The sequence below is a fragment of the Kitasatospora misakiensis genome, assembly GCF_042656005.1.
GTDB classification, from domain to species: domain Bacteria; phylum Actinomycetota; class Actinomycetes; order Streptomycetales; family Streptomycetaceae; genus Kitasatospora; species Kitasatospora misakiensis.
This window is the reverse complement of the sequence record NZ_JBHSOF010000051.1, coordinates 1-56929: the sequence shown is the minus strand read 5'-3', so window position 1 is coordinate 56929 and position 56929 is coordinate 1. Positions and strand designations below refer to the sequence as shown.

Genomic DNA, 56929 nt, shown 5'->3' with positions numbered 1-56929 from the left:
GGGGCGTCCTCGCCGAGGAGGGCAACCTGGGCGGCGCCACCGTCTTCTCCGTCCTCGCCCGCACCCACCGCACGCCCCCGCCCGCCGGGGCCCGCGGCCTGCTGCTGGGGATCGGGCCCGGGGTCACCCTGAGCACCCTGCTCACCACCTGGTCGGGGTGAGCCGGCCGTCCCAGTGCTTCGGCGCTACGGGACGATGCGGGCGGTCAGGGTGTCGACGAGGGCCGGGAGGGCGTCGACGCCGAGGACGTCGGGGAGGGTGAGGTGCTCGACGAGCAGGCCGGTCATCGCCAGGTAGAGGACGACGACGGTCTCGCGGTCGCCGGGCAGGCCCTCCCCCAGGTGGTAGGCGACGTTGGCCTCCAGCTGCTCGCGGACGGTGGCGGTGAGCTGGGCGCGCAGTTCCGGCCGGCGGGTGGCCTCCAGCCGCAGTTCGAGCAGGGCGAGGTAGCCGGACCGGTCGGCGTGGACGCGGCGGACCAGGTCGTGCAGCAGGGCGGTGACCAGGGCCCGGTCCCGGGGCGCGCGGAGCAGTTCGGCGAGGACCACCGGATCGGGGGTGAGCCGGTGGTGGATGTGCCGGGCGGTCTGGTCGAGCAGCTCGTCCCGGTTGGCGAAGTAGTTGGACGCCGTGCCGGCCGGGACGCCCGCCCGGACGTCCACCGCGCGGAAGGTGAGTCCGCGCGCGCCCTGTTCGGCGAGGACGTCGATCGCGGCGTCGGTCAGCGCCGTGCGGCGGGCGGGGTTCTGGGCCATCGCTGAAACTCCCTCAGGAAAACTCTTGTAACCACTACAGTCGGAGTACTATAAATGTCGTGGTTCGCCTGGCGGACCGCCACCGACCAACACGTTCCAAGGATGTGGATGCGAAAGCTCACCTACTACGTCGGCGCCTCCCTCGACGGCTTCATCGCCGCCCCGGACGGCGACTACGAGTTCCTCATGCGGTACGTGGACGGGGAGTTCCTCTCCTTCGTCTGCGCGGAGTTCCCCGAGGCCCTGCCGACCCCCGCCCGGGCGGCGATGGGTGTCGACGCGCCCAACAAGCGCTTCGACACCGTGCTCATGGGCCGCGGCACCTACGATCCGGGCCTGGCCATGGGGCTCCACAGCCCGTACGCCCACCTGCGGCAGATCGTCTTCTCGCGCAGTCTGACCGAGAGCCTCGACCCCGCGGTGGAGGTCACCGCAGCAGACCCGCTGGCCCGGATCCGCGAGCTCAAGCAGGAGGACGGCCTCGGCATCTGGCTCTGCGGCGGCGGCGAGCTCGCCGGCCGGCTGCTGCCGGAGATCGACGAACTGATCGTCAAGCAGTACCCGGTCGTGGTCGGCTCCGGCGTCCCGCTGTTCCGCGCGGACTTCGCCCCGCAGGCGTTCACCTTCCTGGGCTCCCGGAGCCTCGGCAACGGGACCAACGTGCTCACTTTCGAGCGGGCCGCCGGGTCGACGAGCGCGCCGACGACCGGCTGACGCTCACCACCAGGCACACGCCGGCGACCACGACGGCCCCGCCCACCAGGGTGGGGCCGGTCAGTGGTTCGGCCAGCACCAGCCAGCCGAGCAGCACGGCCACCACCGGGTTCACGTACGCGTAGGTGCCCACCAGGGTCAGCGGGGCGGAGCGCAGCAGCCAGGCGTACGCGGTGAAGGCGACCAGCGAGCCGAACACCACCAGGTAGGCGAGCGCCAGCCAGGACCGGGTGGACACCTCGCCGAGGTGCAGCCCGCGCTCCTCCCCGCGAGCCAGGCCGATCAGCAGGTTGCCCAGCCCGCCGATCAGCATCTGGTAGGCGCTCGACGCGAAGACGTTGGCGGGCATCGTGCAGCGCTTGGACGCGAAGGAGCCGGATGCCCAGGCGACGGTGGCGGCGATGATCGCGACCACCCCGGCGGGCGCGATGTCGCCGCCGATCGCCGGGGCGGAGAGCACGGCCAGGCCGGCCAGGCCGAGCAGCACGCCGGCCAGCTCGGCCCGCTTCGGCCGGTCGCCGCCGGCCGCCCCCAGCAGCACCATCCAGAGCGGCACGACCGCCACCAGCAGCGCGGTCAGGCCGGAGGGTACGGACATCTCGCCGAGCACGACGAGGCCGTTGCCGCCGGTCAGCAGCAGGACGCCGACCAGGGCCGCGGAGCCCAACTGCCGGAGGTTCACCCGGAATCCGGCCCGGCCGTGGCGGACGGCGACGAAGCCGGCGAGCAGCAGACCGGCGGTCAGGAAGCGCGCGGCGGCGGAGAGGAAGGACGGCATCGTCTCCACCGCGATCCGGATCGCCAGGTAGGTCGAGCCCCAGACGACGTAGACCACCGCGAGCGCCACCCACACGCCGAGCCCGAGCCGCCCGGCGACCGCCGGGGAGCCGCCGGAGGCTTTGGAGTCGCCGGCGCCGCCCGGAGCCGCGGCGGGGCGGGCGGGCGTGGGCGCGGCCGGCCCGCGTTCGACGGGAGCTGTCATGGGTGTCCCCCTAGGACGGTGCTGGCGATTCACCGGACATGACACCGCATCGGCGGCCCCGCGCGCCAGTGGGTATCACCAGGCGGTCACCATCGAGACCCGCCGGCCGCCGCGGCCGCCCCGTCCAGGAGGAACCCCGTGCCCCAGGCCCCGTCCACGCCACCCGCCCCGCCCGCCCCCGGCGGCGCGCCCGCCCTCCCCTTCTTCGTCTACGGGACCCTGCTCACCGGGGAGCGCAACCACGCGGTGTTCCTCGCGGGCCGGTGCGCCGACGTACGGGCGGCGGTGCTGGACTGCGCGGCGCTGCACGCGGGGCCCGGGTACCCGTACGCCGTGCCGGACACCGACCCGGGCCGGCGGATCCTCGGCGAGCTGGTCACCGTCCGCCCCGCCGCCTACCCGGAGGCGCTCGCCGCCCTGGACCGGCTGGAGGACTGCCGGCCGGACGGCCGCGGCGCGTACGTTCGCGAGCGGCTGACCGTCCGCACCGGCGACGGCGGCAGCGCGGACGCCTGGGTGTACCTGGCCGGACCGGACGTCAGCGCCCGGCTGCGCGCCCACCCGGCGCTCATCGCGTCCGGCGACTGGCGGCGCCGCCGGTGAGGACGCCGGACCGCCGCCGTCCGGGGCCGCACCCTGGCCGACCGCGCGGCGAATACCGCCAGGTAGGCTGCCCCCACCCGCCCCGCGACCAGCCCGCGCGCCCGCCCCCGAGGAGCCCCCCGGTGCCCCAGCAGCCACCCCCGATCACCGTCGTCGGGATCGGGGCCGACGGCTGGCCCGGCCTCGCCGGCACCGCGCGCGCCGCCCTGCGGGCCGCCGGGGCCGTGATCGGCGGCCCCCGGCAGCTCGACCTGCTGCCCGCCGAGGAGGTCGGCGCCCAACGCGTGCCCTGGCCCTCCCCGCTGCGCCCGGCCGTCCCCGGCCTGCTCGCCCGGTACGCGCCGAACCGGCTGGTCGTCCTGGCCAGCGGCGACCCGATGTTCTACGGCATCGGCCGCACCCTCGCCGAGACCGCCGGCCCCGAGCGGCTGCGCGTCCTGCCGCACCCCTCCTCCGTCGCGTACGCCTGCGCCCGGCTCGGCTGGCCGCTGGAGTCCACCGAGGTGGTCAGCCTGGTCGGCCGCCCGGCGGACACCCTGCGCCTCGCCCTCAACCCCGGCCGCCGGCTGCTCGTGCTCAGCGCCGACGCCGCCACCCCGGCCGCCGTCGCCGCGCTGCTCACCGCGAGCGGCCACGGCTCGGCCCGGCTGCGCGTCCTCGAACAGCTCGGCGGGCCCGGCGAGCGGCAGCTGGACGGCCCCGCCGACGGCTGGCCGCACCCGCCCGGCGACCCGCTCAACCTGATCGCCGTCGAGCTCGGCGCCGACGGCCCGCGCACCCCGGTCGTGCCCGGCCTGCCCGACGACGCGTACGAGAGCGACGGCCAGCTGACCAAGCGGCACGTGCGCGCCGCCACCCTCGCCACCCTGGGCCCCGTCCCCGGCGAACTGCTCTGGGACATCGGCGGCGGCTCCGGCTCGATCGCGATCGAGTGGCTGCGCGCCCACCGCGACAACCGGGCCGTCACGGTCGAACGGGACCCGGTGCGGGCCGAGCGGATCGCCCGCAACGCCGCCGCGCTCGGCGTACCCCGGCTGCGCGTGGTCACCGGCCCCGCTCCGGACGCGCTCGCCGGACTGCCCGCCCCGGACGCGGTGTTCGTCGGCGGCGGCCTCACCGCGCCCGGCCTGCTGGACGCCTGCTGGGCCGCGCTGCCGCCGGGCGGCCGGCTGGTCGCCAACACGGTGACCCTGGAGTCGGAGGCGCTGCTCACCACCTGGTACCGGCGGCACGGCGGCGAGCTGCTTCGGCTCGCCGTGGCGCACGCCGTCCCGGTCGGCGGCTTCACCGGCTGGCGGCAGGCGATGCCGGTCACCCAGTGGTCCGCCGTCAAGCCCGCCGACCCCGGCGCCGGACCCCCCGCCGCAGAGCCGCCCACCGCCGTAGAGCCGCCCGCCGCCCTCGCCGCCGAGCCCACCGCCTCCCAGGAGAACGCCTCGTGACCGTCCACTTCATCGGGGCCGGCCCCGGTGCCGCCGACCTGATCACCCTGCGCGGCCAGCGGATCCTGGCCCGCGCCGAGGTCTGCCTCTACGCCGGCAGCCTGGTCCCGCGCGAGCTGCTCGCCGAGTGCCCGCCCGGCGCCCGGCTGATCGACACCGCCAACCTCACGCTCGACCGGATCATCGAGGAGATGGTCGCCGCGCACGCCGCCGGGCAGGACGTCGCCCGGCTGCACTCCGGCGACCCGTCCGTGTTCAGCGCCGTCGCCGAGCAGATGCGCCGGCTCGACGCGGCCGGCGTCCCCTACGAGGTGGTCCCGGGCGTGCCGGCCTTCGCCGCCGCGGCGGCGGCGCTCAAGCGCGAGCTGACTGTCCCGACCGTCGGCCAGACCGTCATCCTCACCCGGATCGCCAAGCGCGCCACCCCGATGCCGGAGGGCGAGGACCTCGCCACCCTCGGCCGCAGCGGCGCCCTGCTGGTGCTGCACCTGGCCGCCGGGTACGTGGACGACGTGGTCGAGCAGCTGCTGCCGCACTACGGGGCGGACTGCCCGGCCGCCGTGGTCGCGATGGCCAGCCGGCCGGACGAACTGGTGCTGCGCGGCACCGTCGGGGACATCGCCGGGCAGCTGAAGGCGGCCGGCGTGGTCCGCACGGCGGTGATCATCGTCGGCCGGACCCTGGCCGCCGAGCAGTTCCGCGACAGCCACCTCTACTCCGCCGACCGCGAGCGGCCGCACGAGCCCTGCGGCGCGTGATGGCCGACCCCGCCCGGCGCCACCTGCTGATCCTCGGCGGCACCACCGAGGCCCGCGCCCTCGCCGCCGCGCTCGCCGACGCCTCCTCCTCGGCGGGGGCGCGGGTCACCAGCTCGCTCGCCGGGCGGGTCGCCGAGCCCCGGCTGCCCGCCGGCGAGGTCCGGATCGGCGGCTTCGGCGGCCCCGAGGGCCTCGCCGACTGGCTGCGCGCCGAGCGGGTCGACGCCGTGGTCGACGCCACCCACCCGTTCGCCGCCGTGATGTCCCGCAACGCCGCCGAGGCCGCCCGGGCCACCGGTGTCCCGCTGCTGGCGCTGCGCCGCCCCGGCTGGGCGCCGGTGGCCGGCGACCGCTGGCACCCCGTCCCGTCCCTGGCCGCCGCCGCGGAGCTGCTCCCCTCGCTCGGCCGGCGGATCCTGCTCACCACCGGCCGGCAGGGCATCGGCGCCTTCGCCCACCTCGACGGGCTGCACTTCGTGGCCCGCTCGGTCGATCCGCCCGAGCCGCCGGTGCCCGCCTCGCTCGACGTCCTGCTCGACCGCGGCCCGTTCACCCTGGACGCCGAGCGGGCGGTGCTGCGCGAGCACCGGATCGAGGTCGTGGTCACCAAGGACAGCGGCGGCGCGGCCACCGCGCCCAAACTCACCGCGGCGCGCGAACTCGGCCTGCCCGTGGTGATCGTGGAGCGCCCGCCGCTGCCGGCCGGCGTGCCGGTCGCGCGGACCGTCGAGGCCGCCCTGGCCTGGTGGTCCGCGCAGGGGCCCGATCCTCGGTAATTCCCGTCCGGGGAAGACCCGTTCGTGTCAGGATGGCTCGATGAGCGACGCCTACGACCGCGCCGACGCCGCGCGCACCGAACCGCCCCAGGCCGCCGAGGAACGCGACACCCTGGTCGGCTTCCTCGAATTCCTCCGCCAGACCTTCGCGATGAAGTGCGCCGGGCTGACCACCGAACAGCTCCGCGCCCGCCCCCTCGCGCCGTCCGAACTCTCCCTCCTCGGACTGACCCGCCACCTGGCCGAGGTGGAGCGCGGCTGGTTCCGCAACACCCTCGACAACGAGGCTGCCCTCCGGATCTGGCAGCACCCCGACGGCAGCCCCGCCGCCTTCGACGCGGAGCACGCCGACCAGGACGAGGCCTTCGCCGTCTGGCGCGCCGAGTGCGACCACGCCCGCGAACTCGCCGCCGCCGCACCGTCCCTGGACGTCCTCGGCCACCGCCGGTCGGCCGACGGCCGGGAGGAGTCCTACTCGCTGCGCTGGATCCTCACCCACATGATCGAGGAGTACGCCCGCCACAACGGCCACGCCGACCTCCTCCGCGAACACCTCGACGGCCGCACCGGCGAGTAAGCCGCTCCGACGCGCCATGGCACCGACGGCTGAGGCCCCGGCCGCGCGCGGGGGCGCGGCGGGGGCCTCCGGGGGCGGGGTCCGGGATCAGATGTCGCGGAAGGTCTCGATCTGGGCGCCGATGGAGTTGAGGCGCTCGGCGAGGTCCTCGTAACCGCGGTTGATCACGTAGACGTTGCGGAGCACCGAGGTGCCCTTGGCGGCGAGCATCGCGAGCAGGATGACGACCGCGGGGCGCAGCGCGGGCGGGCAGACCATCTCGGCGGCGCGCCAGCGGGTCGGGCCCTGGACGAGGACGCGGTGCGGGTCGAGGAGCTTGATGTCCGCGCCGAGCCGGGTGAGTTCGGTGAGGTAGATGGCGCGGTTGTCGTACACCCAGTCGTGGATCATCGTGGTGCCGTGGGCGGCCGCGGCGATGGCGGCGAAGAACGGCACGTTGTCGATGTTGATGCCGGGGAAGGGCATCGGGTGGATGGTGTCGATCGGCGCGGTGAGCTTCGACGGGCGCACGGTGAGGTCGACCAGCCGGGTGCGGCCGTTGTGGGCGCGGTACTCGGGGGTGCGGTCGTAGTCGAGGCCCATGCCCTCCAGCACGGCGAGCTCGATCTCCAGGAACTCGATCGGCACCCGGCGGACGGTCAGCTCGGAGGAGGTGACCACGGCGGCGGCGAGCAGGCTCATCGCCTCCACCGGGTCCTCGGCCGGGGTGTAGTCGACGTCGCAGGTGATCTCGGGGACGCCGTGCACGGTGAGGGTGGTGGTGCCGACGCCGTCGATCCGGACGCCCAGCTTCTCCAGGAAGAAGCAGAGGTCCTGGACCATGTAGTTGGGCGAGGCGTTGCGGATGACGCTGACGCCGTCGTGGCGGGCGGCGGCGAGCAGGGCGTTCTCGGTGACGGTGTCCCCGCGCTCGGTCAGCACGATCGGCCGGTCCATCGCCGTGCCGGGCTGGACGGAGGCGTGGTAGGCGCCGCCGGTGGTGGCGACCTCCAGGCCGAACCGGCGCAGCGCGGTGAGGTGCGGCTGGACGGTTCGGGTGCCGAGGTCGCAGCCGCCGGCGTAGGGGATGGCGAAGCTGTCGGCGCGGTGCATCAGCGGGCCGAGGAACATCAGCACGCTGCGGGTGCGGCGGGCGGCCTCGACGTCCATGCCGGCCAGGTCGAGCTCGGCGGGCGGGGTGAGTTCGAGGTCGCGGCCGTCGTTGATCCAGCGGCTCCTGACGCCGATGCTGGTGAGCACTTCGAGGATCCGGTAGACCTCCTCGATGCGGGCGACGCTGCGCAGGGTGGTGCGACCGGTGGTCAGCAGCGAGGCGCAGAGGATGGCCACGCAGGCGTTCTTGCTGCTGCGGACGTCGATCGCGCCGGAGAGGGTGGTGCCGCCGGCGACCCTCAGGTGCATCGGGCCGGAGTAGCCGAGGGAGACGATCTCGCTGTCGAGCGCTTCGCCGATGCGGGCGATCATCTCAAGGCTGACGTTCTGCTTGCCCTGCTCGATGCGGTTGACCGCGCTCTGGCTGGTGCCGAGGGCCTCGCCGAGCTGGGCCTGGGACCAGCCGCGGTGCTGACGCGCGGTACGGATGAGGGTGCCGATACGGGTGAGGTAGTCGCCTGTCACTCGCCAGACGATATCTCATGACTGAGATAGCGACAGAACCGATCCTGGGCGCGGCGCGACATTTGTCCGTTTCTCGCCCCGTATGGGCGTCAGATCTTCACATCACGGCGAGGTTCCTGGGACACGCCTGATACAGAACGCCGTGGAGGAGGACGGCCCTCAGGGCCCCAGCGGTTCCGCGCGGCCGACGATCGTCCCCGCCCGGTCGATGCAGATGACGTCCACCGCGACCGGCGAACCGACCAGCACCCCGAGCGCGGTGGCCCGGGCCGCCTCGGCCACCAGGTCGCCCAGCGGCACCCCGGCCGCCCGGCAGAGCTGGATCGCCTCCAGCGCGGTGTTGGCCGCGGCGACCGCCGCCGTCAGGCCCTCGTCCGCGCCGCCCGCGCGGGCCAGCTCGGCCAGGTACCCCTTGTCCACCTGGGAGCGCGCCGAGTGCAGGTCGAGGTGGCCGGCGGCGAGCTTGGAGAGCTTGGCGAACCCGCCGGCGATGGTCAGCCGCGGCACCGGGTGGCGCTTGAGGTACTTGAGCACGGCGCCCGCGAAGTCACCCATGTCGAGCAGCGCGTCCTCGGGCAGGCCGTGCACGGCGACGGCCACCTTCTCCGAGGTCGAGCCGGTGCAGCCGGCCACGTGCGTCCGCCCGGCGGCCCGCGCCACGTCCACCCCGCGCCGGATCGAGTCGATCCAGGCCGAGCAGGAGTAGGGGACGACGATCCCGGTGGTGCCGAGGATGGAGAGCCCGCCGAGGATGCCGAGGCGGGGGTTCCAGGTGGACCGGGCGATCTCCTCGCCGTGGTCGACGGAGATCTCCACCACCACGTCCCCGCTGCCGCCGCACTCCGCCGCGACCTCGGCGACCGCGTCCCGGATCATCTGCCGGGGCACCGGGTTGATGGCCGGCTCGCCGACCGGCAGCGGCAGCCCGGCCTTGGTGACCGTCCCCACCCCCGGCCCGGCCCGGAACACCACGCCCGCACCCGGCTCCCCCGCCCGCACGGTGGACCGCACCAGCGCCCCGTGCGTGACGTCCGGATCGTCCCCGGCGTCCTTGACCACCCCGGCCATCGCCCGCCGCCCGCCGTCCGGCTCCTCGCTGAGCAGCTCCGCCGCGAGCGCGAAGGCCGGCCGCTGCCCCTTCGGCAGGGTGATCTCCACCGGATCGGGAAAGGCCCCGGTGAGCAGCGCCCGGTACGCGGCCTTGGTCGCCGCCGTGGCACACGCCCCGGTCGTCCAGCCGTGCCGCAGCCCACTGCTCCTCAGCTGCCCGGCCCGCCCACCGACCTCGCCCATGACGGTCTCCTCGCCTCGCACTCGCACCCGACTCCTGCCTCCGGGCCGCGTCCCATCCTCCCCTGCCGTCCGGCCTCGGGCGCACCCGAGGCCGGACGGCCTTCCGCGCGGGGGTGGTCAGGCCTCCGGGTAGCGGCGGGGGGTCCAGGTGACGTCCGGGTGGGGGGTGCGGGGGACGTGCTGGGTCTGGGAGGAGCCGATGAGGAGGATGGTGCGCATGTCGACCTCGGCGGGGTCGAGGTCGGCGAGGCGGACGGTGCGGACGCGTTCGGTGGGGCCGCCGACGTCGCGGGCCATCACCACCGGGGTCTCCGGGGCGCGGTACTCCAGCAGGAGGTCGCGCGCCCGGCCGACCTGGGTGGTGCGGGACTGCGAGCCGGGGTTGTAGAGGGCGAGCACGAGGTCCGCGCCGGCGGCGGCGCGCAGGCGGGCGGCGACGACCTCCCAGGGCTTGAGGCGGTCGGAGAGCGAGACCACCGCGTAGTCGTGGCCGAGCGGGGCGCCGGCCCGGGACGCGGCCGCGTGCGCGGCGGTCATCCCGGGGACGATCCGCACCGGCACCTCCCGGTAGGCCTCCTCGCAGGCGACCTCCAGGACGGCGGTGGCCATCGCGAAGACGCCCGGGTCGCCGGAGGAGACCACCACGACCCGGTGGCCGCGGCGGGCCAGCTCCAGGGCGAACTCGGCGCGCTCGGACTCCACCTTGTTGTCGGAGCCGTGCCGGGTCTGGCCGGGCCGGACCGGCACCCGGTCGAGGTAGGTGGTGTAGCCGACCAGGTCGGTGGCGGCGGCGAGGGCGCCGCGCGCCTCGGGGGTCAGCCAGAGCGGGCCGGCCGGGCCGGTGCCGACCACGGTGACGCTGCCCGGGCCGCTCAGGTCGGGGGCCGGGGCCTCCAGCGGCGCGACCTTGCTGGGCAGCACGGCCACCGAGAAGTACGGGACGCTGTCGGGGTCGACGGAGGCCAGCGGGGCGGTCCGCTCGCCGTCCATGAACGCCCGCTCGACGTACTGGGCGTCGGCCAGCCGGCCGGCCCGCTCCAGGGCGCGGCGCACGGTCGGGAAGGTGCGGCCGAGCTTCATGACGACGGCGGAGTCCGCGGCGGCCAGGCGTGCGGTCAGCTCCTCCTCGGGCAGCGTGCCGGGGATGACGGTGAGGGTCTCCTCGGCCTCGGTGAGCGGCTGGCCGAGCCGGGCCGCGGCGGCGCTGACCGAGGTCACCCCGGGCACCACCTCGGTCGGGTAGCGGTGCGCGAGGCGCTTGTGCATGTGCTGGTAGGAGCCGTAGAAGAACGGGTCTCCCTCGGCGAGCACCACCACGTCGCGGCCGGCGTCCAGGTGGGCGGCCAGCCGCTCGGCGGCCTCCTGGTAGAAGTCGTCGAGCGCGCCCCGGTAGCCGCCGGGGTGGTCGGTGGTCTCCACGGTGATCGGGTAGACCAGCTTCTCCTCGATCTGACCGCCCGTCAGATAGCGCTCGGCGATGGATCGGGCGATCGAGCGGCCGTGCCGCGCACTGTGGTACGCCACCACGTCGGCCTTGCCGATGAGTTCGGCGGCGCGGACGGTCACCAGCGAGGGGTCGCCCGGGCCGAGGCCCACCCCGTAGAGCCGGCCGGTCTGCCGCCGGCCGGTCTGCCGCCGGCCGGCCTGCTGATGATCGGCCTGCTGCTGCCCGGTCTGCTGATGCTCCGTCATTCTTCCTCGCTCGCAATCGCGTTGATCGCGGCGGCGGCCATCGCGCTGCCGCCGCGCCGGCCGCGCACCACCAGGTGCTCCAGCCCGGCCGGGTGCGCGGCCAGGGCCTCCTTGGACTCGGCCGCGCCGATGAAGCCCACCGGCACGCCGATCACCGCGGCCGGGCGCGGGGCGCCGGCCTCGATCAGCTCCAGCAGGCGGAAGAGCGAGGTCGGCGCGTTGCCGACGGCGACGACCGCGCCCTCCAGGCGGGGCAGCCACAGCTCCATGGCGGCGGCGCTGCGGGTGTTGCCCATCGCCCGGGCCAGCTCCGGCACGGACGGGTCGGTGAGGGTGCAGATCACCTCGTTGTCGGCGGGCAGCCGCTTGCGCGTGACGCCGCTGGCGACCATGTTGACGTCGCACAGGATCGGCGCCCCGGCGCGCAGGGCGGCGCGCGCGGAGGCGACCACGCCGGGCGAGTAGACGAGGTCCTCGACCAGGTCGACCATGCCGCAGGCGTGGATCATCCGCACCGCGACCCGGGAGACGTCCGCCGGCAGCGCGGCCAGGTCGGCCTCGGCCCGGATGGTGGCAAAGGACTGGCGGTAGATGGACGCGCCGTCCTTCTCGTAGTCGATCACGTGGTGGTCCTCCGGGCCGCGGCGACCGCCGCGGCCATCTCCTCGTTCGTCACTTCCACGGCGGTGTCCCGCCCCGGCGGCCCGCCGGCCACCGTGACCCGGTAGCCCGGCCCGGTCGCCAGTACGTCCACCCACCGTCCGGCGGGGTGGCCGCAGCGGCGTTCGCAGCCCGACCAGTGCACCGGCAGGGCGCCGGCGGCCGGCGGGGCGGCGGCGTCCAGCGCCCGGGCGGCGTCGGCCCGGACGTCGACCGGCGACTTCGCGCAGCCGGGCAGCCCGGTGCAGGCGCTCGCGCCCTCCCAGGCCGTCCCGCCGGCCGCCCGGAAACCGGCGGCGGCGAGTTCGGGGAGCCGCGCGGCGGAGCCGCCGGGCAGCACCGCGGCGCGCCACGGGGTCAGCCGCAGCTCGCCCTCGGCGGCGTCGACCAGCGCCCGCCACTGCGCGGCCGTGGCCACGCCGAAGCGCCGGCCGACGTGCCGGCCGACGTGCCGGCCGTCGCTCCCAGGGCCATCGCCCCCGGCGCCGTCGCCGGACAGGGCGCCGAGCGGCGGGCGGGCCCCGGGCAGCACGGGCATCGGCAGCGGGCCGGGCGGCAGCAGGTCGGGCAGTTCGCGCAGGTGCCAGGCCCGCAGGCCGGCGGCGCGCTGGGCGTCCAGGAACTCCCGGGCCGCGTCCAGGGCCGCCGCGACCGCCCCGCCGGCGGGCACCGGCCGCACGGTGGCGGCCCGGCCGAGGCGCAGCAGGGCGGTGCCGTCCGGGCCTGCGATCAATGTCACATCGGCGTCCAGCGCGGCGACGTCGCCGCGGCCGTCGTCCAGGGCGAAGAGGAACTTGCCGGACAGGCCGACCGCCCACGGGCTGGCGCACAGGGCCTGGTCGAGGGCGCGCGCCCAGGCGCGCACGTCGGCCCGGCCGCCGGCCGGGCCGGGCGAGGCGACGATGTTGCGGACCCGTTCGTGGGTGTCGGAGGGCAGCAGGCCGGCGGCGCGCAGCCGCTCGGCGAGTTCGCCGCCGCAGTCCGAAGCCAGGCCGCGCAACTGGACGTTGCCGCGCGAGGTGACCTCCAGCCGGCCGTCGCCGAGCGCCTGCGCCGCGTCCGCCAGCGCGAGCGCCTGACGCTCCGTCAGCAGTCCGCCGGGCAGCCGGACCCGCGCCAGGGCGCCGTCGTCGGCCGTGTGCAGACGAAGGGCCCCTGGGCAGGCGTCCGAACGCGCCCGGTCGGGCACGGCGGCGCCCGGCGCGGTGGCGTCGGGTACGGGAGGCATGGCGGCGAGCATACCGATGATCCGAAGGGATGCCCCCGTACCGTCGCTCACACCTTCGACCCCGCCCGCGCCCGCCGGAACCTGCACTCCCCCAGGTCAGCCTCACCCCGTACGATGCTCGCGGACGGTCCCCGCGGACCGTCCGCACGCCAGCGACGGCGCAGGGGAGGAAACCGGTGCGAACCCGGTGCGGTCCCGCCACTGTGACCGCGGTTCACCGGACTCCGGGGAAGCGCGGGAGCCAGGAACTCCTGCCGTCCTCCACCGGCCCGGGGCGCGGACCCCGAGGAAGGCTCGAAGCCATGCGCCGCCGCATGCCCGCGACCTCGCGGTGCCCCATGCCGATGCCCAGGCCCGTCCCCATGCCCGTTGTCGAGGCCGGGAGGGCCTTCGCATGATTCTGCTGCTGTCGACGTCCGACACCGACCTGCTCAGCGCCCGCGCGTCCGAGGGTCCGGTCCGCTACCGGCTCGGCAACCCGGCCCGGCTCGCCGCCGAGGAGCTGCCCGCCCTGCTGGAGGGCACCGACCTGGTCGTGGTCCGCCTGCTCGGCGGTCGCCGCGCCTGGCAGGAGGGCCTGGACGCGCTGCTCGCCGGCCCCCGCCCGGTGATCGTGCTGACCGGCGAACAGGCCCCCGACGCCCAGCTGATGGAGCTGTCCACCGTCCCGGCCGGCATCGCCGCCGAGGCGCACGCCTACCTGGCCCACGGCGGCGCGGCCAACCTCGCCGAGCTCGGCGCGTTCCTCTCCGACACCGTGCTGCTCACCGGCCACGGCTTCGCCCCGCCCGCATCCGCCCCCGCCTGGGGTCCGCTGGAGCGCACGGCGCGCACCTCCGAGGGCCCGACCGTCGCGGTGCTCTACTACCGCGCCCACCACATGAGCGGCAACACCGCCTTCGTGGAGACCCTCTGCCGGGCGATCGAGGACCAGGGCGCGCAGGCCCGCGCCTACTACTGCGCCTCGCTGCGCGGCGCCGAGCCGGAGCTGCTCACCGCCCTCGGCGAGGCCGACGCCCTCGTCACCACCGTGCTGGCCGCCGGCGGCACCCGCCCGGCCGACGCGCAGGCCGGCGGCGACGAGGAGGCCTGGGACGCGGGCGCGCTCGCCGCCCTGGACCGGCCGATCCTCCAGGCGCTCTGCCTGACCTGGTCGCGCGCCCGGTGGGAGGCCAGCGACGACGGCCTGTCCCCGCTGGACACCGCCACCCAGATCGCCGTGCCCGAGTTCGACGGCCGGCTGATCACCGTCCCGTTCTCCTTCAAGGAGCTGGACGAGGACGGCCTCACCGTCTACGCCGCCGACGAGGAGCGGGCCGCCCGGGTCGCCGGGGTCGCCGTCGCGCACGCCCGGCTGCGGCACATCCCGGCCGCCGAGCGCCGGCTCGCGCTCGTGCTGTCCGCGTACCCGACCAAGCACGCCCGGGTCGGCAACGCCGTCGGCCTGGACACCCCGGCCAGCGCGATGCGCCTGCTGGAGCGGCTGCGCGCGGAGGGCATGGACCTGGGCAACGACCTGCCCGGCCTGGACACCGTCGAGGAGGACCAGCACGAGGGCGACGCGCTGATCCACGCGCTGATCGCCGCCGGCGGCTACGACCAGGACTGGCTCACCGAGGACCAGCTGGCCCGCAACCCCGTCCGCATCCCGGCCGCCGACTACCGCCGCTGGTACGCCACCCTGCCCGAGGGCCTGCGCACCCAGGTCGAGGAGCACTGGGGCCCGGCCCCCGGCGAGCTGTACGTCGACCGCTCGCAGAACCCGGACGGCGACATCGTGCTCGCCGCGATCCGCTCCGGGAACCTGCTGGTGCTCATCCAGCCGCCGCGCGGCTTCGGCGAGAACCCGGTCGCGATCTACCACGACCCCGACCTCCCGCCCTCCCACCACTACCTGGCCGCCTACCGCTGGATCGCCGCCGCGCAGGCCGACGGCGGCTTCGGCGCCCACGCCGTCGTCCACCTCGGCAAGCACGGCAACCTGGAGTGGCTGCCCGGCAAGACCGCCGCGCTGTCCGCCGAGTGCGGCCCGGACGCCGTCCTCGGCGACCTGCCGCTGGTCTACCCCTTCCTGGTCAACGACCCGGGCGAGGGCACCCAGGCCAAGCGCCGCGCCCACGCCACCCTGGTCGACCACCTCGTCCCGCCGATGGCCCGCGCCGACTCCTACGGCGACATCGCCCGCCTGGAGCAGCTGCTCGACGAGCACTCCAACATCGCCGCGATGGACCCGGCGAAGCTGCCCGCGATCCGCGCCCAGATCTGGACCCTGATCCAGGCCGCCAAGCTCGACCACGACCTCGGCCTGGACGAGCGCCCCGAGGACGACGGCTTCGACGACTTCCTGCTGCACGTCGACGGCTGGCTCTGCGAGATCAAGGACGCCCAGATCCGCGACGGCCTGCACGTCCTCGGCCAGGCGCCGGCCGGCACCGACCGGGTCAACATCGTGCTCGCCATCCTGCGCGCCCGGCAGATCTGGGGCGGCGTCAGCGCCCTGCCCGGCCTGCGCGAGGCGCTCGGCCTGGACGAGTCCGCGCTCACCCTCGGCGCCACCGACGCGGCCGAGGCGAAGGCCCGCGAGCTGGTCGAGGCCATGGAGGCGGCCGACTGGGCGCCGGAGGCGGTCGAGAAGGTCGCCGCCGGGCTGCCGGCCGCCGTCGCCGACGTGCTCGCCTTCGCCGCCACCCAGGTGGTGCCGCGCCTGGCGGCCACCACCGACGAGCTGGACGCCGTCCTGCACGCGCTCGGCGGCGGCTTCGTCCCGGCCGGCCCGTCCGGCTCGCCGCTGCGCGGGCTGGTCAACGTGCTGCCGACCGGCCGCAACTTCTACTCCGTCGACCCCAAGGCCGTGCCCAGCAAGCTCGCCTGGGAGACCGGCCAGGCGCTCGCCGGCTCGCTGATCGACCGCTACCGGGCCGACAACGACGGCACCTACCCGTCCTCGGTGGGCCTCTCGCTGTGGGGCACCAGCGCGATGCGCACCGCCGGCGACGACATCGCCGAGGCCTTCGCCCTGCTGGGCGTCCGCCCGGTCTGGGACGACGCCTCGCGCCGGGTCACCGGCCTGGAGGCCGTCTCCCTGGAGGAGCTGGGCCGCCCGCGCATCGACGTCACGCTGCGCATCTCCGGCTTCTTCCGCGACGCCTTCCCGCACGTGGTCGCCCTGCTGGACGACGCGGTGCGCCTGGCCGCCGCCCAGGAGGAGCCGGACGAGCAGAACTACGTCCGCGCCCACGTCCAGGCCGACCTGGCCGTGCACGGCGACGAGCGCAAGGCCACCGTCCGGGTCTTCGGCTCCCGCCCCGGCACCTACGGCGCCGGCCTGCTCCAGCTGATCGACAGCCGCGACTGGCGCACCGACGCCGACCTCGCCGAGGTCTACACGGTCTGGGGCGGCTACGCGTACGGGCGCGGCCTGGACGGGCGCCCGGCCCGCGAGGAGATGGAGACCGCGTACAAGCGGATCACCGTCGCCGCGAAGAACACCGACACCCGCGAGCACGACATCGCCGACTCGGACGACTACTTCCAGTACCACGGCGGCATGGTGGCCACCGTGCGGGCGCTCACCGGCAAGGCGCCGACCGCGTACATCGGCGACTCGACCCGCCCGGAGACGGTCCGCACCCGCACGCTGACCGAGGAGGCGGCCCGGGTCTTCCGCGCCCGGGTGGTCAACCCGCGCTGGATCGAGGCGATGCGCCGGCACGGCTACAAGGGCGCGTTCGAGATGGCCGCCACCGTCGACTACCTCTTCGGGTACGACGCCACGACCGGCGTGGTCGCGGACTGGATGTACGAGAAGCTCACCCAGGAGTACGTGCTGGACCCGGTCAACCGGGAGTTCCTGGCCGGCGCCAACCCGTGGGCGCTGCACGGCATCAGCGAGCGGCTGCTGGAGGCGGCGAGTCGGGGGCTGTGGGAGCAGCCGGACCCGGCGCTGATCGAGCAGCTGCAGGCGGCGTTCCTGGAGACCGAGGGGGACCTGGAGGGCGAGGAGGGCTGAGCGCCGTCGATCGGTATTCCGCCAGTACTCCGTTCGAGTGATCGCGGGGCTGGTGAGCGGGCCGCGCCGAGCGGACAATACGGGGCATGCCGCGCCCTCCCCTGCTCACCGGCCCCGCCGGCTCCCCCGGTCCCGCCGCTCCCGCGGCGGCCCGCGCCGCCCGCCCCGGCCCCCGGTTCGCCCGGTACCGGCCCCGGCTGGCGGCGCTGGCCGCCGGGGCGCTGCCGGTGCTCGCCTTCCCCGCGCCCGGGGTGGCGGCGCTCGCCTGGGTCGCGCTCGTCCCCGGCCTGCTGCTCATGCAGCGGGCCCCGGGGGCGCGCGAGGCGGCGGTGCGCGGCTGGTGGTTCGGCGCCGGGCTCATCCTGACCGGGATGTCCTGGCTGGTCCGCTCCATCGGCCCCGGGCTGCCGCTGCTCGCGGTGGTGTTCGGGGCGCTCCAGGCCGGGGTGGGCGTCGCGGTGTGGCGGCTGCTGCGCCCGCCGCTGACCGTCCGGCGGGCCCTGCTCGCGCCGGTGGTGGTCGCGGCCGTCTGGGTGACCACCGAGTACGCGCGCTCCTGGCACGCACTGGGCGGGCCGTGGGCGCTGCTCGGCGCCACCCAGTGGCAGCACCCGGCCGTCCTGGCGCTGGCCTCGGCCGGCGGGATCTGGCTGGTCAGCGCCGCCGTGGTGGCGGTCAACACTGCCGTGCTGGTGGTGCTCACCGCCGTCGACCCGCGCCCCCGGGCGGTGGCGGCGCTGCTCGCGGCGGCGGTCCTGGCGGCCGGGCCGCTGCTGTTCGCGCTGCGGCCGGCGCCGACGGCCGCCGGTGCGGCGGGCGGTACGGCGGGCGACTCTGACGGGCCTCGGGAGGTACGGATCGCCCTGGTGCAGCCCGGGATCGTGGACGAGCCGCGGGCCCGCTTCGAGGCCGGCGCCCGCGCCACCGCCGCGCTCGCCGGGCAGCCGCCGGTGGACCTGGTGGTCTGGGGCGAGTCCAGCACCACCGCCGACCTCGACCGCGACCCGGCGACGCTCGCCCGGCTGCGCGCGCTGGCCGCCGGGGCCGGGGCCGAACTGCTGGTCGGCGAGGACGCCCGGAAGGCCGACGGGCGGATCTCCAAGGACACCGTCCTGGTGTCGCCGGACGGCGTGGTCGACCGGTACCGGAAGATCCGGCTGGTCCCGTTCGGCGAGTACATCCCGCTGCGGCCGCTGCTCGGCTGGCTGGCCGGGGTCAGCCGGGCGGCGGGCGAGAACCGGGCGCCCGGCGCCGACCAGCACCTGCTGCCGGCCGTGGACCGGTCCGGCCGCGCCCTGCCGGTCGGCACGCTGATCTGCTTCGAGTCGGCGTTCCCCGACATGGCGCGGACGGCCGCGCGGGCGGGCGCCCGGGTGCTCGTCTACCAGTCGTCGACCTCGACCTTCCAGCGGACCTGGGCACCCGAGCAGCACGTCTCGCTGGCCGCGATCCGGGCCGCCGAGACCGGGCGGCCGGTCGTCCAGGCCTCGCTCACCGGGGTGTCGGCCGCCTTCGACGCCCAGGGGCGGGAGCTGGCGCGGCTGGGCACGGACGGCACGGGCGCGCTGGTGGTGCGGCTGCCGCTGACCGCGCCGACCGCGTCCACCTGGTACGGCCTGGTGGGGGACGTGGTGCCGCTGGCGGCCGTGCTCGTCACGGCGGGGGCGGGCGCGGTGTCCGCCCGGCGGCGGGAGCGGACGGCGGACGGGCTGGCGGACGGGACCGGTCAGCCCTCGGCGCCCGCGAGGTAGATGCCGAACGCCGCGCCCAGCGGGTCACGGAGCACGGCGATCCGCGGACCGTCCGGGACGTCGCCGGGCGCCATCAGCACGGTCGCGCCGAGGTTGCCGGCCCGGAACGCCGAGACGTCGACGTCGGCGACCGAGAAGTACGGCAGCCAGTGCGGTGGCACCTGCGGCGGGAAGCTCTCCCCCATCGTCAGCATGCCGCCGAAGTCCCCGTCCGCCAGGCCCCATTGGGTGTACCGCTCGGACGGGTGGACCGTCCAGCCGAACACCTCCGGGTAGAAGGCGCGGGCGCCGTCCGGGTCGCGGGTGAGCAGTTCCACCCAGCCGAGCGCGCCGGGCACGTTGAGCACCTCGACGCCGGCCAGCCCGCGCGCCTGCCAGATCCCGAACACCGCGCCCGACGGATCCGCCAGGACGGCGAACCGGCCGTACTCCCGCGCGTCCGTCGGCGGCACGACCACCCGGCCGCCCGCGCCGGTGACCCGGGCGGTGGCCGCGTCGGCGTCCTCAGCCAGGAAGGAGACCGACCAGGCGGTCGGCTGGCCCTCGCCGTAGAGCGGGGAGACTGCCGCGGCCGTCGCGCCGTCCAGCCGCATGAACGCGTAGCCGCCCGCCTCGGGGTGCTCGTCGGGCTCCGGCAGCCAGCCGAACAGCTCGCCGTAGAACCGCTGGGCCGCCGCCGGGTCGGTGCTGCCGTGCTCGACCCAGCACGGGCCGCCGGTGGTCACCGTCTGCTGCTTCATATCGACCTGCCTTCAGCTCACTTCGAGGACCAACTTGCCGCGCGCGTGCCCCGATTCGACGAGGGCCAGGGCCTCCGCGACATGGGCCAGCGGGTAGCGGCCGGTGATGTGCGGGTCCAGCTCTCCGGCGGCCACGAGTCCGGCCAGCGCGGCGAGGGTCGCGGGCGTGGTGGAGTGGGTGAGGTAGCGGCCGCCGAGGTCCTGCGCGGTGGTCGGGTCGACGGTGGAGACCAGTCGGGAGCGGTCGGCCAGGGTCACGGCGGCGGCGCGGGCGTCCTCCCCGCCGACCAGGTCGAGGAGGCCGTCGACGCCGTCCGGCGCGAGCGCCCGGATCCGGTCCGCGACGCCCTCGCCGTAGTGGAGCTGCGCCGCGCCCAGCGACTCGACGTACGCGCGGTTGGCGTCGCCCGCGGTGCCGATGACGCGGATCCCGCGGCTACGGGCGATCTGCGCGGCCGCGCTGCCGACCCCGCCGGCGATGCCGAGGATCAACAGGGTCTGCCCGGCGCCCACGCCGATGTCGCGGATCGCGTCGTCGGCGGTCGCGGCCGCCACCGGCAGGGTGGCGGCCTGGTCGAAGCCGACCTGGGCCGGCTTCACCGCGCTCCGCGCGGCCACCAGCAGCGTCTGTTCGGCGAACGCGCCCGCCGCCGCGACGCCGAACACCTCGTCGCCCAGGGAGAAGCCGGTGACGCCGGCGCCGATCCGCTCGACCACGCCGGACGCCTCGGAGCCCATGACGGCGGGCAGTTCGCGCTCCCGGCCGAGCCAGCCCCGGCGGACCTTCCAGTCGACCGGGTTCACCCCGGCCGCGCGGACGGCGATCGCCAGCTGCCCCGGGCCGGGCTCCAGCACGGGCCGGTCCAGGAACTCCTGGACCTCCGGCCCGCCGTAGTCGACGAATCCGAACGCCTTGGCCATCCCCGCTCCACTCTCCGCTCGACGGCCCCCGCCCCAGCATGCGGGCGGGGGCCGGGAGCGGGCCGGTCCTGGTGGGCCGAACGGGCGGGACGGCGGGGGCGGGGGCGGGGCCTCGGCTGACGACTGACAGAATTGGAAATCTGTTATCTGTTATCTGTCAGCTGTTATCTGTCAGCTTTCAGCTGTCAGCCGACGGTCGTCGGCCGACGCCGGCCGCCCGCCCGCACCACCGGGATCCAGAGCTCGGCCTCGGCCCCGGTGCCGTCCACGAGGGGCCGGGTCCGCAGGATCTCCGGACCGGGCTGGAACTCGTACGGGTTGGACGGGAACCACTGGGTGAAGACGTCCCGCCACATCTCCTGCAGAGCCCGCGGGAACTCCCCGCTGACGCTGAACACCCCCCAGGTGCCGGCCGGGACCTCGCGCACGTCGAGGTCGTCCGGCACCTCAGCGCCGGCCCCGACCGCCACCGCGTGGTAGTAGTCGAGCGGCACGCCCTCCGCCCGGCTCTCCGAGAAGAACTCGGTGACCGAGAGGATCCCGCGCGGCTCCTGCTCCGACAGGGCCGCGATCCGCGCGGCCCCGTCCGCCCCGAGCCCCCGGAGGAACTCGGCGATGGCCGGGTTGACCCCCTCGTGCACCAACGGGACCCGGGCCCTGCGCCCGACGATCCTGAACGCCGGCTTCTCGACGATCCGGTATTCCATACTGCTGCTCCCTTCGACGACGAGCCGGAAGGACATCCGGGGCTGGGAGACGAGCACCGCACCGGTCCGCCGGGCCTCGCCCGGCCCGACACCGTGCATCGCCCGGAACGCCCGGGCGAACGCCTCCCCCGAGCCGTAGCCGTAGCGGACCGCGACATCGAGCAGCGTCCGCTCGCCGGCCAGCACCTCGGCCCCCGCGAGGGTGAGCCGCCGACGCCGCAGGTACTCCGACAGCGGCATGCCCGCGAGCGCCGAGAACAGCCGCCGGAAGTGGTACTCCGAGGTGGTCGCGATCCGCGCCAGTTCGGCCGTGTCGACCGCCCCGTCGAGGTGCTCCTCGATGTACTCCATGGCCTGGTTCAGCCGGTCCAGCATCGGCGCCGTTCTCCCGTCCCTCGTCCCTCGTCCTTCCTCCTGCTCCTCACCGTAGGCAGCGGCCACCCGGCCGGACCCGACATCCCGTGCCCGCTCCGGTCGGGTGGCCCGCGGCGCGGCCGGGCCGCTCAGGAGCCGTCGGCGCGCACCGCGTAGACGTAGCGGCTGCCCGCGTACTCGCTGAGGTTCCAGATCACCGACTCGGCGTACTTCCAGTCCGTGGTCGCCGAGCTGTGGAAGCTGAGGTCCTCGGAGCCGACCGCGAGCCGGGTGACCGTGGCCGGCGTGTCCGCGCCCGAGGTCACCGCGCGCAGCGTGCCGTTGGCGGAGCCGTTGCTGGTCGACAGGTAGTGCTTGGACTGCTGCGAGACCACGCCCTGGATCTTGCCCTGCTTGACGGTGACCGCCTCCGAGGCGGTGGTCGAGGCGAGCCTGCGGTCGGTGTGGTCGAGGTCCCAGCGGACCACCTTGGGCGTGGTGATCCTGGTCCCGTCGCCGTTCCACCCGGCGCCGGAGTAGTCGACCGCCGGGGCGGTGAGGTCCTCGGCGTACTCGCTGACGGTGAGGCTGTCGGGGCTGCTGGCCCGGTCCAGGGCCAGGCAGGAGTAGCGCAGCAGCGTCCCGGTGTTGTCGTACGCGGCGCTCTGCGGCAGCACGTAGCGGTAGTCGTACGCGTAGTACGTGCCGTCGGTGGCGTCGAGGCCGCAGACGTCCGGCTTGCCGCTCGCCACCTCGAAGATCGTGTTGAGGTCGAACACCCGCAGGCCCTTGGTGGTGTCCACCATGTAGAGCAGGTTGCCGTACCAGAGGATGCCGCCCGCGTGCCGCTGCACCGGGGCGTACGAGTACGCGCCGCCCGCCGTCTTCACCGGCTCGACCAGCAGCACGTGCCGGTACCGGGGCTTGAGGTGGTCGGTGTGGTCGACGAAGGAGACCCGGACGCCCTTGTTGACGGGGAGGTTCGGGGTGTTGGGGTTGTTGTCCGGATCGGTGTCGAAGTACCAGGAGACCAGGACCACCCGCTTGCCGCCCCAGACGCCCGAGCCGAGCGCGTCCGCGCTGGTGGTGACGCCCTGTGGGACCCATTCGGCGACGCCCTGGTCACCGGGGTTCCAGCCGAAGCCCTCCTGGAAGGCGCCGACCCCGCTCGGGGCCGAACCCAGGTGCACGGCATCCCGGTTGACGTTGGCGAGCACGTCGGCGACGGTGGCCTTCGGCAGTGCGCCGGCCAGGCCGGTGGCGAGTTCGGCGTAGCCGCCGTGGCTGTTGCCGAGGCGCTCGGCGAGGGTGAACTGTCCGGGCGCCAGCGTGCCGGCCTCGGCGACCGCCGGGGCGAGCGCGGCGCCGCCGAAGGCCACGAGCGGACCGGCGGCCATTCCCTTGATGATCGTCCTGCGTGACATGGTCATGGGGTCAAAACGTAGGCCGACCGGAGCGCCCCTGACAACCCGCCACCTCCCCGACCAGCCGAAACGGCGCCGGTCACACCCGGAACCATGTTGTTCAAATTGGAACTACCTAGTACCGTCGACAACCCAGTCCCAGGAGTGCCGCCCGTCACGGAGGTCCGGCCCATGCCGCAGGTCCAGCTGCCGCAGCAGCAGAACGATTCCCAGCCGGCCACCGGCGCCGCCACCGCCCGGGTCCGGGCGCGGGTGCGGATCCCGCTGACCTTCCCGGACGGCTACCGGGCCGAGGCCGAGGTGTTCACCTTCCACGGGCTCGCGGACGGGGCCGAGCACCTGGCGCTGGCCCTCGGCACGGTGCCGGAGGGCGGCACGCCGCTGGTGCGGCTGCACTCGGAGTGCCTGACCGGGGACGTGTTCGGCTCGGACCGGTGCGACTGCGGCCCGCAGCTGCGCGAGGCGGTCGAGCGGATCGCCGGGAGCGGCGGATACCTGCTGTACCTGCGGCAGGAGGGGCGCGGCATCGGGCTCTACAACAAGCTCGACGCGTACGCCCTCCAGGACTCCGGCCTGGACACCTACGACGCCAACACGGCGCTCGGCCTGCCCGAGGACGGGCGCGACTACACCGCCGCCGCACAGATGCTCACCGCACTCGGCGTCGACGGGATCGAGCTGCTGAGCAACAACCCCGACAAGGCCGCCCAGCTGGCCGAGCTGGGCATCACGGTCGAGCGCCGGGTACCGACCGGCGTGCACCTGTCGGAGAGCAACGTCCACTACCTGCGGGCCAAGGTGGAGCGGACGGGGCACTCAATCGAGCTGCCGCGGCTGGTGGGATGACCGGGTAGGACCGCCCGGGGCAGGACGGCCGTCCGAGGCGACCGGCCGCCCCCGCGACACGGCGGCAGGTGCCGGGCGCACGTCAGCCGGTGCCCGCGCCGTGGCGTCCGGGCAGGCTCCGGCCGGCCGTTCGGCCCAGCCGGGCCGCCACCAGGCCGGTGAAGCGCACGGTCTCGGCGACGGCCGGAGCCGGGTCGTCCCAGCAGAGCCAGCCCCGCTCGGTGGCGCGCCGCGGCAGCAGGTCGGGCGGCAGCCGCCGTTCCCGCCACGCCCAGACGGCGGCCGCGGGGACGTCCAGCCCGCCGACTCCGAAGCTGCGGGTCAGCTGCGGGCCGTGCGGAACGCACCGGCCGGTGAGGCCCAGGTGCAGCGCGCGGACCACGTCCAGCCCGTCCACCGTCTCGAAGAGCCGGAACTGCGCGCCGGTCCGCGGGTTGAAGTCCACCAGCTTGTACCGGCCGTCCCGCCGGTCCAGCCGCCAGTCCAGGTCGGCCACGCCGCGGTAGCCGATCCGCCGGCACAGCGAGGCCGCGAGCCGGGCGAGCTCGGGGTTGCCCTCGGCCCGGGCACGGGTGGTGACGCCCGCGCCGGGCGGCCAGGACCGCAGCTTGCGGCCGGTGAAGACGACCGGCGCCGCGCCGTCCCCGCCGCAGCACAGGTGGGTGATCCAGTCTTGCGAGTGTTCCGGGGGCAGGTACTCCTGGACCAGGACGGACGGGTCGCCGCCGGGCGGACACACGGCCAGGAGCTCCGCCTCGTCCCGGACCAGCGTGGTGTGCCCGACCACCGGGGCGCGCAGCCGGGTGTACGGCTCCAGGTTCTTCAGGACCAGCGGGTAGCCGGCCTCCCGGCCGATCCGCAGGAGTTCGCCGTGCCCGACGGGCGCCCATGCCCGGGGCGTCGGGATGCCGTGCTCCCGGCAGATCCGGTGCAGGCCGTCCTTGTTGGCGAGTCGGCGGGGCAGGTCGGGGGCGACGGGGGCCAGCAGGAACCACTCGCGCAGGCGGTCCGCGTGCTCGGCGAGCAGCACCGCCGACTCGTCGTCGGTGGAGACCGCCACGGCCGGCCGGCCGATCACCCGGCCGATCTCCAGCAGGCCGTCGACCAGCAGCTCCGGCGCCTCCATCCCGCTGACCGGCCGGACGAACGTCCCCGCGAGGTAGCGCGAGTACGCCACCGGGGTGCGGCGGCGCTGGAGCATCGCGTAGACCGGGACGCCCAGGCGCCCCAGGGTGCGGATCGCCCCGATCACGCCGTGGTGGGGCGGGTAGTGGCCCACCTTGACCAGCAGGGCAGGGACTTCGCGGTCCGGATCGAGGAGGGGTCCTGGCATGGGGCGGCCTCGCGGGAGGGCCGGGGCGCACTGCGGGCCCCGGGCCGGGGGTGGGTGGGGAGGCAGGGACGTGTCCATTCTCCCGGCCGTCCGCGGCCACGGCCATCGGACGGGAGCGGGCCGACATGCCGGAGCCCCACCCGGGCGGCATCCTGAGAGCAAGGACTTTCCGGCGTTCCGGCGTTCGAGCGTTCCGGCGAAGAGGCGAAGAGAGGACTCCCCCATGGTCGGATCCCCCGCCGGCCACACGGACCGGGCGGCCACCGCGTCCCGTCGCCCCGACGTCCCGGTCACCGTCGTCGGAGCCGGGCCGTACGGGCTGGCGGTCGCCGGGCACCTGAAGGCCCGCGGCGTCCCGCTGCGCGTGCTGGGCGAGCCGATGGAGACGTGGCGGGAGCGGATGCCCGAAGGGATGTACCTGAAGTCCGTCCCCCGCGCCTCGTCGATCGCCGACCCCGGGGGCCGGTACCGCCTGGAGGACTTCCGCGCCGCCGAGGGGCAGCCGCCCGTCGGGGACGGGTACGCCGTCCCGGTCGACGAGTTCATCCGCTACGGGCAGTGGTACCAGCAGCAGTGCGTGCCGGAGCTGGAGCGCCGGACCGTCACCGCCGTCGCCCCGGACCCGGCGGGGTTCCGGCTGGCCCTCGACTCCGGGGAGTCCTTCACCAGCCGCGCGGTGGTCCTGGCGAACGGGTTCGCCCCGTACGCGTACCTGCCGCCCGAGCTGGCCCGGCTGACCGGTCCGGGCCTGGTCTCGCACTCGGCCGACCACCACGACCTGACGCGGTTCGCCGGCCGGCGGGTGGCCGTGGTCGGCGCCGGCCAGTCCGCGCTGGAGACCGCGGCGCTGCTGTCCGAGCAGGGCGCGCAACCGACCGTAGTGGCCAGGACGGCCGCGCTGCGGTTCGGGACCCCGCCCACGACGGAGCGCGGCAGCGACCGGCCGCTGCCGGTCCGCCTCGCCAAGCCGGCCTCGCTGCTCGGCCCCGGGTGGTCCCTGCTGGCCTTCAGCCGGCTGCCCGCCGCCTTCCGCCACCTGCCGGAGCCCACCCGGACGCACTTCGTGCGCACCGTGCTCGGCCCCGCGGGCGCGTGGTGGCTGCGGGACCGGGTGGAGGGCCGGTTCCCGCTGCTCGTCGGCCACCGCCTGCGGTCGGTGACGGCGGACGGCGACGGGGTGTGCCTGGAACTGGCGGACGCGCGGGGCCCCGGCCCGCGGCTGCGGGTCGACCACGTCATCGCCGCCACCGGCTACCGGGTGCGCATGGACCGGCTCACCGTGCTCGATCCCGCCCTGCGGCAACGGCTTCGGCTGACCAACGGCGCCCCCCTGCTCGACGCGTCCTTCGAATCCGGCGTCCCCGGGCTGTTCTTCACCGGACTCGCCGCCGCCGCCACCTTCGGGCCCGTGATGCGCTTCGTCGCCGGCACGGGCTTCGCCGCCCGGCGGATCGGCGGCGCGATCGGCGGCGCGACCGGCGGCTCCGGATGACACGCCCGACAGAACCGCCCGAACAGCACTGAACCGGACATTCCGCTGGCTATATTCGCTGGACCATGGAACCTGAAGCAGGGCTGGAAGACCACGGTCCGCCGCCGCAGGACACGGCCACCACCGCCGGCCGCACCGTCCGGGCGCGGTCGGCGATCCGTCGCTTCGGACGTGCGTTCCCGCTGATCGCGCTCCCGGCCGCGGTGGTGCTGTGGCTGCTGTCGCTGCGCCACGTCGCGCTGGACTCCATGGGCGACCTCGGCCTGATCCAGGTGCTGCCGGTGACCTTCTGGGTCGCCGTGACGCTGCTGACCCTCGGCTTCTGCGCGGCGCTCCGGGACCGCCGGACACCCGGCGGGCTGTACGCCGGCTATCTGCTGGCCCTCATCGCCGTCATGCACGCCAGCGCCCCGCTGATGTACTCGGAGCTGAGCAACGCCTGGGCCTGGAAGCACGTGGCCATGGTCGACGTACTGGTCCGGGAGGGCACCCTCCCCGTGGCGCACGACCACGGCCTGGACACCTACACCAGCTGGCCCGGCTTCTTCTCGCTGAACGCGCTGGTGGTCAGGGCCACCGGGCTGCCGTCCGCCCTCTCCTACGCCGGCTGGGCCCCGCCGGTGTCCGACGCCCTGCTGCTCGCACCGCTGGTGATGCTCTACCGCTCGTTCTCCCGCAGCCGACGGCTCACCTGGGCGGCGGCCTGGGTGTTCTACTGCTGCTACTGGGTGTCCCAGGACTACTTCTCGGCGCAGACCTTCACCTTCCTGCTGTACCTCGCCGTCGTCGCGACCGTCGTCCGGTGCCTGCCCCGACCGCCGGACCTGCCCCGCCCGCCGGACCTGCCGCGGGACGGCGGGACCGGAGGAGCCCACCGTCTGCCGGTGTCCGGGCCGCGCGCCCGCCGCGGCCGGGCGATCGCCGACGGCCGGACCCGCTGGACGCTGCTGTTCCTGCTCCTGCCGGTGGCCGCGATCGTCTGCTCGCACCCGCTGACCCCGCTGATGCTGATCTGCACCCTGGCGCTGCTCGCCGTGCCGCGCCGCAACCGGCCGGTCGTCCTGCCCCTCCTGCTGGCCACCGTCGCCCTCACCGCCCTGTGGGACCTCACGGTGGCCCGGCCGTTCCTCTCCCAGAACCTCCGCCAGCTCGTCGAGGGCCTCACCCAGCCCGGCGCGAACGCGAGCTCCGCGCTGATCGATCTCTCCACCGCCTCCCGCGGGCAGGTCCTGGTGGCCTGGGGCGACCGCGCCCTGTCCGCCCTGGTGTGGCTGCTCGCCGCGCTCGCCGTCGTGCGGCGGCCCGCGCTGCGGCGCGGCGCGCTGCCGCTGCTCGCGCTGGCCCCGCTGCCGCTGCTGGCCGGCAACAGCTACGACGGCGAGATGCTCTTCCGGACGTACCTGTTCGCGCTCCCCGCCACCGCCTACGCCATGACGGCCCTGCTGTTCCGGCCCGCCTCGCGGTCGCGGCTGCGGGCGGTCGCCATGCCCGTCCTGCTGCTCGCGCTCTTCGCAGGGTTCGCGCTGAGCTATCTCGGCAAGGAGTACGCGCTGTACTTCACCCGCTACGAGGTCCAGGCCGCCCGGTGGCTGTTCGGCAACGCTCCGCCGGGGTCCGTGATCGCCGGCGTCACCGAGGACTTCCCGGCCGGCTACACCGACTACGACCGCTACCAGCGCCTGTGGATCAACATGCAGGGGACGTCCGTGCGGGACACCTTCGCGGCCCACCCGGCGATGACGCTGAACCGGGTGCTGGGGCCGGGCCGGGCACCCGTCTTCCTGATGCTCAACAAGGCGCAGGACGGCCGGCTGAACGCCACCGGCTGGCTGGCCTCCGGACCGGAGGCGCTGCGGGCGAACCTCGCCGCCGACCCGCGCTTCCGGGTCGTCTACCGCAACCCCGACGCCGTCGTCTACGAGTACTCCAGGACCCCGGCCACCGGGAGCACGCCGTGACGCCGGCCGTGCGGGCGGCGCTGCTCGCCCTCGCCTGGCTCGCGCCCGCGGCGACCGCGCTGCCGGACGGGAACGCCGTGCGCGTCACCGTGCTGGCGGTCGCCTGGGTGCTGCTGCCCGGCCTCCCGCTCGCCCTGCGGCTGCCGCCCGAGCGCGGTGTGCCGGAACGCTCCCCCGCCGGGCGCCGGCTGCGGCTCGCGGTGCTCACGGTGGCGGGGAGTCTCGGCTGCGCGACGCTGGTGAGCGAGCTGCTGCGGCTCTCGGGCGCGCTGACGGTGTCGCGCGCCCTGCTGGTGCTCGCGGTGCTCGACACCGCCGCCGTGCTCGTCCCGTCCCCCCGTCGTACGGGGGAACGCGCCGGCCGCGGGTGAGCGCCGGCCGGGGCGGTCAGTGCTGCCAGACCCGGACGTACTCCACCTGGAGGTCGGCCGGCACCACGGTGGGCCCGCCGATCTTCGGCTGCACGGCGTTGTCGATCATCAGCCAGTGCGGCTGCGAGGTCACCCCCTCGGTGATCGTCGCGGCCAGCACCCCGTCGCGGTAGTAGTCCACCCGGCCGGGCTGCCACTCGGCGCCGAGGGTGTGCCAGCCGGTGAAGTCCCCGTCCGTGCAGTGGCCGACGGCGCCGGACGGCGAGTTGAAGTACGAGCAGAGCTGCCCGTGCAGGCCCTCCGCCACGTCGTTCTCACCGCCCGTGGGCCAGTTCGCGCCGACCGTCCAGAAGGCGGGCCAGTTGGCGATCACGCCCGGCGAGGCCGCCGGCAGGTTGATCCGGGCCTCCACCGCGCCGAACGCGTAGGAGAACGTGCTCCTGGTGTTGACCATCCCGGAGGAGTACGGCAGCGTCCGGCCGCCGCAGGTCTGCTCCCGCTCGACGGCGGTGATGTGCAGCGCGCCGTCGTGGACGGCGACCTGGTCCGCGTCGTAGCAGTCCAGCTCGTCGTCGTTGACGGGCTTGGTGACCCGCCCCGGATAGGCGACGTCGGGGTTGCCGAGGGACCACTTGGCGAGGTCCAGGTCCGTGCCCTCGAACTCGTCGTCGAACACCAGGTGCCAGTCGCCCGGAATGCCGAACGGCAGGCCGTTCTCGACCACGTGGGTGGCGTCGCCACGGGCGCTCGCCGAGGAGTCGGCGGTCGCTCCCGGACCGACGCAGCCCGCGGTGGCCGCGAGTGTCAGGGCCGCCGCCGCACAGCCGACGCCCACCGCTCGGCGGGGCCGGTGTGCGGTGCGATGCCCACGACGGTGCCGCATGTGGCCTCCCAGACACGGTCCCCCCAGGGTTCCATCCGGCCCGGCCGGTCGCATCCGCTGGACGGTGCGCCAGCGCGGCGGTGCGGCGGCGCGCCGGCGCGGCGGTGCGGCGGTGCGGCGGCGCCGGGGCCGGTCACCCGTCACGCGGCGGACTCCCGGCCGGACGGCCGAGGACGGCCGTCAGGCGGCGGTAGGCCCGCCAGCCCCTGGTGCGCAGCCGCTCCGGGTACGGGGCGGTGGGTGCGCCGCGCCGCCGCGTCCAGGCCTGGAACACCTCCGCAGGGGTGTCGGCCATCACCATCAGCCGGGAGATCCGCAGCGGGTCGTCGGCGTCCGAGCTGATCGCGTTGCCGACGGCGCAGGCCGACGTCCAGCCCGCCCGGCGGACCTGGCGGCGCACGGCCGCGCTGGAGTAGCCGTGCGGGTAGGCGAAGGAGACGACCCGGTGGCCGAGCGCCTCCTCCAGCGGGTCCCGGCACCGCGCGATCTCCTCGTACGCGCGCCGGCCCGGCAGCGTGTCCAGCTGCGGGTGGGTGACGGTGTGCCCGCCGATCTCGACGCCGAGCGTGTCCAGCGTGGTGAGCTGGCGCCAGTTGAGCATGCCGGCCGGCGGCAGCAGACTGCGGCCGGGCGGTCCGCCGGGGACGGAGATCGCGCCGGTGGTCACGAAGAGCGTGGCCGGCAGACCGCGCTCGTCGAGCTGGGGCGCCACCGTCCAGTAGAAGTCGGCGTAGCCGTCGTCGAAGGTGAGCACCGCGCAGTCCTCAGGCACCGGCGGACCGCCGTGCAGGGCGGCCACCAGGCGGTGCAGCGGGACGACGGTGAGGCCGCTGTCGGCGATCCGGTCGAGCTGTTCGGTGAAGGCGCGGGGCGTGACGGTGTAGGGGGCGAGCCACCCGGGCGGGGAGTCGGACACCGAGTGGTAGAGGAAGACGGGTACCGCCGTCATGGCGCGTCGCCTCCCCTCCCGCGGCGCAGCACGGCCTGCACCCGGCCGACCCCGTACCCGAGCACGGTGGAACCGACGCCGGCGAGCAGGGCCACGGCCTCGATCGGCGCACCGCCCGGCCGCAGGGCCCGGGCCAGGCCGCGGGGCACCGTCGTGCGGAGGTAGCCGCGTTCGCTGGCCAGTGCCCGCCGCTGCCCGGCGTGGCGGGCCACCGTGGCCTTGGACAGGCCCTCCGCGTAGCAGCGGGCGCGGAAGTACGACCAGCTCGCCCGGCGGGCGGGCACGTGGTGGCTGACCGCGGCGGCCGGTTCGTAGGACAGCAGCGCCCGCGGACGGCGGTCGGTCAGCCGCAGGCACAGCTCGGTCTCCTCGCAGCCGAGCGGGCGGGTGCCCACCCGCCCGAGGTCGGTGCGGAAGCCTCCGGCGGCGAGGATCTCGGCGCGCCGGAAGGACATGTTGGCGCCGATGAAGTTGCGCACCGGTGCGGGGTGTTCGGGCAGGCCTCGGTAGGAGCAGCCGACCACCCAGTCGAACTCGGGCGGGAACCAGCGCGGGCGGCCGGTCTCCCAGTCCGGGCGGACCAGGCCGCCCACGCCGAGCACCCGCGGGTCCCGGTAGCCGGCGAGGAGCCGTTCGGTCCAGTCCGGGTCGGCCGCCGCGTCGTCGTCGAGGAAGGCGATCACGTCGCCGTGGGAGGTGTCCGCACCGGTGTTGCGGGCCCCGGAGAGGCCTCGCCGCTCCCGGTTCTCGACGACGCGCACGCCGGTCAGCTCGGCGGCGGCGCGGGCCGCCAGCGCGGGGCAGTGGTCGACGACCAGCACGACCTCGTCCGCGGGTCGCCGCTGGGCGAGGACCGATCCGATCGCGGCGCGCAGGTCCTCCCAGCGGTCGAGGGTGTAGGCGCAGACGACCACGGTCAGGGTGAGCTCGGTCGCGGGGTTCATCGCGGGGTTCATCGCGGGCTCCCGATCGTGCGTGTACGGGTACGCGAGTCGGCGCGGGTACCGGCGCGGGTACGGGCACGGGCGCGGGTGCGGGTGCCCGGGTCGGCGCGGGGCAGCCAGTACCGCAGCAGCAGGAGCAGCGGCAGGGCGAGCGCGGACTGGGCCACCAGCCAGGCCCAGCCGACACCGTCGATGCCGAGCGACGGGATGAGGGCGACGGCGAGCACCAGGACCAGCACGCAGAGCGTGCCCTGGAGCGCCACCACCCAGCCCATCCGGCGCCGGGCGCGGGCGACGTCGACGGCCACGTCCACCACCAGGTTGGGCAGGGCGGACAGGACGAGCAGCCGCAGCACCGTGGTGCCGTGCTCGGCGTACTGCGCGCCGAACAGGGACAGCAGCCGGGGCGCGGCGAACACCGTCGCCAGGCCGGTCGCGGCGAGCAGCCGGCCCGCGTGCCGCAGCACCCGGCGGCCGTGCTCGGCCAGCCGCTCGGGCGCGCGGGCCGCCTCGACCAGCAGCGAGCTGCCCATGTTCAGGGCGACCAGGTAGAACGTGTAGGAGACGGCCCAGGGAAGCGCGACGTAGGCGTTCTGCTCGGCGCCGAGCTGGGCGAGCACCAGCAGCGGCACCACGCTGTACGCCGTCAGCCGGCACAGCGAGCCGATGTAGTCCGCCACCGCGTAGCGGGCGAACCTGCTCTGCGGGGTGCCCACCGGCGCGGCCCGCTGGTGGGACGGCACCGCGTGCCGGAAGAGGTAGACGTTGGTGACCACCAGGGAGATGATCAGCGCGCCGCTCCAGGAGAGCAGGATGCCGGTCTCCAGGGCCAGGAAGGCGCAGCCGGCCAGCAGCCCCGCCTTGGCGACCGCGAAGAGCGCGTTCTCCAGCAGTACCCAGGAGGGGCGGCGCAGCCCGGTGAGCGCGCCGTCCTGGAGGACGAACAGCGAGTAGCCGGCGGTGGCGGCGACGAACGACAGCGCCACCACGGGGCTGCGCAGGAAGCCGAGGGACGGCGCGATCAGCGGGATCAGCGCCAGGAAGGCCCCCGCGACCAGGGTGCTCGCCGCGACGGTCGCCGTGTAGGAGGACAGCACCAGCCGACGGGTGCGGCGGCCGGCCGTGGGCAGGAAGCGCATCAGGGCGTCGCCCAGGTTGAGCTGGCCGATTCCGGAGAGCAGGCTGGCCGCGGCGAGTGCGGCGGTCCACCGGCCGACCGTTTCGGCGTCGTACCAGGCGGTGGCGCCGACCCAGAAGACCATGCCGAACACGGCCGTGACGAACGAACTGAGGGTCAGCACATGACCGTTGCGCAGCAGCGGCTCGCCGACCCGGGTGGCCCGCAGCCGGGCGCGCACCAGGTCGCGGTAGGAGCACTCGCAGGGCAGCGGTACCGGGCAGGAGCAGGTCCCCGCCGAGTCGGCGGCGGCCGAGGCGCGTGCGGACACGGCGCTCACCCCCACGGTGACGGGGAGGGGTCGACGGAGGCGGAGGCGGAGGCGGCCGGCTCGACGGCCGCGGCGACCGGGGTGCCGAAGCGGCTGCGCAGGTAGCCGACCGGGCCGTAGAGCAGCCCGCGGAGTTCCAGCCGGGCGAGGCGCCGCTCGCGCGCCCGGAGCGCGGCGGCGCAGTGCGCGGACCCGGTGTGCCCGAAACGGCCCGCCGCGCCGGGGTCCGGCTCGGCGCGGGCGCGGCGGACCGCGTGGCGGAGGCCGCCGGGGAGGCGGCGCAGGAGTTCGGGCAGCATGTGCGGCTCGCGGACGGCGGCCGCCACCAGGTAGGCACCGAGGCCGACGCCGTAGCCGTAGGCCTGGCGGAGCAGCGCCTCCTCGGTGCGGTGGTGCCGGTGCCAGACGATGGCTTCCGGCTGGTACACCAGCGTGTGGCCGTTGACGATCACCTGGAAGAAGGCCAGCAGGTCGTCGCCGCCGCGCGCCGGGCTGCCCGTCCCGATGAGCGGGTCGAAGCCGCCGAAGGCACGCAGGACGTCCGTCCGGAAGGCCATGTTCGCGCCGGAGCCGAAGGCACCCGCGGTGAACGGGAACAGGTGGTCGGGCGGTGGCTGCCGCAGTGACCAGGACCTGGTGGCGAAGCCCTTGTCGAAGCCGGCGTGCGCGTGCAGGGCGGCCTGGGCGGGGGTTTCCAGCTCCGCGGGCAGGATGAGCCCGGTGACACAGCCGACCCGGTCGTCCGCCCGGAACACCTCGACGATTGAGGAGATCCAGTTCGGGTCGATCAGGGTGTCGTCGTCGACGAACGCGATCACCTCGCCGTGGGCGGCGGCCAGGCCTCGGTTGTGCGCCCGGGCCAGGCCCGCCACCGGCTCGCGCAGGTAGCGGACCCGGCCGGCGTACCGGTCGCGGATCAGCCGTTCGGCGGCGGCGTCGGCCGGGGCGTTGTCCACGACTATGACCTCGTAGCGCGGATAGCCGTTCCGCAACAGGGAGTCGAGGCACTGCCCGAGCATTCCCACCCGGTTGTGGGTGGCGACGACCACGCTGACCGTGACCGGGCCCGCGGGCACCCGGGCACGACCGACCCGACTCGGCCGCGCCGCGGGTGTCGCGGTGGACAGGGCGGGAACGCGCAGTTCCCGGTGAGCGGCATCGACCAGCGCCCGGCGCAGCGCGGCGCTGTCGCCCGCTGTTCCGGTGGCCGTGACCAAGCCGAGCGGGTGTCCGTGCAGCCGCACCAACGCCAACACGCGGCCGACCGGGTCGACGGCACCGGAGCCGCCGGGCGAGCGCAGCCCGCTCGGCTCGTCCAGGTCCAGGTCGACGACGCGGACGGGGGTGTAGAGCGAGTCGCGGGCGGCAGGGCGCGGGCAGGCAGCTGCGGTGCGCCGGTCGGAGCCATTCATCGTTGCTCCTCCGCTGGGGCGTCCGCCGAGGCCCGGGCGCCGGGACGCTCGGAGATCAGGGTCCTCAGCACCCGGCGGCCGTCGGCGACGGCGTGCAGGTGGGAGCGGCCGCTGCGGCGGGGGAGTTCCAGGCTCGGCACCTCGGCGATCCGCAGTCCGGAGCGCAGCGCGTGCGCGATCATCTCGGCCTCGATCTCGAAGCCGGTGGACCGCAGGTCGAGCGCGTCCAGGAAGGAGCGGCGGAAGGCGCAGTAGCCGTAGCACAGGTCGGTGAGGCTCGCGTCGTACAGGCGGTTGGCCAGGGCGAGCAGGGCGCGGTTGCCGAGCGAGCGGACCCTGGTGAAGTCCAGCGAGCCGCCGCCGGCGATGCAGCGCGATCCCTTGACGAAGTCGTAGCCGTGGTCGAGGAAGTGCAGGAAGTGCGGGATCTCGCCGGGCCACATGGAGCCGTCGGCGTCGATCATGACGACGTACTCGCCGGTGGCGGCGGCGAAGCCGGTGCGCAGGGCGTTGCCCTTGCCGGGGCCGCGCTGGGCGACGCTGCGGACGCTGGGCAGGCAGTACCGGGCCATCGGGACGGTGGCGTCCACGGACGAGCCGTCGACCAGGATGACCTCGTCGACGCAGCGCGGGATCTGCTCGAACACCCAGGGGATGTTGCGGGCCTCGTTGCGGGCGGGGACGACCAGGCTGACGGTGTGACGGGTGACGACGTCGTCCCCGGCCCGGCGCATCGGCCGGGTGTGGACTGTGTCCCGGTCGGTGGCCCGGTCGGTGGCCCGCCGCAGCGGGTGGCCGTCATGGTGCGTGTCGTGCTGCATGTCGTGCTGCGTGTCGGGATGGGCGCTCGGGGGCGCGGTGGTGCTCATCTCGCGAGCCGGCCTCTCGGCGAGGAGGTGGCGGGCGGCGCCGGACGGGCCGCAGGGCGGCGGGGGCGACGCGGGCCCCTGGCTGTGACGGGCGCGCCCGGCGCTGACGGCGCGGCGCGGCCCGGATGGGGACGGGGCGGGCCCGGTGCGTTTGACGGATGCGCAGGGCACGGCCCCGGAGAGAAGCCCCGAGGGGGCTGCTGAACGGGCGGACCGGGCGCGGGGCGGTCATCGGGAGCCGGGCGGCCGAAGGGGGTGCGCACCGCCCGTCCCGGGCGCCGGGAGGCGCCGGTCCGTCGTCGATGGAGTCCTGTTCCGCACCTGCGGTGCGAGGACTACCAGGCCCTCATCGTGCGCTCGTACGCCCCGCCGCGTCAAGGGGATATGCCCCGCTTTATTCCCTTTTCGCGGTGCGTCACCGGCCGCCCTCGGCGAGCGACCGGGCGACCGGGCGGCCCTGCGGCTCCTCGGCGATCCGGCGGGCGATCTCGGCCGGCCGCACCGGGCGCCCGAAGTGCCAACCCTGCGCCCAGTCGCAGCCGATGACGCGCAGCCGCTCAGCGTCCCGACCGGTCTCCACGCCCTCGGCGGTGACGGTCAGCCCGAGGGCGTGCGCCATCGACACCAGGCCGCTGACGATCCGCCAGCCGGTCTCCTCGTCCTTCGCCGGGTCGTGCAGGTCGCCGACGAACGACCCGGCGATCTTCAGCCCGGAGACCGGCAGGTCGCGCAGGTAGGCGAGGTTGGACCAGCCGGTGCCGAAGTCGTCGACGGCGAGCGAGACGCCCTGGTCGACCAGCCCGTGCAGGGTGCGCAGCGCCTCGTCCTCCGGGCCGACCACGGTGGACTCGGTGATCTCCAGCTGGAGCCGGGCCGGGTCCAGGCCGGTGCTGTCGAGGATCCGGCCGAGGTCGCCGACCAGGGCGGCGCTGCGGGCCTGACGGACCGCCAGGTTCACGTTGAGCTGCGGCGCGGCGTCGCCGAACCGCTTGATCCAGTCGGCGGCCTGACCGCAGGCCTGCTCCAGCACCCAGCGGCCGAGCGGCATGATCAGCCCGGTCTCCTCGGCGGTGGTGACGAACTCGTCCGGGCCGAGCACCCCGAGCTGCGGGTGGCGCCAGCGCACCAGCGCCTCGACGGCGGCGAGCCGGCCGTCGGCCAGCGCGTACAGCGGCTGGTAGTCGATGAAGAACTCGCCGCGGTCGAGGGCGGCGGGCATCCGCACCGAGACGGCGTAGCGGGAGACGGCGCGGGCGTTCTCCTTGGGGTCGAAGAGCGTCCAGCGGCCCCGGCCGGCCTCCTTGGCGCGGTAGAGCGTCAGGTCGGCGGCGCGGACGGCGGCGCCGGGGGTGGTGGTGGAGACCCGGCGCTCCAGGACGCCCACGCTGGCGCCGACGGCCAGTTTGTGATCGCCGATCAGCACCGGCCCGGCGAGCGCCTTGAGGACGGTCTTGGCGGCGGCGACGGCCTCCTGCTCACCCCGGCTGTTCTCCAGCAGGACGACGAACTCGTCGCCGCCGAGCCGGGCGACCAGGTGCCCGAGCGGGCTGAGCGCGGCCTTCAGCCGGGCCGCGACGGCGGACAGCAGCTGGTCGCCGGTGTCGTGGCCGAGGCTGTCGTTGACCACCTTGAAGCCGTCGAGGTCGACGTAGCAGAGGCCGAACCGGGCGCCCGGGTCCGGCTCCTCGAAGAGCTTCTCCAGCCGCTCGAAGAACGCGGCCCGGTTGGGCAGCCCGGTCAGCGGGTCGTGGGTGGCCTGGTGGCGCAGCCGCTCCTGGAGCCGGTAGCGGTCGGTGACGTCCTCCAGCATGGCGACCTGGTACTGCGGGCGGCCGTCGTCGTCGCGGATCAGCGAGACCGTCAGATGCGTCCAGACCACCTCGCCGTCCTGCCGGTAGTACGGCTTGTCGAACTGGAAGTACTCGCGCTTGCCGCTGATCAGCTCCTCGTAGGTCTCCCAGACGCCGTCGCCGTCCTCGGGGTGGACGAGGTCGCCGACCCGACGGCCGATCATGTCCTCCGGGCCGGCGCCGAACAGCTCCTGGAGCGCCTTGTTGACGGCCAGGATGTTGCCGTCGGTGTCACCGATGCCGATGCCGATCGCGGCGCTCTCGAACAGCGCGCGGAAGCGCGCCTCGGAGGCGCGCAGTGCCCGCTCGGCCTCCTTGCGGGCGATGTCGGCGGCGGTGCGGATGGCCTCCTGCTCGCGGAGGGTGCGCTCGCGCAGGGCGGCCGCCCAGCCGGCCGCGAACGCGCCGCTGAGGGCCGGTCCGCGGCCGTCCCCGGACGGCTGCCGCTGGAGCAGCTCCACCGCGCGGGCCAGCACGATCGGGTCGGTGAAGTGCGCGTCCACGAGCTCCGCGCCGGCCTCGGCGGCCAGCTGCGGCTCGAACGGGTCGTCCCGCTGGGCGCGGTGGAGCAGCCCGGCGGTCCTGGACACCAGTCGGCCGAGCAGGCCGGGCGGGACGGCCGTGCCGTGGTCACCGGAGAGCAGCCGCGCCCAGTCCGCGTGGAACCGCTCGGCGCCGCTGCTCGGTTCCGGTGTTTCGGTCACGGGCGGAACCCCACACCCGCCACCCCGGTCATCCGCTCCGGGTGCTCGCCGACGGCCTCCGGCTGGTCCGGGCGCCACTGCGGGAGGTAGACGACACCGGGCTCGACGATGTCGAAGCCGGCGAACATGCCGGTGATCTGCTCGACGGTGCGCATGGTCAGCGGTGTGGGCGTCATCCGGTAGAGCCGCTGGTGGTCCTCGGCCTGGTCGGGGCGGCCCTCCAGGGAGGCGTGCGAGAGGACGAGGGCGCTGCCCGGCGGGAGGGCGTCGCGGATCACCGCGATCAGCTTCCACGGGTCGTCCGCGTCCTGGACGAAGTGCATGACGGCGACCAGCAGGACGGCCACCGGCTCGCCGGCCGCGAGCAGTTCCGCCACCTCGGGGCGGGACATCAGGTCGTCGACGTCCCGGACGTCGGCCTGGACGACCTGGCTGTCCGGGTCGTCGGCCATCAGCAGGCGGCTGTGCGCGACGGCGACCGGGTCGCGGTCCACGTAGACCACCCGGGCCTCGGGGCGGACGGCGCGGGCGACCTCGTGGACGGCGCCGAAGGTGGGGATGCCGGAGCCGATGTCCAGGAAGCGGCTGATGCCGCGTTCGGCGGTGAACTGGACGGCGCGGCGCAGGAAGGCGCGGTTGGAGCGCATGATCTGCGGCAGCTCCGGCCAGAGGGCGATCGCCTTGCGGGCCATCTCCCGGTCCACCTCGAAGTTGTGCGATCCCCCGAGGTAGTAGTCGTAGACCCGGGCGGCGTTCGGTTTGTCCAGGTCCGTGCCCTCCGGTACCCAGTTCGGTCGCCGCATCCTCGGGACTCCTTCACTCCGGTTCTGGTGCACCAGCTGCCTGGCGTGGCGGCTGTGACTGATGAGACTACAAGCACAAAAGATCCTCCTCCGCACCTCGAACGCATGCAAGCGGAGTCCCGAACTCCCGCCGGACGGGCACCGGTCACTCCCGTCGGACGCCACCCGGCGCCCCGGCCGGGCGACGCCCGGCCCCGCGCCGACCGCGCCGGGAGGGCCGAGAATGGACCCGATGGCCGGACGCATCGAGGACTACGCCCTGATCGGCGACCTGCAGACCGCCGCCCTGGTCGGCCGGGACGGCTCGGTCGACTGGCTCTGCCTACCCAGGTTCGACTCCCCCAGCTGCTTCGCCGCGCTGCTCGGCGAGCAGCGGCACGGCGCCTGGCGGCTCGCCCCCGCCGGAGCCGCCGAGTGCGCCAGCCGGCGCTACCGGGCGGACACCCTGGTCCTCGACAGCGAGTGGCACACCCCCGACGGCCGGGTCCGGATCACCGACTTCATGCCGCAGCGCGGCACCGACGGACGGCGCCCCCCGCAACTCGTCCGGATCGTGGAGGGCCTGGAGGGCGCCGTCCCGATCCGCGGCGAACTGCGGCTGCGGTTCAACTACGGGCGGATCAACCCGTGGGTGCGCCGCACCGGGCACCACCGGGTCGCCGTCGCCGGCCCCGACTCCGCCTGGCTGCGCGTCCCGCCCGGGGTGCACACCTACGGCGCCGACGGCACCACCGTCTCCGAGGTCACCGTCACCGCCGGCCGGCGCGTCCCGTTCGTCCTCACCTGGCAGCCCTCCCACCTGCCCACCACCCCGCGCGGCGACCCCGAGGCGGCACTGCTCACCACCCTCGACGCCTGGCAGCGCTGGGCGGCCGGCTGCCGCTACGACGGCGAGTGGCGGGCCGCCGTGCTCCGCTCGCTGATCACCCTCAAGGCGCTCGCCTACCGGCCCACCGGCGGCATCGTCGCCGCCCCCACCGCCTCGCTGCCCGAGCGGATCGGCGGCCCGCGCAACTGGGACTACCGGTTCTGCTGGCTGCGCGACTCCTCGATGACGCTCTCCGCGCTGCTGCGCGGCGGCTTCCGCGAGGAGGCCGCCGCCTGGCGCCAGTGGCTGCTGCGCGCCATCGCCGGCGACCCCCGCGACCTCCAGGCCCTCTACGGGGTGGCCGGCGAGCGGGTCGTCACCGAGACCGTCGCCGACTGGCTGCCCGGCTACCGCGGCTCCCGCCCGGTCCGGTTCGGCAACGCCGCCGTCGACCAGCTGCAGCTCGACGTCCACGGCGAGGTGGTGGACACCCTGCACCTCGCGCTGCTGGCCGGCATCCCGATGGAGCGGCACGTCTGGACCCTGCTGCGCGCCCTGATGGGCTACCTGGAACAGCACTGGCGCGAACCGGACGAGGGCCTCTGGGAGGTACGCGGCGGGCGGCGGCACTTCGTCCACTCCAAGGTGATGTGCTGGGTCGCCGCCGACCGGGCGGTGCGGCTCGCCGAGGCCACCGGCCTGCCCGCGCCGCTCGACCGCTGGCGGGCCATGCGGGAGGCCGTGCACGCCGACGTCTGCGCCCACGGCTACGACCGGCGGCGCGGCGTGTTCGTCCAGCACTACGGCGGGCACGGGCTGGACGCGGCCACCCTGTTCGTGGTCAAGACCGGCTTCCTGCCGCCCGACGACCCGCGGGTGGTGCGCACCGTCGACGCGGTGCGCGACGGCCTCGACCACGGCGGGCTGGTCCGCCGCTACCGTCCGACGCCGGACACCGACGGGCTGCCCGGCGGCGAGGGCGCGTTCCTGGCCTGCTCGTTCTGGCTCGCCGACGCGCTCGCCGCGACCGGGCGGCGGGCCGAGGCGCGCGAGCTGTTCGCCCGGGTGGTGGGCCTGGCCAACGACCTCGGGCTGCTCTCCGAGCAGTGGGACCCGCACGCCCGGCGCCAACTCGGCAACACCCCGCAGGCGTTCAGTCACGTGGCGCTGGTGAACACCGCCTTCACCCTGGCCGAACCGGGCGGGTAGCACCCCGGGCCGGAGTGGGTCGGCCCGGCCCTCTGCCGGAGCGGGCCGGGCCCGGACTACAGTGCCCCCGTGGACCCCAACCACTACCGGTTCCGCGGCGTGTGGCGGCTGGCCGCCCCGCCGGCGGCGGTGTTCGCGGCGCTCGCCGACGTCCCCGGCTATCCGCGCTGGTGGCCGGAGATCCGCGCCGTCCGGGAGACCGGGCCGGACAGCGGCGAGGTGCTGGTCCGCGCGCTGCTCCCCTACCGGCTGGTGATCGGGCTGACCGCCGTACGACGGGACCGCGCCGCCGGGGTCCTGGAGGCGCGCATGGACGGGGACCTCACCGGCTGGTCGCGCTGGACGGTCGCGGCGGACGGCACGGGCGGCGCGCTGGTGCTGTTCGAGGAGGACACCCGCCCGGCCAAGCCGCTGCTGCGCCGCCTCGCGCTGCCCGCCCGGCCGCTGTTCCGGGCCAACCACGCGGTGATGATGCGGCGCGGCCGGCGGGGCCTGGCCGCCCATCTGGCGGCTCACCCGGCCGGCCCTTCCGCAGGCCCTTCCGCCGCCCCCTCGGTCCCGCGTCCGGCGGCCCGCGCGGCCGCCCGGCCGGCGCCCGGATCCACGCTCCCCGAGGACTGATCCGGGGACTGGTTCGGGGGCTGGTCCGGGGACTGATCCGGGGCCACCGATCGGCCCGATTCACCCGTTCGCACCGCCCCTGACCTGCGCGGACACCCCTTCACCAGATGTTTGCGCGGCACCCCCGCATGGTCCGTAGCAGACTGGGCAGGGTAGTTCGGGCCGCAACCGTGTCCCGAGGATGGTGAGTCCGGTGATACCCCTACGACCGACCAGTTCGCCCGACCGGCAGAGCGCGGGACCGCCCGCCGACGCGGTGAGTCCGCTCACCGAATCGGCCGCGCGCCGCCACATGTCGGGCGTCTGCTTCAAGATCGGACCTCCCCGGCTGATCGGGGTCGAGGTCGAGTGGTTCGTCCACGACGACCGATGTCCCACCGAACCGGTCGCCCCGGAACGGCTGAACGCCGCACTGGACGCACTGCCGATCGGCGGCCCCGACGGGACCTCGCTCCCCTCCGGCGCCCGCCTCACCCTCGAACCCGGCGGACAGGTCGAGCTCAGCTCCCCGCCCGCCGACAGCCTCATCGCCTGCGTCACCGACACCCGGCGCGACCTCGCCGCCCTACGGGCCGCCTTCGCCGCCCAGGGCCTGCGCCTCACCGGGACCGGTACCGACCCGCAGGCCCGCCCCCGCCGGATGGTGCTGGACCACCCGCGCTACCGCGCGATGGAGCACCACTTCGACTCCGCCGGCCCGTGGGGCCGGATCATGATGACCGGCACCGCCTCGCTCCAGGTCTGCCTGGACGCCGGCACCGAGAGCGGCCCGCACGCGCTGGACCGCCGCTGGCGCCTCGCCCACCTGCTCGGCCCGGTCCTGGTCGCCGCCTTCGCCAACTCCCCGCTGCTGGACGGCCGCCCCACCGGGCACCGGTCCACCCGGCAGACCGTCTGGTCCCGGATGGACCCCACCCGCACCCTGGCCCCCGCGCCCGACCACGGCGACCCGCGCGAGGCCTGGACCCGGTACGTGCTCGACGCCGAGGTGCTCTGCGTGCGCCGCCGCGACAGCCTGCCGTGGACCGCGCCCACCGGGCTGACCTTCCGGGACTGGCTGCGCGGCGCCGGCGAGCGCCGGCCCACCCTGGCCGACCTCGACTACCACCGCACCACGCTGTTCCCGCCGGTCCGCCCGCGCGGCCACCTGGAGCTGCGGATGATCGACGCCCAGCCCGGCGACGGCTGGATCGTCCCCGCCGCCCTGACCACCGCGCTGCTGGACGACCCGGTCGCCGCGGACACCACGCTCGCCGCCCTGGAGCCGCTGGAGCCGGCGCGCGGCGCCGACGGTCCGCGCCCGCCGCGCAGCGACCTCTGGCGCCGGGCGGCCACCCTGGCGACGGCCGACCCCGAGCTGCGCCGCGCCGCCCTCTCCTGCTTCGCCGCCGCCGACGCCGCGCTGGGCCGCCTGCCCGGCGCCGAGCGGCTGCGCGCCACCGTCGCCGCGTTCGCCGAGCGCTACCCCGCGCGCGGCCGCTGCCCGGCCGACGACCAGCTGGACGCCCTGCGCACCGGCACCCGACGCACTCCCCCGGAGGTGGCCGCACCATGATCGACGACGCCCGCGACGCCCACGAGGCCCGGACCGCCCGCGACCCGCACCGGGCCGCCCCCGCGCCTGCCGCCGCTGCGCCGCATGCCCCCGCAGACCTCGCGCTGGAGGACCTCGCACCCGAGGCCCTGCGCGAGACGATCGCCGCCGAGCTGCTGGCCGCCCGCGCCCGCACCGCCGCGCTCACCGACTGCGTCGAGGACCGCGACCTCACCGCCCAGCACTCCCCGCTGATGTCGCCCCTGGTCTGGGACCTCGCGCACATCGGCAACCAGGAGGAGCTCTGGCTGCTGCGCAACGTCGGCGGCCTCGACCCGATGCACCCCGAGATCGACCCGCTCTACGACGCCTTCGAGCACCCGCGCGCCGAGCGGCCCACCCTGCCGCTGCTGCCGCCCGCCGAGGCCCGCGCCTACGCGGGCGAGGTCCGCGGCCGGGTGCTCGACCTGCTCGCCGCCAGCCCCCTGGAGGGCGCGCCGCTGCTCACCGCCGGGTTCGCGTTCGGCATGATCGCCCAGCACGAGCAGCAGCACGACGAGACGATGCTGATCACCCACCAGCTCCGCAGGGGCGAGCCCGCGCTGGCCGCGCCCGCGCCGCCGCCCGCCCCGGCGGACGCCGCCGCGCTGCCCGGCGAGGTGCTCGTCCCGGCCGGCCCGTTCACCATGGGCACCGACACCGAGCCCTGGGCGCTGGACAACGAACGCCCCGCCCACCGGGTCGACCTGCCCGCCTACCGGCTGGACACCACGCCGGTCACCAACGCCGCCTACCTGCGGTTCATCGAGGACGGCGGCTACGACGAGCCGCACTGGTGGACGCCCGAGGGCTGGGCGCACCGGCGGAGCGCCGACCTGACCGCGCCGCTGTTCTGGCGCCACGAGGACGGCCAGTGGCTGCGCCGCCGGTTCGGCGTGCTGGAGCCCGTGCCGCTCGACGAACCGGTGCTGCACGTCAGCTGGTACGAGGCGGATGCCTACGCCCGGTGGGCCGGGCGCCGGCTGCCGACCGAGGCCGAGTGGGAGAAGGCCGCCCGGCACGACCCCGCCACCGGCCGCTCCCGCCGCTACCCGTGGGGCGACGGCGCCCCCGGCGCCGAGCACGCCAACCTGGGCCAGCGGCACCTGCGCCCGGCCCCGGCCGGCAGCTACCCGGCCGGCCAGTCCCCTTACGGCGCACGGCAGTTGATGGGCGACGTGTGGGAGTGGACGGCCAGCGACTTCCGGCCGTACCCGGGCTTCCGGGCCTGGCCCTACCGGGAGTACTCGGAGGTGTTCTTCGGGCCGGAGTACAAGGTGCTGCGCGGCGGCTGCTTCGCGGTGGCGCCGGTCGCCTGCCGGGGCACCTTCCGCAACTGGGACTACCCGGTCCGGCGGCAGATCTTCGCCGGGTTCCGCACCGCCGCCGACGTCCCGGACGGCTCCGGCGCCGGACCTGGCACCGGCTCCGCCGCGGAGGCCGGCTGATGTGCCGCCACCTCGCCTACCTGGGCGAGCCGGTGTCCCCCCGGACCCTGCTGGTGGATCCGCCGTTCGGCCTCCACCGGCAGTCCTGGGCGCCGCGCCTGCAGCAGTACGGCACCGTCAACGCGGACGGCTTCGGCCTCGGCTGGTACGCGGACGGCGACGAGGTGCCGGCCCGCTACCGGCGGGCCGGGCCGATCTGGGCGGACGCCTCCTTCGCCGACCTCGCCCGGGTCCTGCGCACCCGGGCGCTGCTGGCCGCCGTCCGCTCGGCCACCGAGGGCTGCGCGGCGGGCGAGGAGGCGGCCGCGCCGTTCGCCGCCGGGCGCTGGCTGTTCAGCCACAACGGGGCGCTGGCCGGCTGGCCGGAGCGGTCCGGCGCGCTCGCCGCGCTGCTGCCGCCCGCCGAACTGCTCGGCCTGGTGGCGCGCACCGACTCGGCCCTGCTGTGGGCGCTCGCGCTGCACCGGCTGCGCGCGGGCGCCGCGCTCGGCGACGCGCTGGCCGGCACCGTCACGGACGCGGCCGCGCACACCACCGGCCGGATGAACCTGCTGCTCACCGACGGGCGGGAGATCGCCGCCACCGCCTGGGGCGACACCCTGCACCACCGGACGGTGCCCGGCCTCGGCGTGCTGGTCGCCTCCGAGCCCTCCGACGACCACCCCGACTGGACGGCCGTGCCGGACCGGTCGCTGCTGCTGGCCGGTCCCGACGGGGTCACCGTCAAACCACTCTGAGCGTGACTCACCGGCCCCTTCTCTTCACTTACTGAACAGAGGATCCATCTGTCATGAGCACATTCGATCTCACCCGCCTGCTGCCCGACGACCACTTCAGCACCGCGCTGCGGCACGACGTCCGGACCGGCCTCACCGCCGAACCCAAGACGCTGCCGCCCAAGTGGTTCTACGACGCGCGGGGCAGCGAGCTGTTCGAGGAGATCACCCGGCTGCCGGAGTACTACCCGACCCGCGCCGAGCGGGCCATCCTGACCGCCCGGGCCGGCGAGATCGCCGCCGCCACCCGGGCCCGCACCCTGGTCGAGCTCGGCTCGGGCTCCTCCGAGAAGACCCGGCTGCTGCTGGACGCGCTGCGCGACCTCGGCACGCTGGAGACGTACGTGCCGGTGGACGTCAGCGAGAGCGCGCTGACCGCGGCCGGCGAGGCGCTCGCCGAGGAGTACCCGGGGCTCGCGGTGCACGGCGTGCTGGCCGACTTCACCGCCCGGCTCGACCTGCCGCCGGCCCGCGGCCCGCGCCTGCTCGCCTTCCTCGGCGGCACCCTCGGCAACCTGCTGCCGCCCGAGCGGGCCGAGTTCCTGCGCGGACTGCGGGCCGCGCTCGACCCGGGCGACTTCCTGCTGCTCGGCACCGACCTGGTCAAGGACCCGGCGGTGCTGGTGGCGGCCTACGACGACGCGGCCGGGGTGACCGCGGAGTTCAACCGGAACGTGCTCAACGTGCTGAACCGCGAGCTGGCCGCCGACTTCGATCCGGCGACCTTCGCGCACGTGGCGCTCTGGGACGCCGAGCGGGAGTGGATCGAGATGCGGCTGCGCTCGCTGGCCGAGCAGACCGTGAAGATCCCGGCGCTGGACCTGCCGGTGCACTTCGCGGCGGGCGAGGAACTGCGCACCGAGGTGTCGGCGAAGTTCCGCCGGGAGCGGGTGGCCGAGGAGCTGGCGGCGGCCGGTCTGCGGCTCTCGGCCTGGTGGACGGACGACCAGGGGCGGTTCGGTCTGTCGCTGGCCCAGCCGGCCTGAGGCCGGCACAGGGCGCATTTTGATTCTTCACCTTACTAATTAGGAAAGGGTACTGGCGGGTATCCCGCGTACAACACTTGAACATTGAGGGGTTACGATCGATCGGCTACCAAGCTCAGCGTTGAGTATCAGGAGTCAAGATCGTGAGCGTCACCCAGCAGTCCGCGGGGCCCTCGGGGGCCTCCGGGGCGGAGACCGGGTCGGCATCCGCCGGCCGGCTCGGCTTCGTCGTCTTCATCACCGCCGCCGCGGCCCTCGGCGGCTTCCTGTTCGGCTACGACAGCTCCGTGATCAACGGCGCCGTCTCGGGCATCCAGGAGAAGTTCGGCGTCGGCGACGGCGTGACCGGTCTGATCGTCTCCTCGGCCCTGCTCGGCTCGGCGGTCGGCGCCGCGCTGGCCGGCCGGTTCGCCGACCGCTACGGCCGGATCACCGTGATGAAGGCCGGGGCGCTGCTCTTCGCCGTCAGCGCGATCGGCTCGATGCTGCCGTTCTCCGCCTGGGACCTCGCCTTCTGGCGCGTCCTCGGCGGAGCGGCCATCGGCATCGCCTCGGTGATCGCCCCGACCTACATCGCGGAGGTGGCGCCGACCAAGTACCGCGGCCGGCTGGCCTCCTTCCAGCAGGCGGCCATCGTGCTCGGCATCGCGATCTCGCAGCTGGTCAACTGGCTGCTCGCGGACGCCGCCGGCGGCGACACCCGCGGCCAGGTACTCGGCCTGGAGGCCTGGCAGTGGATGCTCGGGATCTGCGTCGTCCCGGCCGTGGTCTACTTCGTGCTCGCCTCGACCATCCCCGAGTCGCCGCGCTTCCTCATCGCGGCCGGCCGGCTCGACGAGGCCCGCACGGTGCTCGCCGACGTCGAGGGCGCGGACGCCGACACCGACGCCCGGATCACCGAGATCCAGGGCCTGATCGACTCCGACCACCGGCCGCGCTTCCGCGACCTGCTCGGCGGGTCCTTCGGCCTGCTCCCGATCGTCTGGGTCGGCATCGGCCTGTCGGTCTTCCAGCAGCTGGTCGGCATCAACGTGATCTTCTACTACTCGTCGATCCTCTGGCAGTCGGTCGGCATCGACCAGTCCAACTCGCTGCTGATCAGCTTCATCGGCTCGGTCATCAACATCCTCGGCACCGTGGTCGCGATCCTGCTGGTCGACCGGATCGGCCGCAAGCCGCTCGCGCTGATCGGCTCGGCCGGCATGGCCGTCGCGCTGGGCGCCTGCGCCTGGGCGTTCTCCTCCGCCACCGGCAGCGGCGACGAGGTGACCCTGCCCGACCTCCAGGGCACCGTCGCGCTGATCGCCGCCAACGCCTTCGTACTGTTCTTCGCGCTCTCCTGGGGCGTGGTGGTCTGGGTGATGCTCGGCGAGATGTTCCCCAACCGGATCCGCGCCGCCGCGCTCTCGGTGGCCGCTTCGGCGCAGTGGCTCGCCAACTGGGCGATCACCGTCTCGTTCCCGGCGCTCTCGCGCTGGAACCTCTCCGCGACCTACCTCGCGTACGCGGTGTTCGCGGCGCTGTCGATGCTCTTCGTGGCGAAGTTCATGAAGGAGACCAAGGGCGTCCGCCTGGAGGACATGGGCTGAGCCGTCCCCAGGCCTTTCGGCCCCCGCACCCTAGCGCGAGAACGCAGGGAGCGGGGGCCGAATGGTTCACTCTCTGCGGCGGGCCGGGCACCTCCGGTTTCCTTTCCGGCAGGAGGGATGTCCTTGATCTTCGACCGGCTTCGCACCCGCAGCACTCGCGGCGACCGCACCGAGCGCAGCGACCACACCGAGCGCACCGACCGCGGCCCGCGCCGCGCCACCGCCGCGCCCGTCGGCGCCTGCCCCTACTCGCACGGCCACGTCCACGGCCACCTGGTGCCCGAGGAACCCCCGGGCACTGCCGCCGCCCGGGAGCCGGCCGCCGACGAGCACTTCACCGACGCCCGGGAGGCCGTCGGGTTCGTCCGGCAGTTCCACGACGAACAGCCCGCCGCCGGCGACCCCGCCGCCCGGATCCGCGCCGTGCTCGACGAGATCGACCGCACCGGCACCTACGAGCACACCCCCGCCGAACTCGCCTACGGCGCCAAGCTCGCCTGGCGCAACGCCGCCCGCTGCATCGGCCGGCTCTACTGGCGCAGCCTGGTGGTACGCGACCTGCGCCACCTCTCCTCCGCCGACGACATCGCCGCCGAGTGCTTCGACCACCTGCGCACCGCCACCAACGGCGGGCGGATCCGCCCGGTGGTGTCGGTGTTCACCCCCGACCGGCCCGGCCGTCCGGCCGCCCGCATCGTCAACCAGCAGCTCGTCCGCTACGCCGGACACCCCGGCGCGGACGGCCGGTGGATCGGCGACCCGGCCGGCGCGCAGCTCGCCGCGCGCGCCCGCGACCTCGGCTGGAAGTGCGGCGAGGAGCCGTTCGAGGTGCTGCCGCTGCTCGTCCAGGAACGGCCCGGCGAGCGGCCCGAGTGGTACGAGCTGCCGGAGGACACCACGCTGGAGGTCCGGCTCTCCCACCCCGAGCACCCGTGGTTCGCCGAGCTCGGCCTGCGCTGGTACGCGGTGCCGGCGATCAGCGACATGACGCTGGAGATCGGCGGCGTCCGCTATCCGACCGCGCCGTTCAACGGCTGGTACATGGGCACCGAGATAGGCGCCCGCAACCTGGCCGACGCCGACCGCTACGCCATGCTGGCCCCCGTCGCCGAGCGGCTCGGCCTGGACACCTCCAGCGACCGCACGCTCTGGCGGGACCGCGCGCTGGTGGAGCTGAACGTCGCGGTGCTGCACTCCTTCCAGGAGGCCGGGGTGACCGTGGCCGACCACCACACGGAGTCCGAGCGGTTCCTCAAGCACGTCGCGCAGGAGAAGCGGCTCGGCCGGCCGACGCCCGCCGACTGGAGCTGGATCGTGCCGCCGGTCTCCGGCGGGCTGACCCCCGTCTACCACCGGTACTACGACCCGGTGGACCTCGCGGCACGCCCGGCGTTCGTGGCCCGCGAGCCCTGGTGACCGGCCTGGTTGCCACCCTGCTGGTGACTGCTCTGCTCCAGACGCTCGAAGCGCAGCGCCAGCCCGTCGAGGAGCGCCTCCAACCCCGTCTCGAAGGCGCCCTCGTCGACGGCCGCCCGGTGCTCGGCCAGCCGGTGCGCCTCACCGAGGTGCGGGTAGTCGGCCGCGTCGTACAGGCCGGCGTCCTCCGGGAAGCCGGCCGCGAACGAGGCCAGGGCCGAGCCGGTGACGAAGTACCGCATCAGCGCGCCGATCCTGGTCGCCTGCCCGCGCGGCCAGCCGGCCTCGACCAGGCAGCCGAAGACGGCGTCGGCCAGCCGCAGCGCGTTCGGCCTGCGCCCGGGGCCCTGGGCCAGCACCGGGACGATGTGGGGGTGGGCGGCGAGCGCGGCCCGGTAGGAGCGGGCCCAGTCGCGCAGCGCCCGGGGCCAGGGCGTGCCGGCGGCGAACATCGACAGGTCGACCTCGCCGATCACGCCGTCCACCACCGCGTCCAGCAGCTCGTCCTTGGTGGCGAAGTGGTTGTAGAGGGACGGCCCGCTCACCGACAGCTCGGCGGCCAGGCGGCGGGTGGAGAGCGCGGCCAGGCCCTCCTCGTCGACCAGCTTCAGAGCGGCGGCGACGATGCGCTCGCGGTTGAGCAGGGGGGTGCGCGGGCGGGGCATCGGCGCGGCTCCTCCGGTGGGTGTGCGTCCGGGTGCGTCCGGTCGGGTTCGTCCGGTCGGGTGGGCTTGGTGCGGGGCGGGGCCGATTCTGACAGGTCCCCTTCCCAGGAGGCCCCGGCCGGGGCTACAGTCCCCCCGTAAAACTTGCAGCGCTAGTTTAACCGGGATTGGTCGCCATGGATCTGGAGCTCTCCGAGGAACAGGCCGCCGTCCGCGAACTCGCGGTCTCCTTCACCGACCGCGAGATCGTCCCGCACGCCGCCGCGTGGGACCGCGCCGAATCGGTGGACCGCGCGATCATCGGCCGACTGGGCAAGCTCGGCTTCCTCGGGCTGACCATCCCCGAGGAGTACGGCGGCAGCGGCGGCGACCACCTCGCCTACTGCCTCGTCCTGGAGGAGCTGGGCCGGGGCGACTCCGCCGTACGCGGCATCGTCTCCGTCTCGCTCGGCCTGGTCGCCAAGTCCGTCAACGCCTTCGGCACCGAGGAGCAGAAACGGCACTGGCTGCCCCGGCTCACCTCCGGCGAGGCACTCGGCTGCTTCGCCCTCACCGAACCCGGCACCGGCTCCGACGCCGCCAACCTCACCACCCGCGCCGTCCGCGACGGCGACCACTGGCGGCTCAGCGGCACCAAGACCTTCATCACCAACGGCACCTGGGCCGACGTCGCGCTCGTCTTCGCCCGCACCGGCGAACCCGGGCACCGCGGCATCACCGCCTTCCTCGTCCCCACCGACCTGCCCGGCTTCACCCGCACCGAGATCCACGGCAAGCTCGGCCTGCGCGGCCAGGCGACCGCCGAACTCGCCTTCGACGCCGTCCGGGTGCCCGACAGCGCCCGGCTCGGCGAGCTCGGCAAGGGCTTCACCGTCGCCATGGCCGCCCTCGCCAAGGGCCGGATGTCGGTCGCCGCCGGCTGCGTCGGCATCGCCCGGGCCTGCCTGGACGCCGCCGTCCGGTACGCCGGCGAGCGCGAACAGTTCGGCACACCGATCGCCTCGCACCAGCTGGTGCAGCAACTGCTCGCCGGGATCGCCGTGGACGTCGAGGCCGCCCGGCTGCTCACCTGGAAGGTCGCCGACCACATCGAGCGCGGCCTGCCGTTCGCCACCGAGTCCTCCGTCGCCAAGCTGTTCGCGAGCGAGGCCGCCGTGCGCGCCGCCAACAACGCGCTCCAGGTCTTCGGCGGCTACGGCTTCATCGACGAGTACCCCGTCGGCAAGTACTTGCGCGACGCGCGGGTGATGACCCTCTACGAGGGCACCAGCCAGATCCACCAACTGCTCATCGGGCGCGCGCTCACCGGCGTCAACGCCTTCTGACCCACCCTCCCCCCTCCCAAAAGGAGATCCGCCGTCGTGCGTCCTGTCTACTTCGCCGCAGCCCGCCGCACACCCATCGGCCGGCTGCGCGGAGCGCTCGCCACGGTCCGCCCGGACGACCTCTCGGCCACCGTGCTGCGCGCCCTGCTCGCCGACCTGCCCACCCTCGCCCCGGCCCGGATCGACGACGTCTACTGGGGCGCCGCCAACCAGGCCGGCGAGGACAACCGCAACGCCGCCCGGATGGCCGTCCTGCTCGCCGGACTGCCCGACAGCGTCCCCGGCGCCACCGTCAACCGGCTCTGCGCCTCCGGCCTGGAGGCCGTCACCATGGCCGCCCGGGCGATCGGCTCCGGCGAGGCGGACGTGGTGCTGGCCGGCGGCTGCGAGTCGATGACCCGCGCCCCCTTCGTCCTCCCCCGCCCCGACGAGGCGCTGCCGCACCGGATCGAGACCTTCGACACCCGGCTCGGCTGGCGGCTCACCCACCCGCGGATGGCCGAGCTGCACGGTGTGCTCTCCATGGGCGAGACCGCCGAGGAGGTGGCCGGCCGGTACGGCGTCACCAGGGAGCGGCAGGACGCCTTCGCGCTCCGCAGCCACCAGCGGGCCGCCGCGGCGCGCAAGGACGGCCACTTCGACGCCGAGCTGATCCCGGTCGAACGGGCCGACGGGGTGACCGTCTCCCAGGACGAGTCGATCCGCGAGGACACCAGCCTGGAGAAGCTCGCCCGGCTCAAGCCCGCCTTCCGCACCGGCGGCACGGTGACGGCGGGCAACGCCTCGCCGATGAACGACGGCGCGGCCGGGCTCGTCCTGGTCAGCGAGGAGGCGCTGCGCGAGTTCGGACTGGAGCCGCTCGGCCGGTACGTGGCCGGCGCCTCGGCGGGCGTGGACCCGGACGTGATGGGCATCGGGCCGGTGCCGGCCACCCGCAAGGTGCTCGCCCGGGCCGGCTGGTCGCTGGACGATATCGCCGAGGCCGAGGTGAACGAGGCCTTCGCCGCCCAGGCGCTGGCCTCCGTCGACCAGCTGGGGATCGACCCCGAGCTGGTCAACCCGTCCGGCGGCGCGATCGCGCTCGGCCACCCGCTCGGCGGCTCCGGCGCCCGGATCCTCACCACCCTGCTGCACCGGATGCGCCGCACCGGCGGCCGCCGCGGTCTCGCCACCATGTGCGTGGGCGTCGGCCAGGGCACGGCGGTGCTGGTCGAGTCCGCCTGACGGCCCGACTCCCCTCCCCACTCTTGAACTCCCGAGGAGCAGCACCATGACGCGTTTCGCAGGCAAGGTCGCCGTCGTCACCGGCGGCGCGCAGGGCATCGGCGCGGCGACCGCGCGCCTGCTGGCCGAGGAGGGCGCGGCGGTGGCCGTCGTCGACCTCTCGGCCGAGCGGGCGGCCGGCACGGCCGAGGAGATCACCGCCAAGGGCGGCACGGCCCGGGCATACGGCTGCGACGTGGCCGACTACGACGCCGTAGAGGCGGTGTTCGCGCGGATCGCCGAGGACCTCGGCGGCCTGCACATCCTGATCAACAACGCCGGGATCACCCGGGACAACCTGTTCTTCAAGATGCCCAAGGCCGACTGGGACGCCGTCCTGACGGTCAACCTCACCAGCGCCTACAACTGCAGCCACGTGGCGCAGAAGTACATGGTGGCGCAGAAGTGGGGCAAGATCGTCTCGCTCAGCTCGCGCTCGGCGCTCGGCAACCGCGGCCAGGCCAACTACGCCGCCGCCAAGGCCGGCATCCAGGGCCTGACGGCCACGCTCGCGATCGAGCTCGGCCCGTTCAACATCAATGTGAACGCCGTCGCCCCCGGCTACATCGCCACCGCGATGACCGCCGCGACCGCCGAGCGTGTCGGCGCCACGGCCGAGGACCACCAGACCGAGGTGGCCGCCCGGACGCCACTGCGGCGGGTCGGGCAGCCGGAGGAGATCGCCTCGGTGGTCGCCTTCCTGGCCAGCGAGGACGCCTCCTACGTCAGCGGCCAGACACTGTACGTGAACGGTGGAGCACGCTGACACGAAGATCTTTACTGATGGATCATCAGGGGACCGTCTCCGGTGTTGGGTTACTTTCACCTGGGACGGTCTTGACCTTTTTCGGTGGCCAGAAATGACTATGGCATGATCACGCGGCAATCGATGGGATGGGGCCGAACCGACCCGACCGATCCCCCGGCCGGGCCCAGCGTCCTTCCTAGGAGTCCCATGGGCAGCCCCCGCACCCTCCGCCGCGCCCTGGCCCTGCTCGCCGTCGGGGCCACCGCCCTCGCGGCCGGCACCGTCTCCACCGGCACCACCGGCTCCGTCGCCGCAGGCACCGCCACCGCAGGCACCGCTGCGGGCACCGCCGCGGGCGCGCCGGGCGCCAACCCTGCCGCCGGCGTCCGCGTCCGGCCCGCCTCCGCCGGCCACGTCAACGCCGCCGGCCGGACCGCGCCGCTGTCCACCTCGGAGTGCGTCAGCCAGCTCGGCCTCCACTGCTACTCCCCCCTCCAGTACCGCGAGGCCTACAACCTGAACCCCCTCTACAAGGAGGGCGTCACCGGCAAGGGCCGCACCATCGTCATCGTCGACTCCTTCGGCTCGCCGACCATCCAGCACGACCTGGAGGTCTTCGACAAGCAGTGGGGCATCCCGGACACCCAGGTCGAGATCATGAAGTGGGGCAACGTCCCGCCCTTCGACCCGACCAACCCCGACCACACCGGCTGGGCCGGCGAATCCACGCTGGACGTCGAGTACGCGCACGCCGTGGCCCCGGACGCCCACATCATCCTGGTCGAGACCGGCGTCGCCGAGACCGAGGGCACCACCGGCCTGCCCGAGATGATGGACGCCGAGCAGGCGCTCATCCGCTCCGGCCGCGCCGACGTCATCTCGCAGAGCTTCGGCGCCACCGAGAACACCTTCCCCGGCTACGACAAGGGCGACTTCCACTCGCTCACCGACCTGCGCTACGCCTTCAAGGAGGCCGCCGCGCACAACGTCACCGTGCTGGCGTCCTCCGGCGACAACGGCGCCACCGACGCCAAGGAGAACGGCACCGACCTCTACCCGTACAAGGTCAACTCCTGGCCGTCCTCCGACCCGCTGGTCACCTCCATCGGCGGCACCCAGCTCACCCTCGACGACACCGGCAAGCGCACCGCGCCGGACAAGGTCTGGCACGACGCCTACGGCGCGGGCGGCGGCGGGGTCTCCGGCGTGTTCGACCGGCCCTGGTACCAGACCGGCGTCGCCAACGTCACCGGCAACCACCGCGGCACCCCGGACATCAGCATGAGCGCCGCCGTCGACGGCGGCGCCTGGACCTACGAGTCCTACGACCCCACCCGCGTCGGCTGGCACCTCACCGGCGGCACCAGCGAGGCCGCGCCGATCTTCTCCGGCGTCGTCGCCCTCGCCGACCAGCTCGCCGGCTACCGCCTCGGCCAGCTCAACTGGCGCCTCTACGGCCTCAACCTGCTCCCCAACCAGTGGAGCGGCATCACCGACGTGACCACCGGCGACAACTCCTGGGACACCGTCACCGGCTACCAGGCCGCCAAGGGCTACGACCTCGCCAGCGGCCTCGGCACCATCGACGCCACCCGCTTCGTCCACGCCCTCGCGGGCCGCTGAAACTTGTTGTGGGCGACGGCCTGCACCGCGTGGCGCAGGCCGTCGCCTTGCTGCCGGCGGTCCCGGACACCGGGCACAGGAGGCACTCTGGTCGCACAGAAACAGATCTGACACGAATCAGCGCAAGCTGTGGAGCTGTCGAGAAGATCTGAGGCCGACTTTGAAGACCTTACGCAACCACATGGCGCATCTGGTGACGTTCGCACTGCTGCTCCTGGGAGTGCTGACCGGCGCAACCGCGCAGGCACAGGCGACTCCGCAGCAGGTCACCGCCAGCAGGACCATCTGCTCCAACGAGCCCGTCCCGACCGGGTGGATCGTCTCGGCCTCGTACAGCGGCAGCCGCACCTGCGCCGGAAGCGGCGTCGACTACACCATCAGGAACACCGCGGGCCTGACCACCGCCTGGCCGTGCTCCTTCTCCCCGATCCCCACCGGATGGGTCGTCACCAGCGGGCGCAGCAGCACGACCTGCGCCGGAAGCGGTGTCGAGTACACCATCGAGAACGTCACCAACAAGACGTCCGCCGTCGTGTGCTCCTACTCCCCCCGTCCGGCGGGGTGGGTCATCACGGGCTCGTCCAGCAGCAACGCCTGCGTCGGCACCAGTCTCGTCTACTACATCAGCAAGAGCTGACCCAGCCGATACCGCAGCGGCCGTCCGCCGACCGGCGGACGGCCGCACCGTCACGTCAGACCGACTGCGCGAACTCGACGAACGAGCGCCAAGCCTCCGACGAAAAAGCGAGCTGCGGACCGGACTTGTCCTTCGAATCACGCACCAGGACCGACTCGGCCGCCTCCGCGACCTCGACGCAGTCGCCGCCCTCGTTGCTGCTGTAGCTGCTCTTGAACCACACCAGATCGCCGCTCATCGCTCTCCCAGCATCTTCTCGATCAACGACAGGGAATCCTGCGGAGAGTGCGCCTGTGCCCTGAGGGTGCCGTATCGCGTATTCAGGAGACGGACCTCCTCCCCATCCGTGATGAGCCTACCGCTCGTCTGCATCTCGATGTAGCCGGTCTGCGGACGCCCCTTGGGGGTGATCAGCTTGAACGAACCTGCGACGCTCGCGTTCTCGGAGCGGTCCATCGGCATGATCTGAAGCGTCATGCCGCGCGTGTTGCCGATCTCCAGGAACCGTTCGAGCTGACCTCTGTGCACCTCCGGCCCGCCGAGCTGCCGGTGCAGCACTCCCTCGTCGACCACCCAGCTGAAGACCGCACGGGGCCACCGAGCAAGGATCTCCTGTCGCGCCATCCGAGCCGCCACCCGGATCTCGACCGTTTCCTCCGCCAAGACCGGCTGCCGCATCCGAAACAGCGCCCGGGCGTAGTCCTCCGTCTGAAGCAGTCCCGGAGCCAGGTAGGCACTCCAGTCGTGGAGTTCGACCGCCTCCGCCTCCAGGCTCGCGTAGTTCCGGAACCACTCCGGGTGCCGCACCCGCGCCTTCGCCTTCGCCTTCTCGATGTCGTCCGCCGTGGCGATCAGCAGCCCTCTCGCGTCCAACACCCGCTCCGACGCCTCCAGCAGCTCCCGCTGCGGCGTCCGCTTGCCCTGCTCCACCGCGCCGATCAGGCTCTCGGTGTAGCCGACCTCCTTCGCGAACTGCTTCTGCGTCAGCCCCGCCTGCTCGCGCAGGAGCTTGATCTGTCGGCCGACCGCATGCAGGAAGTCCGACACCTCCGACAGGTCCTCGTCCAACTGCGGCCTCGCGTCGCCACTCTCGCCGCCACCCCGAACCTCAGCCATCCCGGCCTCCCCTGGTCTCCGGTCACACACGCATCGGACTGTACGCATCTGCACGGGCACGCACCGTGCGCGGCGGATGCATCGTCAGCGTAGGCCCGAGGACGTCCGTTCATCCCGAAGTCCGAACTCTTTCGCGATCCCTCCAAGCCCGACATCCACCCCGCGCTCACCACCCACCCCCGAGGGGAGCACCACCGCCCACTCCCCTCTAGACCCGTACTTCGCGGGTCGCTGATTCGTATGGTGTGACCGGTCCGGGAG

At 74.7% G+C, this 56929-nt stretch carries 49 protein-coding genes and 1 riboswitch (1 of these 50 cut by a window edge); of the genes, 26 read left to right on the top strand and 23 right to left on the bottom strand.

Translation table 11 applies throughout. The features are described from left to right. Positions 1–161, top strand: the 3' portion of a protein-coding gene (locus ACFP3U_RS29830; protein WP_380228831.1) for a PhlD. Its footprint begins 916 nt before the window's first position; only the last 161 of its 1077 coding nucleotides appear in the window; its start codon lies off the left edge, out of view; its stop codon occupies positions 159–161. A 24-nt stretch (positions 162–185) separates the two neighbouring features. On the opposite strand, the gene ACFP3U_RS29825 is transcribed toward ACFP3U_RS29830, so the two are convergent. Further along, on the bottom strand, positions 186–755 hold the full coding sequence (locus tag ACFP3U_RS29825; protein WP_380228830.1) for a TetR/AcrR family transcriptional regulator: 570 nt from the start codon (positions 753–755) through the stop codon (positions 186–188). Positions 756–863: 108 nt separating this feature from the next. Between ACFP3U_RS29825 and ACFP3U_RS29820 the strand changes: the two genes are divergently transcribed. Next, positions 864–1469, top strand: coding sequence for a dihydrofolate reductase family protein (locus ACFP3U_RS29820; protein WP_380228829.1), 606 nt, complete (start codon positions 864–866; stop codon positions 1467–1469). On the opposite strand, the gene ACFP3U_RS29815 is transcribed toward ACFP3U_RS29820, so the two are convergent. Continuing rightward, positions 1420–2451, bottom strand: coding sequence for an EamA family transporter (locus ACFP3U_RS29815; protein WP_380228828.1), 1032 nt, complete (start codon positions 2449–2451; stop codon positions 1420–1422). The two genes, ACFP3U_RS29820 and ACFP3U_RS29815, sit on opposite strands and share 50 nt — an antisense overlap. 138 nt (positions 2452–2589) lie before the next feature. Here ACFP3U_RS29815 and ACFP3U_RS29810 point away from each other — a divergent pair, with 138 nt between their 5' ends. From ACFP3U_RS29810 to ACFP3U_RS29790, 5 genes are all read left to right on the top strand, one after another. Continuing rightward, positions 2590–3054, top strand: a complete 465-nt coding sequence (locus tag ACFP3U_RS29810; RefSeq protein WP_380228827.1) for a gamma-glutamylcyclotransferase family protein — start codon at positions 2590–2592, stop codon at positions 3052–3054. 122 nt (positions 3055–3176) lie between these two features. After that, positions 3177–4496 carry a precorrin-6y C5,15-methyltransferase (decarboxylating) subunit CbiE gene (gene cbiE / locus ACFP3U_RS29805; protein ID WP_380228826.1) on the top strand — a complete coding sequence of 440 codons (1320 nt, stop codon included), beginning with the start codon at positions 3177–3179 and terminating at the stop codon, positions 4494–4496. Continuing rightward, complete coding sequence (gene cobM / locus ACFP3U_RS29800; RefSeq protein ID WP_380228825.1) at positions 4493–5254, top strand: precorrin-4 C(11)-methyltransferase; 762 nt, start codon at positions 4493–4495, stop codon at positions 5252–5254. The genes cbiE and cobM overlap by 4 nt, the downstream gene beginning before the upstream one ends. Then, positions 5254–6030, top strand: a complete 777-nt coding sequence (locus ACFP3U_RS29795; protein WP_380228835.1) for a cobalt-precorrin-6A reductase — start codon at positions 5254–5256, stop codon at positions 6028–6030. The genes cobM and ACFP3U_RS29795 overlap by 1 nt, the downstream gene beginning before the upstream one ends. Before the next feature lie 40 nt (positions 6031–6070). Then, positions 6071–6607, top strand: coding sequence for a DinB family protein (locus tag ACFP3U_RS29790; RefSeq protein WP_380228824.1), 537 nt, complete (start codon positions 6071–6073; stop codon positions 6605–6607). A gap of 87 nt (positions 6608–6694) precedes the next feature. On the opposite strand, the gene ACFP3U_RS29785 is transcribed toward ACFP3U_RS29790, so the two are convergent. The 5 genes from ACFP3U_RS29785 to ACFP3U_RS29765 form a co-directional block, all read right to left on the bottom strand. Next, positions 6695–8224, bottom strand: coding sequence for a UDP-N-acetylglucosamine 1-carboxyvinyltransferase (locus ACFP3U_RS29785; RefSeq protein ID WP_380228823.1), 1530 nt, complete (start codon positions 8222–8224; stop codon positions 6695–6697). A 159-nt stretch (positions 8225–8383) separates the two neighbouring features. Further along, entirely contained in the window at positions 8384–9517 is a 1134-nt protein-coding gene (locus ACFP3U_RS29780; RefSeq protein WP_380228822.1) for a cobalt-precorrin-5B (C(1))-methyltransferase, read from the bottom strand. Positions 9518–9634: 117 nt separating this feature from the next. Continuing rightward, complete coding sequence (locus ACFP3U_RS29775) at positions 9635–11209, bottom strand: precorrin-2 C(20)-methyltransferase (RefSeq protein ID WP_380228821.1); 1575 nt, start codon at positions 11207–11209, stop codon at positions 9635–9637. Next, the gene (locus ACFP3U_RS29770; protein WP_380228820.1) at positions 11206–11832 is read right to left on the bottom strand and encodes a precorrin-8X methylmutase; all 627 of its coding nucleotides are present in this window, start codon (positions 11830–11832) and stop codon (positions 11206–11208) included. Before ACFP3U_RS29770 ends, ACFP3U_RS29775 begins: the two co-directional genes overlap by 4 nt. Beyond that, positions 11829–13097 carry a hypothetical protein gene (locus tag ACFP3U_RS29765; RefSeq protein WP_380228819.1) on the bottom strand — a complete coding sequence of 423 codons (1269 nt, stop codon included), beginning with the start codon at positions 13095–13097 and terminating at the stop codon, positions 11829–11831. The genes ACFP3U_RS29770 and ACFP3U_RS29765 overlap by 4 nt, the downstream gene beginning before the upstream one ends. Positions 13098–13263: 166 nt before the next feature. Then, positions 13264–13348, top strand: a riboswitch (cobalamin riboswitch). Positions 13349–13491: 143 nt separating this feature from the next. Between ACFP3U_RS29765 and cobN the strand changes: the two genes are divergently transcribed. Both cobN and lnt read left to right on the top strand, forming a co-directional pair. Further along, positions 13492–17106, top strand: a complete 3615-nt coding sequence (gene cobN / locus ACFP3U_RS29760; protein WP_380228818.1) for a cobaltochelatase subunit CobN — start codon at positions 13492–13494, stop codon at positions 17104–17106. Between the two features lie 86 nt (positions 17107–17192). Further along, a complete protein-coding gene (lnt, locus tag ACFP3U_RS29755) occupies positions 17193–18857 on the top strand; it encodes an apolipoprotein N-acyltransferase (protein ID WP_380228817.1) in 1665 nt (554 codons plus the stop codon). On the opposite strand, the gene ACFP3U_RS29750 is transcribed toward lnt, so the two are convergent. From ACFP3U_RS29750 to ACFP3U_RS29735, 4 genes are all read right to left on the bottom strand, one after another. Beyond that, a complete protein-coding gene (locus tag ACFP3U_RS29750; RefSeq protein ID WP_380228816.1) occupies positions 18833–19597 on the bottom strand; it encodes a VOC family protein in 765 nt (254 codons plus the stop codon). The genes lnt and ACFP3U_RS29750 overlap by 25 nt on opposite strands. Before the next feature lie 12 nt (positions 19598–19609). Then, positions 19610–20518, bottom strand: coding sequence for an NADP-dependent oxidoreductase (locus tag ACFP3U_RS29745; protein ID WP_380228815.1), 909 nt, complete (start codon positions 20516–20518; stop codon positions 19610–19612). 185 nt (positions 20519–20703) lie between these two features. Further along, a complete protein-coding gene (locus tag ACFP3U_RS29740) occupies positions 20704–21600 on the bottom strand; it encodes an AraC family transcriptional regulator (protein WP_380228814.1) in 897 nt (298 codons plus the stop codon). Positions 21601–21728: 128 nt separating this feature from the next. After that, positions 21729–23009 (bottom strand): hypothetical protein, encoded by a 1281-nt coding sequence (locus ACFP3U_RS29735; protein ID WP_380228813.1) that lies wholly within the window; start codon positions 23007–23009, stop codon positions 21729–21731. 165 nt (positions 23010–23174) lie between these two features. Here ACFP3U_RS29735 and ACFP3U_RS29730 point away from each other — a divergent pair, with 165 nt between their 5' ends. Further along, a complete protein-coding gene (locus ACFP3U_RS29730; RefSeq protein ID WP_380228812.1) occupies positions 23175–23849 on the top strand; it encodes a GTP cyclohydrolase II in 675 nt (224 codons plus the stop codon). 82 nt (positions 23850–23931) lie between these two features. On the opposite strand, the gene ACFP3U_RS29725 is transcribed toward ACFP3U_RS29730, so the two are convergent. Continuing rightward, positions 23932–25182, bottom strand: coding sequence for a carboxylate--amine ligase (locus ACFP3U_RS29725; RefSeq protein WP_380228811.1), 1251 nt, complete (start codon positions 25180–25182; stop codon positions 23932–23934). A 223-nt stretch (positions 25183–25405) separates the two neighbouring features. Between ACFP3U_RS29725 and ACFP3U_RS29720 the strand changes: the two genes are divergently transcribed. The 3 genes from ACFP3U_RS29720 to ACFP3U_RS29710 all read left to right on the top strand — a co-directional run bounded on the left by ACFP3U_RS29720 (position 25406) and on the right by ACFP3U_RS29710 (position 29003). Next, on the top strand, positions 25406–26674 hold the full coding sequence (locus ACFP3U_RS29720; protein ID WP_380228810.1) for an NAD(P)-binding domain-containing protein: 1269 nt from the start codon (positions 25406–25408) through the stop codon (positions 26672–26674). A 65-nt stretch (positions 26675–26739) separates the two neighbouring features. Next, positions 26740–28632 carry a glycosyltransferase gene (locus tag ACFP3U_RS29715; protein ID WP_380228809.1) on the top strand — a complete coding sequence of 631 codons (1893 nt, stop codon included), beginning with the start codon at positions 26740–26742 and terminating at the stop codon, positions 28630–28632. Then, positions 28629–29003: a hypothetical protein gene (locus ACFP3U_RS29710; RefSeq protein ID WP_380228808.1), complete on the top strand. Its 375-nt coding sequence runs from the start codon at positions 28629–28631 to the stop codon at positions 29001–29003. Before ACFP3U_RS29715 ends, ACFP3U_RS29710 begins: the two co-directional genes overlap by 4 nt. A gap of 16 nt (positions 29004–29019) precedes the next feature. Here the strand turns inward: ACFP3U_RS29710 and ACFP3U_RS29705 are convergent, their stop codons facing one another. The 8 genes from ACFP3U_RS29705 to ACFP3U_RS29670 form a co-directional block, all read right to left on the bottom strand. Beyond that, positions 29020–29886, bottom strand: coding sequence for a glycoside hydrolase family 16 protein (locus ACFP3U_RS29705; RefSeq protein WP_380228807.1), 867 nt, complete (start codon positions 29884–29886; stop codon positions 29020–29022). Positions 29887–30019: 133 nt separating this feature from the next. Next, positions 30020–30835, bottom strand: coding sequence for a polysaccharide deacetylase family protein (locus ACFP3U_RS29700; RefSeq protein WP_380228806.1), 816 nt, complete (start codon positions 30833–30835; stop codon positions 30020–30022). Then, complete coding sequence (locus ACFP3U_RS29695; RefSeq protein ID WP_380228805.1) at positions 30832–31791, bottom strand: glycosyltransferase; 960 nt, start codon at positions 31789–31791, stop codon at positions 30832–30834. Before ACFP3U_RS29695 ends, ACFP3U_RS29700 begins: the two co-directional genes overlap by 4 nt. Continuing rightward, positions 31788–33227 (bottom strand): lipopolysaccharide biosynthesis protein, encoded by a 1440-nt coding sequence (locus ACFP3U_RS29690; RefSeq protein ID WP_380228804.1) that lies wholly within the window; start codon positions 33225–33227, stop codon positions 31788–31790. The genes ACFP3U_RS29695 and ACFP3U_RS29690 overlap by 4 nt, the downstream gene beginning before the upstream one ends. 5 nt (positions 33228–33232) lie before the next feature. Next, entirely contained in the window at positions 33233–34639 is a 1407-nt protein-coding gene (locus ACFP3U_RS29685) for a glycosyltransferase family 2 protein (protein WP_380228803.1), read from the bottom strand. Continuing rightward, positions 34636–35460 carry a glycosyltransferase family 2 protein gene (locus ACFP3U_RS29680; RefSeq protein ID WP_380228802.1) on the bottom strand — a complete coding sequence of 275 codons (825 nt, stop codon included), beginning with the start codon at positions 35458–35460 and terminating at the stop codon, positions 34636–34638. The genes ACFP3U_RS29685 and ACFP3U_RS29680 overlap by 4 nt, the downstream gene beginning before the upstream one ends. Before the next feature lie 463 nt (positions 35461–35923). Next, positions 35924–38062 (bottom strand): putative bifunctional diguanylate cyclase/phosphodiesterase, encoded by a 2139-nt coding sequence (locus ACFP3U_RS29675; protein WP_380228801.1) that lies wholly within the window; start codon positions 38060–38062, stop codon positions 35924–35926. After that, positions 38059–38865: an SAM-dependent methyltransferase gene (locus tag ACFP3U_RS29670; protein WP_380228800.1), complete on the bottom strand. Its 807-nt coding sequence runs from the start codon at positions 38863–38865 to the stop codon at positions 38059–38061. Before ACFP3U_RS29670 ends, ACFP3U_RS29675 begins: the two co-directional genes overlap by 4 nt. Positions 38866–39097: 232 nt before the next feature. Here ACFP3U_RS29670 and ACFP3U_RS29665 point away from each other — a divergent pair, with 232 nt between their 5' ends. From ACFP3U_RS29665 to ACFP3U_RS29630, 8 genes are all read left to right on the top strand, one after another. Next, positions 39098–40882: a glycoside hydrolase family 15 protein gene (locus tag ACFP3U_RS29665; RefSeq protein ID WP_380228799.1), complete on the top strand. Its 1785-nt coding sequence runs from the start codon at positions 39098–39100 to the stop codon at positions 40880–40882. A gap of 69 nt (positions 40883–40951) precedes the next feature. Further along, complete coding sequence (locus ACFP3U_RS29660) at positions 40952–41503, top strand: SRPBCC family protein (protein ID WP_380228798.1); 552 nt, start codon at positions 40952–40954, stop codon at positions 41501–41503. Between the two features lie 193 nt (positions 41504–41696). Next, entirely contained in the window at positions 41697–43058 is a 1362-nt protein-coding gene (gene egtA, locus ACFP3U_RS29655; protein ID WP_380228797.1) for an ergothioneine biosynthesis glutamate--cysteine ligase EgtA, read from the top strand. Continuing rightward, positions 43055–44524: an ergothioneine biosynthesis protein EgtB gene (egtB, locus tag ACFP3U_RS29650; protein ID WP_380228796.1), complete on the top strand. Its 1470-nt coding sequence runs from the start codon at positions 43055–43057 to the stop codon at positions 44522–44524. The genes egtA and egtB overlap by 4 nt, the downstream gene beginning before the upstream one ends. After that, positions 44524–45261 (top strand): ergothioneine biosynthesis protein EgtC, encoded by a 738-nt coding sequence (gene egtC, locus ACFP3U_RS29645; protein ID WP_380228795.1) that lies wholly within the window; start codon positions 44524–44526, stop codon positions 45259–45261. Before egtB ends, egtC begins: the two co-directional genes overlap by 1 nt. A 53-nt stretch (positions 45262–45314) precedes the next feature. Continuing rightward, entirely contained in the window at positions 45315–46286 is a 972-nt protein-coding gene (egtD, locus tag ACFP3U_RS29640; protein ID WP_380228794.1) for an L-histidine N(alpha)-methyltransferase, read from the top strand. 143 nt (positions 46287–46429) lie between these two features. Next, the gene (locus ACFP3U_RS29635; protein ID WP_380228793.1) at positions 46430–47875 is read left to right on the top strand and encodes a sugar porter family MFS transporter; all 1446 of its coding nucleotides are present in this window, start codon (positions 46430–46432) and stop codon (positions 47873–47875) included. Between the two features lie 117 nt (positions 47876–47992). After that, positions 47993–49291 carry a nitric oxide synthase oxygenase gene (locus tag ACFP3U_RS29630; protein WP_380228792.1) on the top strand — a complete coding sequence of 433 codons (1299 nt, stop codon included), beginning with the start codon at positions 47993–47995 and terminating at the stop codon, positions 49289–49291. Here the strand turns inward: ACFP3U_RS29630 and ACFP3U_RS29625 are convergent. After that, positions 49234–49956, bottom strand: a complete 723-nt coding sequence (locus tag ACFP3U_RS29625; protein ID WP_380228791.1) for a TetR/AcrR family transcriptional regulator — start codon at positions 49954–49956, stop codon at positions 49234–49236. The genes ACFP3U_RS29630 and ACFP3U_RS29625 overlap by 58 nt on opposite strands. A gap of 176 nt (positions 49957–50132) precedes the next feature. Between ACFP3U_RS29625 and ACFP3U_RS29620 the strand changes: the two genes are divergently transcribed. From ACFP3U_RS29620 to ACFP3U_RS29600, 5 genes are all read left to right on the top strand, one after another. Continuing rightward, positions 50133–51281: an acyl-CoA dehydrogenase family protein gene (locus ACFP3U_RS29620; RefSeq protein ID WP_380228790.1), complete on the top strand. Its 1149-nt coding sequence runs from the start codon at positions 50133–50135 to the stop codon at positions 51279–51281. A gap of 36 nt (positions 51282–51317) precedes the next feature. Further along, positions 51318–52505 (top strand): thiolase family protein, encoded by a 1188-nt coding sequence (locus tag ACFP3U_RS29615; RefSeq protein WP_380228789.1) that lies wholly within the window; start codon positions 51318–51320, stop codon positions 52503–52505. Between the two features lie 46 nt (positions 52506–52551). After that, positions 52552–53310 carry a 3-oxoacyl-ACP reductase FabG gene (gene fabG, locus ACFP3U_RS29610; RefSeq protein ID WP_380228788.1) on the top strand — a complete coding sequence of 253 codons (759 nt, stop codon included), beginning with the start codon at positions 52552–52554 and terminating at the stop codon, positions 53308–53310. 189 nt (positions 53311–53499) lie between these two features. Next, entirely contained in the window at positions 53500–54915 is a 1416-nt protein-coding gene (locus tag ACFP3U_RS29605) for a S53 family peptidase (RefSeq protein WP_380228787.1), read from the top strand. A gap of 193 nt (positions 54916–55108) precedes the next feature. Then, positions 55109–55552 carry a hypothetical protein gene (locus tag ACFP3U_RS29600; RefSeq protein ID WP_380228786.1) on the top strand — a complete coding sequence of 148 codons (444 nt, stop codon included), beginning with the start codon at positions 55109–55111 and terminating at the stop codon, positions 55550–55552. Between the two features lie 55 nt (positions 55553–55607). Here the strand turns inward: ACFP3U_RS29600 and ACFP3U_RS29595 are convergent, their stop codons facing one another. Both ACFP3U_RS29595 and ACFP3U_RS29590 read right to left on the bottom strand, forming a co-directional pair. Further along, positions 55608–55790 (bottom strand): DUF397 domain-containing protein, encoded by a 183-nt coding sequence (locus tag ACFP3U_RS29595; protein WP_380228785.1) that lies wholly within the window; start codon positions 55788–55790, stop codon positions 55608–55610. Further along, a complete protein-coding gene (locus ACFP3U_RS29590) occupies positions 55787–56668 on the bottom strand; it encodes a helix-turn-helix domain-containing protein (RefSeq protein WP_380228784.1) in 882 nt (293 codons plus the stop codon). Before ACFP3U_RS29590 ends, ACFP3U_RS29595 begins: the two co-directional genes overlap by 4 nt. Positions 56669–56929: the final 261 nt, after the last annotated feature.

Coding starts and splice junctions, on each gene's coding strand:
- ACFP3U_RS29825 (WP_380228830.1), bottom strand. CDS start 755: ATGGCCCAGAACCCCGCCCGCCGCACGGCGCTGACCGACGCCGCGATC.
- ACFP3U_RS29820 (WP_380228829.1), top strand. CDS start 864: ATGCGAAAGCTCACCTACTACGTCGGCGCCTCCCTCGACGGCTTCATC.
- ACFP3U_RS29815 (WP_380228828.1), bottom strand. CDS start 2,451: ATGACAGCTCCCGTCGAACGCGGGCCGGCCGCGCCCACGCCCGCCCGC.
- ACFP3U_RS29795 (WP_380228835.1), top strand. CDS start 5,254: ATGGCCGACCCCGCCCGGCGCCACCTGCTGATCCTCGGCGGCACCACC.
- ACFP3U_RS29790 (WP_380228824.1), top strand. CDS start 6,071: ATGAGCGACGCCTACGACCGCGCCGACGCCGCGCGCACCGAACCGCCC.
- ACFP3U_RS29780 (WP_380228822.1), bottom strand. CDS start 9,517: ATGGGCGAGGTCGGTGGGCGGGCCGGGCAGCTGAGGAGCAGTGGGCTG.
- ACFP3U_RS29775 (WP_380228821.1), bottom strand. CDS start 11,209: ATGACGGAGCATCAGCAGACCGGGCAGCAGCAGGCCGATCATCAGCAG.
- ACFP3U_RS29765 (WP_380228819.1), bottom strand. CDS start 13,097: ATGCCTCCCGTACCCGACGCCACCGCGCCGGGCGCCGCCGTGCCCGAC.
- cobN (WP_380228818.1), top strand. CDS start 13,492: ATGATTCTGCTGCTGTCGACGTCCGACACCGACCTGCTCAGCGCCCGC.
- lnt (WP_380228817.1), top strand. CDS start 17,193: ATGCCGCGCCCTCCCCTGCTCACCGGCCCCGCCGGCTCCCCCGGTCCC.
- ACFP3U_RS29750 (WP_380228816.1), bottom strand. CDS start 19,597: ATGAAGCAGCAGACGGTGACCACCGGCGGCCCGTGCTGGGTCGAGCAC.
- ACFP3U_RS29745 (WP_380228815.1), bottom strand. CDS start 20,518: ATGGCCAAGGCGTTCGGATTCGTCGACTACGGCGGGCCGGAGGTCCAG.
- ACFP3U_RS29740 (WP_380228814.1), bottom strand. CDS start 21,600: ATGCTGGACCGGCTGAACCAGGCCATGGAGTACATCGAGGAGCACCTC.
- ACFP3U_RS29735 (WP_380228813.1), bottom strand. CDS start 23,009: ATGACCATGTCACGCAGGACGATCATCAAGGGAATGGCCGCCGGTCCG.
- ACFP3U_RS29730 (WP_380228812.1), top strand. CDS start 23,175: ATGCCGCAGGTCCAGCTGCCGCAGCAGCAGAACGATTCCCAGCCGGCC.
- ACFP3U_RS29725 (WP_380228811.1), bottom strand. CDS start 25,182: ATGCCAGGACCCCTCCTCGATCCGGACCGCGAAGTCCCTGCCCTGCTG.
- ACFP3U_RS29720 (WP_380228810.1), top strand. CDS start 25,406: ATGGTCGGATCCCCCGCCGGCCACACGGACCGGGCGGCCACCGCGTCC.
- ACFP3U_RS29715 (WP_380228809.1), top strand. CDS start 26,740: ATGGAACCTGAAGCAGGGCTGGAAGACCACGGTCCGCCGCCGCAGGAC.
- ACFP3U_RS29705 (WP_380228807.1), bottom strand. CDS start 29,886: ATGCGGCACCGTCGTGGGCATCGCACCGCACACCGGCCCCGCCGAGCG.
- ACFP3U_RS29700 (WP_380228806.1), bottom strand. CDS start 30,835: ATGACGGCGGTACCCGTCTTCCTCTACCACTCGGTGTCCGACTCCCCG.
- ACFP3U_RS29695 (WP_380228805.1), bottom strand. CDS start 31,791: ATGAACCCCGCGATGAACCCCGCGACCGAGCTCACCCTGACCGTGGTC.
- ACFP3U_RS29685 (WP_380228803.1), bottom strand. CDS start 34,639: ATGAATGGCTCCGACCGGCGCACCGCAGCTGCCTGCCCGCGCCCTGCC.
- ACFP3U_RS29680 (WP_380228802.1), bottom strand. CDS start 35,460: ATGCAGCACGACACGCACCATGACGGCCACCCGCTGCGGCGGGCCACC.
- ACFP3U_RS29670 (WP_380228800.1), bottom strand. CDS start 38,865: ATGCGGCGACCGAACTGGGTACCGGAGGGCACGGACCTGGACAAACCG.
- ACFP3U_RS29665 (WP_380228799.1), top strand. CDS start 39,098: ATGGCCGGACGCATCGAGGACTACGCCCTGATCGGCGACCTGCAGACC.
- egtB (WP_380228796.1), top strand. CDS start 43,055: ATGATCGACGACGCCCGCGACGCCCACGAGGCCCGGACCGCCCGCGAC.
- egtC (WP_380228795.1), top strand. CDS start 44,524: ATGTGCCGCCACCTCGCCTACCTGGGCGAGCCGGTGTCCCCCCGGACC.
- egtD (WP_380228794.1), top strand. CDS start 45,315: ATGAGCACATTCGATCTCACCCGCCTGCTGCCCGACGACCACTTCAGC.
- ACFP3U_RS29630 (WP_380228792.1), top strand. CDS start 47,993: ATGTCCTTGATCTTCGACCGGCTTCGCACCCGCAGCACTCGCGGCGAC.
- ACFP3U_RS29625 (WP_380228791.1), bottom strand. CDS start 49,956: ATGCCCCGCCCGCGCACCCCCCTGCTCAACCGCGAGCGCATCGTCGCC.
- ACFP3U_RS29620 (WP_380228790.1), top strand. CDS start 50,133: ATGGATCTGGAGCTCTCCGAGGAACAGGCCGCCGTCCGCGAACTCGCG.
- fabG (WP_380228788.1), top strand. CDS start 52,552: ATGACGCGTTTCGCAGGCAAGGTCGCCGTCGTCACCGGCGGCGCGCAG.
- ACFP3U_RS29605 (WP_380228787.1), top strand. CDS start 53,500: ATGGGCAGCCCCCGCACCCTCCGCCGCGCCCTGGCCCTGCTCGCCGTC.
- ACFP3U_RS29595 (WP_380228785.1), bottom strand. CDS start 55,790: ATGAGCGGCGATCTGGTGTGGTTCAAGAGCAGCTACAGCAGCAACGAG.
- ACFP3U_RS29590 (WP_380228784.1), bottom strand. CDS start 56,668: ATGGCTGAGGTTCGGGGTGGCGGCGAGAGTGGCGACGCGAGGCCGCAG.